68 protein-coding genes, 1 tRNA gene and 1 pseudogene (1 of these 70 running past the window's edge) are annotated in these 55,235 nt (G+C 44.8%); 54 read left to right on the forward strand and 16 right to left on the reverse strand.

What is annotated here, in order from left to right:
• Positions 1–95: 95 nt before the first annotated feature.
• The 3 genes from HJV72_RS14415 to HJV72_RS14425 all read right to left on the reverse strand — a co-directional run bounded on the left by HJV72_RS14415 (position 96) and on the right by HJV72_RS14425 (position 1,074).
• Entirely contained in the window at positions 96–398 is a 303-nt protein-coding gene (locus tag HJV72_RS14415; protein ID WP_208071963.1) for a type II toxin-antitoxin system RelE/ParE family toxin, read from the reverse strand.
• A complete protein-coding gene (locus HJV72_RS14420) occupies positions 391–654 on the reverse strand; it encodes a type II toxin-antitoxin system prevent-host-death family antitoxin (protein WP_208071965.1) in 264 nt (87 codons plus the stop codon). Before HJV72_RS14420 ends, HJV72_RS14415 begins: the two co-directional genes overlap by 8 nt.
• Positions 655–732: 78 nt before the next feature.
• The gene (locus HJV72_RS14425; RefSeq protein ID WP_208071967.1) at positions 733–1,074 is read right to left on the reverse strand and encodes a helix-turn-helix domain-containing protein; all 342 of its coding nucleotides are present in this window, start codon (positions 1,072–1,074) and stop codon (positions 733–735) included.
• Positions 1,075–1,245: 171 nt separating this feature from the next.
• Here HJV72_RS14425 and HJV72_RS14430 point away from each other — a divergent pair, with 171 nt between their 5' ends.
• The 26 genes from HJV72_RS14430 (at position 1,246) to HJV72_RS14555 (ending at position 26,582) form a co-directional block, all read left to right on the forward strand.
• Positions 1,246–1,404: a hypothetical protein gene (locus HJV72_RS14430; RefSeq protein WP_208071969.1), complete on the forward strand. Its 159-nt coding sequence runs from the start codon at positions 1,246–1,248 to the stop codon at positions 1,402–1,404.
• Positions 1,388–2,299: a hypothetical protein gene (locus tag HJV72_RS14435; RefSeq protein WP_208071971.1), complete on the forward strand. Its 912-nt coding sequence runs from the start codon at positions 1,388–1,390 to the stop codon at positions 2,297–2,299. Before HJV72_RS14430 ends, HJV72_RS14435 begins: the two co-directional genes overlap by 17 nt.
• A 208-nt stretch (positions 2,300–2,507) precedes the next feature.
• A complete protein-coding gene (locus HJV72_RS14440; RefSeq protein WP_208071973.1) occupies positions 2,508–3,269 on the forward strand; it encodes a hypothetical protein in 762 nt (253 codons plus the stop codon).
• 59 nt (positions 3,270–3,328) lie between these two features.
• Positions 3,329–3,715 (forward strand): hypothetical protein, encoded by a 387-nt coding sequence (locus tag HJV72_RS14445; protein ID WP_208071974.1) that lies wholly within the window; start codon positions 3,329–3,331, stop codon positions 3,713–3,715.
• A gap of 45 nt (positions 3,716–3,760) precedes the next feature.
• Positions 3,761–5,767, forward strand: a complete 2,007-nt coding sequence (locus HJV72_RS14450) for an RNA polymerase sigma factor (RefSeq protein WP_208071976.1) — start codon at positions 3,761–3,763, stop codon at positions 5,765–5,767.
• A 27-nt stretch (positions 5,768–5,794) separates the two neighbouring features.
• The gene (locus tag HJV72_RS14455) at positions 5,795–7,159 is read left to right on the forward strand and encodes a hypothetical protein (RefSeq protein ID WP_208071978.1); all 1,365 of its coding nucleotides are present in this window, start codon (positions 5,795–5,797) and stop codon (positions 7,157–7,159) included.
• A 119-nt stretch (positions 7,160–7,278) separates the two neighbouring features.
• On the forward strand, positions 7,279–7,389 hold the full coding sequence (locus HJV72_RS14460; RefSeq protein ID WP_208072041.1) for a helix-turn-helix domain-containing protein: 111 nt from the start codon (positions 7,279–7,281) through the stop codon (positions 7,387–7,389).
• 55 nt (positions 7,390–7,444) lie between these two features.
• Positions 7,445–7,609, forward strand: a complete 165-nt coding sequence (locus HJV72_RS20200) for a hypothetical protein (protein WP_330619001.1) — start codon at positions 7,445–7,447, stop codon at positions 7,607–7,609.
• Positions 7,610–7,951: 342 nt separating this feature from the next.
• On the forward strand, positions 7,952–8,842 hold the full coding sequence (locus HJV72_RS14470) for a DUF6017 domain-containing protein (RefSeq protein ID WP_002610284.1): 891 nt from the start codon (positions 7,952–7,954) through the stop codon (positions 8,840–8,842).
• 19 nt (positions 8,843–8,861) lie between these two features.
• Positions 8,862–9,080 (forward strand): DUF5348 domain-containing protein, encoded by a 219-nt coding sequence (locus tag HJV72_RS14475; protein WP_002610290.1) that lies wholly within the window; start codon positions 8,862–8,864, stop codon positions 9,078–9,080.
• Positions 9,081–9,162: 82 nt separating this feature from the next.
• Positions 9,163–9,639: a PcfB family protein gene (locus HJV72_RS14480; protein WP_002610294.1), complete on the forward strand. Its 477-nt coding sequence runs from the start codon at positions 9,163–9,165 to the stop codon at positions 9,637–9,639.
• Positions 9,636–11,423, forward strand: coding sequence for a VirD4-like conjugal transfer protein, CD1115 family (locus tag HJV72_RS14485; RefSeq protein ID WP_003529196.1), 1,788 nt, complete (start codon positions 9,636–9,638; stop codon positions 11,421–11,423). The genes HJV72_RS14480 and HJV72_RS14485 overlap by 4 nt, the downstream gene beginning before the upstream one ends.
• Positions 11,416–11,583: a hypothetical protein gene (locus tag HJV72_RS14490; RefSeq protein WP_002610319.1), complete on the forward strand. Its 168-nt coding sequence runs from the start codon at positions 11,416–11,418 to the stop codon at positions 11,581–11,583. The genes HJV72_RS14485 and HJV72_RS14490 overlap by 8 nt, the downstream gene beginning before the upstream one ends.
• 198 nt (positions 11,584–11,781) lie before the next feature.
• Positions 11,782–11,997 carry a Maff2 family mobile element protein gene (locus HJV72_RS14495; protein ID WP_002610321.1) on the forward strand — a complete coding sequence of 72 codons (216 nt, stop codon included), beginning with the start codon at positions 11,782–11,784 and terminating at the stop codon, positions 11,995–11,997.
• Positions 11,998–12,013: 16 nt separating this feature from the next.
• Positions 12,014–12,883, forward strand: coding sequence for a VirB6/TrbL-like conjugal transfer protein, CD1112 family (locus HJV72_RS14500; RefSeq protein WP_003533371.1), 870 nt, complete (start codon positions 12,014–12,016; stop codon positions 12,881–12,883).
• Between the two features lie 21 nt (positions 12,884–12,904).
• Positions 12,905–13,309 (forward strand): PrgI family protein, encoded by a 405-nt coding sequence (locus tag HJV72_RS14505; protein ID WP_003529188.1) that lies wholly within the window; start codon positions 12,905–12,907, stop codon positions 13,307–13,309.
• Positions 13,257–15,692: a VirB4-like conjugal transfer ATPase, CD1110 family gene (locus HJV72_RS14510; protein ID WP_002610325.1), complete on the forward strand. Its 2,436-nt coding sequence runs from the start codon at positions 13,257–13,259 to the stop codon at positions 15,690–15,692. The genes HJV72_RS14505 and HJV72_RS14510 overlap by 53 nt, the downstream gene beginning before the upstream one ends.
• Positions 15,693–15,741: 49 nt before the next feature.
• On the forward strand, positions 15,742–17,778 hold the full coding sequence (locus HJV72_RS14515; RefSeq protein ID WP_038274640.1) for a CHAP domain-containing protein: 2,037 nt from the start codon (positions 15,742–15,744) through the stop codon (positions 17,776–17,778).
• A 32-nt stretch (positions 17,779–17,810) separates the two neighbouring features.
• A complete protein-coding gene (locus HJV72_RS14520; RefSeq protein ID WP_002610330.1) occupies positions 17,811–18,068 on the forward strand; it encodes a DUF4315 family protein in 258 nt (85 codons plus the stop codon).
• Positions 18,058–18,786 (forward strand): DUF4366 domain-containing protein, encoded by a 729-nt coding sequence (locus HJV72_RS14525; protein WP_002610332.1) that lies wholly within the window; start codon positions 18,058–18,060, stop codon positions 18,784–18,786. Before HJV72_RS14520 ends, HJV72_RS14525 begins: the two co-directional genes overlap by 11 nt.
• Complete coding sequence (locus tag HJV72_RS14530; protein WP_002610333.1) at positions 18,783–18,971, forward strand: hypothetical protein; 189 nt, start codon at positions 18,783–18,785, stop codon at positions 18,969–18,971. The genes HJV72_RS14525 and HJV72_RS14530 overlap by 4 nt, the downstream gene beginning before the upstream one ends.
• A 16-nt stretch (positions 18,972–18,987) precedes the next feature.
• Positions 18,988–21,078 carry a DNA topoisomerase 3 gene (locus tag HJV72_RS14535; RefSeq protein ID WP_002610336.1) on the forward strand — a complete coding sequence of 697 codons (2,091 nt, stop codon included), beginning with the start codon at positions 18,988–18,990 and terminating at the stop codon, positions 21,076–21,078.
• Positions 21,079–21,232: 154 nt separating this feature from the next.
• Positions 21,233–25,066: an antirestriction protein ArdA gene (locus HJV72_RS14540; protein ID WP_002610337.1), complete on the forward strand. Its 3,834-nt coding sequence runs from the start codon at positions 21,233–21,235 to the stop codon at positions 25,064–25,066.
• Between the two features lie 3 nt (positions 25,067–25,069).
• Complete coding sequence (locus HJV72_RS14545) at positions 25,070–26,014, forward strand: hypothetical protein (RefSeq protein WP_002610339.1); 945 nt, start codon at positions 25,070–25,072, stop codon at positions 26,012–26,014.
• On the forward strand, positions 26,011–26,223 hold the full coding sequence (locus tag HJV72_RS14550; RefSeq protein ID WP_003533362.1) for a transposon-transfer assisting family protein: 213 nt from the start codon (positions 26,011–26,013) through the stop codon (positions 26,221–26,223). Before HJV72_RS14545 ends, HJV72_RS14550 begins: the two co-directional genes overlap by 4 nt.
• Positions 26,220–26,582 carry a cysteine-rich VLP domain-containing protein gene (locus tag HJV72_RS14555; RefSeq protein ID WP_002610343.1) on the forward strand — a complete coding sequence of 121 codons (363 nt, stop codon included), beginning with the start codon at positions 26,220–26,222 and terminating at the stop codon, positions 26,580–26,582. Before HJV72_RS14550 ends, HJV72_RS14555 begins: the two co-directional genes overlap by 4 nt.
• A 179-nt stretch (positions 26,583–26,761) precedes the next feature.
• On the opposite strand, the gene HJV72_RS14560 is transcribed toward HJV72_RS14555, so the two are convergent.
• From HJV72_RS14560 to HJV72_RS14575, 4 genes are all read right to left on the reverse strand, one after another.
• Complete coding sequence (locus HJV72_RS14560) at positions 26,762–27,019, reverse strand: hypothetical protein (protein WP_002610344.1); 258 nt, start codon at positions 27,017–27,019, stop codon at positions 26,762–26,764.
• Between the two features lie 2 nt (positions 27,020–27,021).
• Positions 27,022–28,368: a relaxase/mobilization nuclease domain-containing protein gene (locus tag HJV72_RS14565; RefSeq protein WP_002610346.1), complete on the reverse strand. Its 1,347-nt coding sequence runs from the start codon at positions 28,366–28,368 to the stop codon at positions 27,022–27,024.
• Positions 28,329–28,658: a plasmid mobilization protein gene (locus HJV72_RS14570; RefSeq protein ID WP_002610348.1), complete on the reverse strand. Its 330-nt coding sequence runs from the start codon at positions 28,656–28,658 to the stop codon at positions 28,329–28,331. Before HJV72_RS14570 ends, HJV72_RS14565 begins: the two co-directional genes overlap by 40 nt.
• Positions 28,659–28,901: 243 nt before the next feature.
• Positions 28,902–29,261, reverse strand: a complete 360-nt coding sequence (locus HJV72_RS14575; protein WP_286439335.1) for a helix-turn-helix transcriptional regulator — start codon at positions 29,259–29,261, stop codon at positions 28,902–28,904.
• 160 nt (positions 29,262–29,421) lie between these two features.
• Between HJV72_RS14575 and HJV72_RS19860 the strand changes: the two genes are divergently transcribed.
• From HJV72_RS19860 to HJV72_RS14630, 12 genes and pseudogenes are all read left to right on the forward strand, one after another.
• Positions 29,422–29,607, forward strand: a complete 186-nt coding sequence (locus tag HJV72_RS19860; protein WP_003533355.1) for a helix-turn-helix domain-containing protein — start codon at positions 29,422–29,424, stop codon at positions 29,605–29,607.
• A 105-nt stretch (positions 29,608–29,712) separates the two neighbouring features.
• Positions 29,713–30,495 (forward strand): ABC transporter ATP-binding protein, encoded by a 783-nt coding sequence (locus HJV72_RS14580; protein ID WP_002610352.1) that lies wholly within the window; start codon positions 29,713–29,715, stop codon positions 30,493–30,495.
• Complete coding sequence (locus tag HJV72_RS14585; protein ID WP_002610354.1) at positions 30,485–32,635, forward strand: ABC transporter permease; 2,151 nt, start codon at positions 30,485–30,487, stop codon at positions 32,633–32,635. Before HJV72_RS14580 ends, HJV72_RS14585 begins: the two co-directional genes overlap by 11 nt.
• Positions 32,636–32,672: 37 nt before the next feature.
• The gene (locus tag HJV72_RS14590; RefSeq protein WP_008727270.1) at positions 32,673–33,356 is read left to right on the forward strand and encodes a response regulator transcription factor; all 684 of its coding nucleotides are present in this window, start codon (positions 32,673–32,675) and stop codon (positions 33,354–33,356) included.
• Positions 33,353–34,381 (forward strand): sensor histidine kinase, encoded by a 1,029-nt coding sequence (locus HJV72_RS14595; protein WP_002610358.1) that lies wholly within the window; start codon positions 33,353–33,355, stop codon positions 34,379–34,381. The genes HJV72_RS14590 and HJV72_RS14595 overlap by 4 nt, the downstream gene beginning before the upstream one ends.
• Positions 34,382–34,403: 22 nt before the next feature.
• Positions 34,404–34,901, forward strand: coding sequence for a hypothetical protein (locus HJV72_RS14600; RefSeq protein ID WP_002610362.1), 498 nt, complete (start codon positions 34,404–34,406; stop codon positions 34,899–34,901).
• 492 nt (positions 34,902–35,393) lie between these two features.
• Positions 35,394–35,834, forward strand: a complete 441-nt coding sequence (locus HJV72_RS14605; protein ID WP_002610364.1) for an RNA polymerase sigma factor — start codon at positions 35,394–35,396, stop codon at positions 35,832–35,834.
• Entirely contained in the window at positions 35,818–36,069 is a 252-nt protein-coding gene (locus tag HJV72_RS14610) for a helix-turn-helix domain-containing protein (RefSeq protein ID WP_002610366.1), read from the forward strand. Before HJV72_RS14605 ends, HJV72_RS14610 begins: the two co-directional genes overlap by 17 nt.
• A 409-nt stretch (positions 36,070–36,478) precedes the next feature.
• Positions 36,479–36,682: an excisionase gene (locus HJV72_RS14615; protein WP_002610370.1), complete on the forward strand. Its 204-nt coding sequence runs from the start codon at positions 36,479–36,481 to the stop codon at positions 36,680–36,682.
• Positions 36,683–36,762: 80 nt separating this feature from the next.
• Positions 36,763–37,956, forward strand: coding sequence for a site-specific integrase (locus HJV72_RS14620; RefSeq protein ID WP_002610375.1), 1,194 nt, complete (start codon positions 36,763–36,765; stop codon positions 37,954–37,956).
• Between the two features lie 511 nt (positions 37,957–38,467).
• Positions 38,468–38,638: pseudogene (locus HJV72_RS14625) on the forward strand (nucleotidyltransferase domain-containing protein); the annotation flags it as partial.
• 381 nt (positions 38,639–39,019) lie between these two features.
• Positions 39,020–40,033, forward strand: a complete 1,014-nt coding sequence (locus HJV72_RS14630) for an NAD-dependent epimerase/dehydratase family protein (protein ID WP_208071982.1) — start codon at positions 39,020–39,022, stop codon at positions 40,031–40,033.
• A 246-nt stretch (positions 40,034–40,279) separates the two neighbouring features.
• On the opposite strand, the gene HJV72_RS14635 is transcribed toward HJV72_RS14630, so the two are convergent.
• The 4 genes from HJV72_RS14635 to HJV72_RS14645 form a co-directional block, all read right to left on the reverse strand.
• Positions 40,280–41,110 carry a hypothetical protein gene (locus HJV72_RS14635; RefSeq protein WP_208071984.1) on the reverse strand — a complete coding sequence of 277 codons (831 nt, stop codon included), beginning with the start codon at positions 41,108–41,110 and terminating at the stop codon, positions 40,280–40,282.
• A gap of 277 nt (positions 41,111–41,387) precedes the next feature.
• A complete protein-coding gene (locus HJV72_RS20360) occupies positions 41,388–41,852 on the reverse strand; it encodes a TspO/MBR family protein (protein ID WP_208071986.1) in 465 nt (154 codons plus the stop codon).
• Positions 41,853–41,856: 4 nt separating this feature from the next.
• On the reverse strand, positions 41,857–41,958 hold the full coding sequence (locus HJV72_RS20520) for a hypothetical protein (protein WP_442899301.1): 102 nt from the start codon (positions 41,956–41,958) through the stop codon (positions 41,857–41,859).
• Between the two features lie 36 nt (positions 41,959–41,994).
• Positions 41,995–42,324 (reverse strand): sporulation initiation factor Spo0A C-terminal domain-containing protein, encoded by a 330-nt coding sequence (locus HJV72_RS14645; RefSeq protein WP_208071988.1) that lies wholly within the window; start codon positions 42,322–42,324, stop codon positions 41,995–41,997.
• Between the two features lie 367 nt (positions 42,325–42,691).
• Here HJV72_RS14645 and HJV72_RS14650 point away from each other — a divergent pair, with 367 nt between their 5' ends.
• The 8 genes from HJV72_RS14650 to HJV72_RS14680 all read left to right on the forward strand — a co-directional run bounded on the left by HJV72_RS14650 (position 42,692) and on the right by HJV72_RS14680 (position 48,123).
• On the forward strand, positions 42,692–43,135 hold the full coding sequence (locus HJV72_RS14650) for a GNAT family N-acetyltransferase (protein WP_208071990.1): 444 nt from the start codon (positions 42,692–42,694) through the stop codon (positions 43,133–43,135).
• 344 nt (positions 43,136–43,479) lie between these two features.
• On the forward strand, positions 43,480–44,148 hold the full coding sequence (locus HJV72_RS14655) for a GntR family transcriptional regulator (RefSeq protein ID WP_208071992.1): 669 nt from the start codon (positions 43,480–43,482) through the stop codon (positions 44,146–44,148).
• Between the two features lie 22 nt (positions 44,149–44,170).
• Positions 44,171–45,079, forward strand: a complete 909-nt coding sequence (locus HJV72_RS14660) for a lactate/malate family dehydrogenase (RefSeq protein ID WP_208071994.1) — start codon at positions 44,171–44,173, stop codon at positions 45,077–45,079.
• 79 nt (positions 45,080–45,158) lie between these two features.
• Positions 45,159–45,995, forward strand: a complete 837-nt coding sequence (locus HJV72_RS14665; protein ID WP_208071996.1) for a MerR family transcriptional regulator — start codon at positions 45,159–45,161, stop codon at positions 45,993–45,995.
• On the forward strand, positions 45,970–47,028 hold the full coding sequence (locus tag HJV72_RS14670) for a BtrH N-terminal domain-containing protein (RefSeq protein ID WP_208071998.1): 1,059 nt from the start codon (positions 45,970–45,972) through the stop codon (positions 47,026–47,028). The genes HJV72_RS14665 and HJV72_RS14670 overlap by 26 nt, the downstream gene beginning before the upstream one ends.
• 24 nt (positions 47,029–47,052) lie before the next feature.
• Positions 47,053–47,181, forward strand: coding sequence for a hypothetical protein (locus HJV72_RS20000; RefSeq protein ID WP_256435970.1), 129 nt, complete (start codon positions 47,053–47,055; stop codon positions 47,179–47,181).
• 13 nt (positions 47,182–47,194) lie between these two features.
• Complete coding sequence (locus HJV72_RS14675) at positions 47,195–47,536, forward strand: hypothetical protein (protein WP_208072000.1); 342 nt, start codon at positions 47,195–47,197, stop codon at positions 47,534–47,536.
• An 8-nt stretch (positions 47,537–47,544) separates the two neighbouring features.
• On the forward strand, positions 47,545–48,123 hold the full coding sequence (locus HJV72_RS14680) for a S41 family peptidase (protein WP_208072002.1): 579 nt from the start codon (positions 47,545–47,547) through the stop codon (positions 48,121–48,123).
• 221 nt (positions 48,124–48,344) lie between these two features.
• On the opposite strand, the gene HJV72_RS14685 is transcribed toward HJV72_RS14680, so the two are convergent.
• From HJV72_RS14685 to HJV72_RS14705, 5 genes are all read right to left on the reverse strand, one after another.
• Positions 48,345–48,692, reverse strand: coding sequence for a sporulation initiation factor Spo0A C-terminal domain-containing protein (locus HJV72_RS14685; protein WP_208072004.1), 348 nt, complete (start codon positions 48,690–48,692; stop codon positions 48,345–48,347).
• A 138-nt stretch (positions 48,693–48,830) separates the two neighbouring features.
• Complete coding sequence (locus HJV72_RS14690) at positions 48,831–48,986, reverse strand: hypothetical protein (RefSeq protein ID WP_006442578.1); 156 nt, start codon at positions 48,984–48,986, stop codon at positions 48,831–48,833.
• Between the two features lie 138 nt (positions 48,987–49,124).
• Positions 49,125–49,195 (reverse strand) — tRNA-Gly (locus HJV72_RS14695).
• 67 nt (positions 49,196–49,262) lie between these two features.
• Positions 49,263–49,709, reverse strand: a complete 447-nt coding sequence (locus tag HJV72_RS14700) for a TrbC/VirB2 family protein (protein ID WP_208072006.1) — start codon at positions 49,707–49,709, stop codon at positions 49,263–49,265.
• Between the two features lie 37 nt (positions 49,710–49,746).
• Positions 49,747–50,121, reverse strand: coding sequence for a PH domain-containing protein (locus tag HJV72_RS14705; RefSeq protein WP_049727210.1), 375 nt, complete (start codon positions 50,119–50,121; stop codon positions 49,747–49,749).
• A gap of 203 nt (positions 50,122–50,324) precedes the next feature.
• Between HJV72_RS14705 and arcC the strand changes: the two genes are divergently transcribed.
• From arcC to nrdR, 8 genes are all read left to right on the forward strand, one after another.
• Positions 50,325–51,254, forward strand: coding sequence for a carbamate kinase (arcC, locus tag HJV72_RS14710; protein WP_208072007.1), 930 nt, complete (start codon positions 50,325–50,327; stop codon positions 51,252–51,254).
• 61 nt (positions 51,255–51,315) lie between these two features.
• Positions 51,316–51,501 carry a ferredoxin gene (locus HJV72_RS14715; RefSeq protein ID WP_208072009.1) on the forward strand — a complete coding sequence of 62 codons (186 nt, stop codon included), beginning with the start codon at positions 51,316–51,318 and terminating at the stop codon, positions 51,499–51,501.
• Between the two features lie 155 nt (positions 51,502–51,656).
• The gene (locus HJV72_RS14720; protein WP_208072011.1) at positions 51,657–51,863 is read left to right on the forward strand and encodes a helix-turn-helix transcriptional regulator; all 207 of its coding nucleotides are present in this window, start codon (positions 51,657–51,659) and stop codon (positions 51,861–51,863) included.
• Between the two features lie 2 nt (positions 51,864–51,865).
• The gene (locus tag HJV72_RS14725; RefSeq protein WP_208072013.1) at positions 51,866–52,315 is read left to right on the forward strand and encodes a hypothetical protein; all 450 of its coding nucleotides are present in this window, start codon (positions 51,866–51,868) and stop codon (positions 52,313–52,315) included.
• 76 nt (positions 52,316–52,391) lie between these two features.
• Positions 52,392–53,165 carry an ABC transporter ATP-binding protein gene (locus tag HJV72_RS14730; RefSeq protein ID WP_208072014.1) on the forward strand — a complete coding sequence of 258 codons (774 nt, stop codon included), beginning with the start codon at positions 52,392–52,394 and terminating at the stop codon, positions 53,163–53,165.
• Position 53,166: 1 nt separating this feature from the next.
• Complete coding sequence (locus HJV72_RS14735) at positions 53,167–54,381, forward strand: ABC transporter permease (RefSeq protein ID WP_208072016.1); 1,215 nt, start codon at positions 53,167–53,169, stop codon at positions 54,379–54,381.
• 124 nt (positions 54,382–54,505) lie between these two features.
• On the forward strand, positions 54,506–54,748 hold the full coding sequence (locus tag HJV72_RS14740; protein ID WP_208072018.1) for a YlmC/YmxH family sporulation protein: 243 nt from the start codon (positions 54,506–54,508) through the stop codon (positions 54,746–54,748).
• An 84-nt stretch (positions 54,749–54,832) separates the two neighbouring features.
• On the forward strand, positions 54,833–55,235 hold the 5' portion of the coding sequence (gene nrdR, locus HJV72_RS14745) for a transcriptional regulator NrdR (RefSeq protein ID WP_049728268.1). The gene runs 50 nt beyond the window's last position; 403 of the gene's 453 nt are visible here — the first part of the coding sequence; the start codon lies at positions 54,833–54,835; its stop codon lies off the right edge, out of view.

Consider the following 55,235-nt stretch of genomic DNA (forward strand, 5'->3'; position numbering starts at 1 on the left):
CAGATTCAGCTGCCAAAATAAAATATAAAATTTACACACTTAACTTGACAAAGTCATAGAGGAACATTCTTGATATTTAAGAATGTTCCTCTATTTTATAAGTTTCTTCCTTGATACTGTATCGTAACCACAGTAACAATTTTTTTTGTTTCATCAATTCTGAAAATTGCAATATAGTTATCGATTAGTAATTGGCGGTATCCTTTTCCGGCGAATGCTCCAACGGTACGTTCTTGATGTGACTGCGGAAATGTATCTAATTTTTTCAATGATTTCCATAGCCTGTCAGTCTGTCCTTTAGCATGTTCGGGTGATTGCAGGTCATTGGAAATATAATCAAATATTTCGTCTAAATCTCTGTATGCTCGTACATTTAATCTGATTTTGTATTTATCCATAATGTTTTTTATTCAACCTTTCAAATGCATCATCAAGGTTGATGGTTTCTCCGCCCTCTTCCATTTCTTTTTCAGATTCATAGATAGCTTGGTCAATGCGGTTTGTTTTTGCAAATTTATCATATAATTCACTACTCATTACAACTAAATCGCTGTACCCGTTCTTTGTAATAAAAATAGGTTCCTGCTCTTTGTGCGCAATGTCGGATATTTCACTTGTATTTCTGAGGTCTTTAATTGGCATTATAATTGGCATAATATATCAGCTCCTTTCGTTTTCATAATTATAGCATAATTATGCCACGATAACAATGACGATATACTTTCCGCTATTTTATTTTCGGTGTTTATCCAATGCCATTTTAAGTGTCTTAATAGTATCAAGCAAAATATACATATCTTCTACAGAACAGGAATCCAGTAAATTTAAAATCTCATTTCCCAAATCTGTCCGGTTAATTAGAGGATTGTCAAAAAGCAGGGAATCCGTCTTAATTGATAGTACATGGGCAATCTTAATCAAAACAGGAAGACTTAATTTTGTACTTCCAGTTTCTATGTGGCTCATATGAGTTGGAGATATTTCGACTTTTTCTGCCAGTTGTTCTTGAGAAAGACTGCATGCTTTCCGATATCTTCGGATACGTTGTCCTATTTCATAATAATTTAGCTCCATATTTTTACCGCCTATACACTTTAAATTAGCTTGAATTGTATAACATGTGAATGTATAATGTTAATAAACTGTACAGGCTATTTTCAGCCCATACAAATAAAGTATTTTTTTTGAAATTTATAAAACTTTTAAGTTCTTTTCTTGTCTAAGCTATATAAGTGAGGTGAGAAAATGAGAAAAATAAGCTTCATTCAATGGTTTATTCGTTTAGTAAAACGGGATATGAAAGAGTTTGAGAGGGAAGAGGTGGGAGGAAACGAAGAAGAATATAAGAAAATAATAAATGAAAAATTAGCAGAAAAGGAGAAAAATTATGAAGAGAAACATTAAAAAAATTATTGTGGGGACTAGTTTAGCGGCTGTATTTTTGGCAGGATGCCAGAAAAAAGTAGAATGTGATATCTGTGGAAAGAAAGCGGTTTGTCAAACGAAAACTGTTTTGGGAAAAGAAATGGAATTATGTGATAAATGTGTAACTGACATTGAAAAAATTGAGAATGGTGATATCTTAAATGACTTTATAAATGGTCTTGCAAACGAAGAAGACATGGATGAAGCAGAAGAATATGAAACAGAAGAATATGAAACAGTGGAATCTGAAGAGGTAACCTTTTCAGACTTAACATATGACTCCACTAATGGAACAATTAGCGGTAAGATGAAAAACAATACGGATTATTTTATTGATTCTGTTGAAGTTGTTGGTACTCTTGAGAGGCATGAAACCAATGGATACGGCGAAGATGAAACACATGAAGAAAGATTTTCCAAGTCTTACGGAATTTGTCATGTTGGAAAAGGTGAAGAAAAGGACTTTAGTTTTAATATAGACTTAGATCAGGACGAGGTGTCAAAGTACAGCACCCCTCAGATAAATACTGACACGACAGTAATTACATACCGTGGAAAGGAAAATGATGACTTTGCTCTAACAACGTATCTGGCACAAGACAATGAATATGAAGCAGAGGTTACCAAGAATGGAGATGGGTTTATTGAAGAAGTAACAATTAAAAATACATCAGATTATCAATGGGAATGCCTAAATGTTTACGTGGAACGCCATATTAAATACTACGATACGTTAGAGACTGAGGTTATGTCAAAAACGCAGATTGATAAAGGGGCAACAGTTACTTTTACTTCGGATGACATGAAAAATTCCGGTATCAGGGAAGATGGCACCCAAATATTGTACGTTACTTTTGAACCACGCAATCCATAAACTTTACATTTATAAAACTTTTTTAAAAGATGTCTTGTCTGGGCTATATTACAGAAGGGAGAGAAAACATGAAGAAAAATTTAAAGAAAACTATGTGATGAATGCAAAGCCGATGCCAAAGAGTTGTTTAATATTATTAAATGAAGAACGGCAGTGCACAATTTTGACAAGGGAAAAAATACTTTTGATAACAAGGAGAAAAATACAAATGAATGAATATAATTTACCTCAAAAATGGAACCTCTACAATTTTACCGGATTGCCACTTTTTGATAATTGGGATGAAGGAGCAGAAGCAAATGCGGTTTATAATCAGAAGAAAGAGAGATTGAATGCTTTGCAAAAAAAGTATAGGGTGGCAAGCATTATCTGTGCTGTTTTAAGTCCGTTTATATTTTTAAGTGGTGTGGGAAGGGGCTATTGGTTCGTTGGTGTTGCTTTAGCAATTATAGCAAGTTTAATAAGGAAAAACGGGTATATAACACGCAAAACTGTACATGAAAAACTAAATGAAGCCGCTTCAGACTGGCAGCAGGTGGTAAATAAGCATGCAGATATGTTTATTAAACCTGTAGCAGAGAAGTTAATGAGTGGAGGCTGGTATAGTTATCGCACTGGACTAAAGTGCCTTATTTATGGTAAAGAAGGGTGTGTGTATTTTGATACAAGTAATAGCACTCTCGTGGCATATAATAAAGCAAATATTAAGGATGTAACCAGAGAAAGGCTGCATTTGGGGTCATCCACATCTGGTGGGGCACAGACTACGGGAGGTGGATATACTTTTAAAAATGGAATTACCATTGGCGGAGGGAACACAAAAACATATTCCAATACAGTAAATGCGTATGAATGGCATTTTGATATCTTCACTGATTTCTTGGACTATCCTAAAGTTTCCTTAGTGCTGGATGACAATAAATCTGTGGAAGAATTTGTCGGAAAGGCTTATGCTCTTTTGAAGCCATAATACTGCTAATGCCTTAAATTCAATTCACAAATATAAATAATTATAGGAGAAAAAGGGAAATGAAAAAAATAAGTAAAGTAATTGCAATAATAATGGTAACGGTTATGGTAACAGCATCAATGGCAGGGTGTGGATTAATTAATAAAGAAATTACAGGGACATGGAAAGCTTCTAAGATAGAAATCTTGGGGAAAAGTGCTGATTTTGCTGAGTATGCAGAAGAGGAGCTGGGGCAGCCGGAGGACGCTCGGGAATGGACGATGGAAATAAAATGGTATAAGAAAATTTCCATGGACCAGATGGGGCGGAAAGAAAAAGGAACATGGAATAAAAAAGATGATAAATATGTGCTGACAGTAAATGACTCAGACCAGGAAGCTACGGTTGAGGATGGTAAGCTGGTAATTGAAAATAAAGGTGCGAAAGTGACGTTCGAAAAGGAATAAAGAACTTGAAATACCAACTAAAACAAAGGAAAAAGAGGCAGGGAAATGAATTTTACGGAAGCAGTTAGGCTTGCCAAAGCCGGTGAGGAAAGAGGGTTTACTTTTCTATATCAGGAGACCTTCAAAAGCAAATACTATTTGGCACTTCAATATATGAAAAACGAGGATGCAGCACAAGATGTATTGCAAGATGCATATATGAAGGCATTTTCAAAATTAGATACATTAGAAAACCCCGAAGCATTCTCCGGATGGCTGGGAGTGATTGTGGCAAACACGGCAAAGAATGCTCTAGTAAAGAAGAATCCGGTATTGTTCTCAGATATTGCGGTAGATTCTGAAAATGAAGAGTTCGAATATCAAATAGAAGATGAAAGCATGGAGTATCAGCCGGAAACAGCTTACACAAGACAAGAGACTCAGCAACTGGTACGTGAACTGATGGACACACTTTCGGAGGAACAAAGACTTTGCATTTTAATGTTCCACATAGAAGGAATATCCATTAAAGAAATTGCTTCTGCATTGGATTGCTCTGAAAATACTGTGAAATCTCGTTTAAAATATGGCAGAGATAATCTGAAAATAAAGGCAGAGGGTTTGCAGAAGAAAGGATACAAGCTATACACTGCTGCACCGTTGCCGTTACTGCTTTACTTGCTTCGCACAGAATGCGCTTCTTTGTCGGCCGATGCTTCTTTTGCAGCAGTAGGAAATCAAATAGCAAAGAAATTATTTCATTCACCTGTTGTGGCAAATGGTTCTGATTTATCTGCTGGAACAAAACATGTAGCAAAAGCGGGTAGCCAGGCAACAAAGAGCGGCTTATTACATACTGCGGCCGGGAAAATAGCTGTGGTGGCAGTGGGACTTTGTATTACAGGCGGAGCAATGTTTTATGGCGTGTCACAGATGCAATCCAAAGACCAGACACCCCAAAAAGAGGTTCCTAAAAAGCAAGGAACGGCAGTAGAAACTCCGACTGTAAAGGAATTGCAAGATGCCGATTACACAAAGTTAATTGCGGGTAATCTTACGAAAGAAGAATTGCAATTTGTTTTGGCATATGGCCCTGATGAAATCCCCAAACAGGGATTTCAGGACAGTGATTACGGGGAGATACTAAATTCTCTCTGTAATGCTAGGGCAGAAGATGGGGCTGAACCATTTATTAAAGAGTATGGGCATACTACGGATTGGAAAATGCAATATTCTGCGGAAGATTTAAACCGTATGTTTCTTTCCTTTACGGACTATCAGCTTAAGGAAGGAGATAACACTTTGGGTTCCCGGGATGTATCGGTAAGCGGAGATATAGTGACTTATGGTCCTACTTCCACCGGGGCTGTAGCAGGGGCAGAGATTACATCGGCAGCATATACCGAGGAAGAAATGGAGATTTATTATACATATAGTTTTATAAATACGGGGATGGCCGAGTCAGGTATACCCGAAAAGGTAGTTGAAAAAAGGGCTGTCCTGAAGCCGGACGAGACTGGAATGTACCAGATTGTAAAAATTGAAGAGGTGCAGGAAGAACAGAGCGAAGAGGAAGAATCAACGGAACAAGGACAGACCATAGAAGAGATTTATGCCGAGGTACGACAGGCGGTTGCAAATGGGGAACCCGGATATGATTTCCCGAATGTAGCACCTCTCACGGGACAATATGGATACTTTTTATATGATTTGGACGGAGACGGAATCGAAGAGTTGATTGTAGGGGCTGAATTTACAGATGGTAACGGAACCATAAATGTACGGGCATGCCATGCCTATAGCTGCGAAAAGTCGGGAAATGGATATAAATTAAAAACAATTGACGGTGAGGTATATGCACCGACACTCTGGCTTATGGCAGATGGGTCAGGGATTTACCGTCAGGACTTTTCCAGAGGAACAGGGCAAATCAGTATGTACAAGATAATGATACAGAACGGGGAGCTTATTACAGCGGAAACACCGGAATATCAGTTTACGATGGGTGATGATGCAAATACAACTTTTACAAATACAAATGCGCTAGTACAGTGGATTGATATTACCAATTAGCTTTGAAGATGACAGGAGAGAAAAATCATGAGAAGAAAGTCAATGACAGCAATTACAATGAGCTTTTTATTGGTAGCCACTATATTGGCTGGGTGCGGAAATAACGAACAGGCGGAAGTGAAAGAGACAACCGACAGGACAGCAACAAAAACCGCCACCTTCGATAAGACAGAAATCGGGAACGTTATTGCGAAAGACCCAGTAAAATTGTCTGACCTGCTTTATAAGGTCGTGCTTAAGAAGGGCCAGACTGTGAAAGAGGCAAGCCTTTTTTATGGCGGGGAGACAATTAAGCTGGAGACAGGCAAAGACCCGACGACTGGGACAAAGCTTTACACCGCTGCAAAAGATAAAGCTATCAAAGAATTGGTGGATAAGAATAACGTACCAAATGCGATACTTACCTTCACCACACCGACCAAGACCGCATCGGATTTAAAGGTATCCTTTACTCTTGTGGATAAAGACAAGAAGACAAGTACCGAATCCGTGAACATCAAGGTGCATGTTCTGCCGGAAACCATAAAACCAGTGAAAGCCATCACACAGAACTTAAAGCTGTCTGAGAATTTAAAAGACTATGACTTCGATGTCCGTGCCAAGAACATTGCAGACAAGGTGAAAGAGGTCGAATCCATCACCGTCAAGAAGTCAGATGTCAAGTTCGGGAGAGCCGGGCATTATACGGTAACTTATGAAGTGAAGCTCGCACCAGAGAACGTGGATGTAACGACCGATACGGAAGTGGTGGACAAAGAGACAGAGAAAGACCTGCCGAAAGACGAAGTGGTAAAAGAGAATGTCAAGCCAGACAGCACCGTGGAAGTGGAAACGGATGTGGAGGTGACGGACAAGAAAGATGACGGCGTCATCGCTGACGAGAAAGACACCACAGCGAATACGGACAATAACGCATCTTCTGGCGGAGGCAGCAATACGCCTTCTGGCAGTGGCAGCAGCGCTCCTTCTGATTCTGGTGGAAACGCATCTTCTGATGTAGGTGGAGGCTCATCTTCAAATGCGGGTGGCGGTTCCTCATCTTCTAACGCAGGCGGAGGTTCCAGCGAACCAAAACCAGCTCCGCATACCCATAGCTGGAAAGCACATACGACAACAAAGACAGTTTGGGTACCGAATGTTGTGACAGTTGATGACTATGAAAATAGGGCACAACACACATGTGACAGTATTTGTGGTGGGTGTGGTGGCCGTTTCAACAGTCCGGCAGAGTGTTCCAATCACCAGCTTAACGGCTGTACAGGTAGTAGGCAGAATGTTGCATGTATTCATACGGAAAGGGTTGCAGTCGGTTCCCATACGGAAGACCATGGGCATAACGAGACACAGACCTATACGGACTATGAGTATTGCGATTGTGGCGCTACACGATAATGATATGAGGGGATACACATCCGTATCCCCTTTTTTAAGGAGAATGCTTGGATTGCTAAATTTTTTTCTTCTCATGTGCATGTACCTCTCTTTCCTAAACCCTATAATAGAATAACTATATAGCTAGACATCGCAGAAATGAATTTCAAAGACTGGACGCAAATCTAATCTGTAAACTTTGTGAATATTTCGAATGCGAAGTTGGCGAATTGATTGTTCATGTAAAATAGCAGGCTGTTGCTTTAGTGGAATGGAATTTATAAAAGTTGTAAGGAGCATATGGCAATGATTGAATATAGAAAATTGACAACTAAAGAATTAGAGACATTTATAGATATGCGTATTAACCAGCTTCGAGAAGAAGGCGCAACCAAGGATATTGAATGTAAAAATTTTGATTATCCCGAAAAACCCTTGAAATACAAGCACATTCGCAGGATTTCAGATTGATTTTACTACCAATTTACTACTTTTAACGGATTGCGCCTTGATATGCCGGAACATCTTGCGAGCATGAAACAACCCAATACAAACGCGACGCACTGGCGGCGCGGCACGTCGGCAATCACACAATTTCATATAGCACCGCACTGGCGGCGTTACCTTATCCCAACCGGGAAACAAGGAACGCCGCTATTTTTTTACCCTCATGTTACGCAGTAGGGGCAAAAAGAGTCTTGCTACACAAGGCTTTGCGGGTACGGTTTTCACAGGGTAAGGGATTGATACCTAAACCCTTAAAATCGCTGTTCTACCGCGTAACAAATATGCAGCAAAGGAGTTGATGAAGCTATGGCAGTTTTCCGCGTGGAGAGAAACACAGGATATACGGTTATGAGCAACCACCATTTACGCAACAAAGAACTTTCCCTAAAGGCAAAAGGGCTGTTATCGCAAATGCTGTCCTTGCCGGAGGATTGGGACTATACCCTTGCGGGACTGTCCTATATCAACCGGGAAAAAATCGACGCTATCCGCGAAGCTGTCCGGGAGCTTGAAAGAGCCGGATATATTCAGCGTTCAAGGGAGCGCGACGAGAAAGGACGCTTGCGGGGAACTGATTACATCATCTATGAGCAGCCGCCTAACTTGGATTTACCTACATTGGAAAATCCAACATTGGAAAATCCTACGCAGGAAAAACCTACGTTGGAAAATCCAATGCAATTAAATAAAGATATACAAAAGACTGACTTACCAAAAAAAGAAAAATCAAATACGGATTTATCAAGTAACCATTCCATTCCTATCCTTTCCCCTAACCCCTCTCCTTTGAGGGAAGAAACGGCAGAGCCGGAACGGAAAGGAACGGAAGCGGCAGACGCATACAGCGTGTATGAGGAAATCATCAAGGACAATATCGAGTATGAGCATTTTATCAAGCATACCAACATTGACAGGGAACGCTTGGACGAGATTGTGTCCCTTATCCTTGAAACTGTCTGCACCAAACGAAAGACAATTCGTATCGCCGGGGACGATTATCCGGCAGAGCTTGTCAAAGCAAAGTTTATGAAGCTGAACAGCAGCCACATTGAATTTGTCTTTGACTGCATGAAAGAGAACACCACGAAAATCCGTAACATCAAGCAATATCTGAAAGCGGTACTTTTCAACGCGCCCAACACCATTGACAGCTATTACACCGCCCTTGTCAACCACGATATGTACGGCGGCTATTAAAAAACAGGAGGATTTTAATATGACACAGAAAACAGGAGCTTTGATTTTTGATGAAACGGCAGACCGTTACGACATTCGCTTTGACCTTAACGACTACTACGGAGGATTGCATTGTGGGGATTGCCTTGAAGTGTTTGTACGCGGCAAATGGAAGCCGACCCGCATGGAGTACGGGGACAACTGGTATCTTGTCGGTGTGAGGGCTTCGGATTTGAACGGGCTGCGGGTGCGTATCTAAAGGCGGCATGAAAAATGTACGCCTTATTTTTATGCCCCGAAGCGGCACACCACCCTAACCAAACTATGAAAGGAGGGATTTCATGCAAGATGAAGTCAATGAAAAAGTCGTGTCTTTAGCAATCAAAACATCTAAGCTGACCGCCGAAGTGCTGCAAAAGGCTATGAAAGCCCTGCTTGCCAAAGGCAAAGGGCAGCTAACCAAAGCCCCGCATGGGAAAATCACTATGCGGCAGCTTATGAAGCAGGGAGAAAAGGTTTCCAACATTGAGATTACCGACCAAAATATCAAAGCCTTTGACCCTATCGCAAGGAAAAGCGGGCTTGATTACAACGTCAAGAAGATTGAGAACGGCAAGCCGCCGACCTATCTTGTGTCTTTTAAGGGCAAGGATATTGACGTTATGACCGAAGCGTTCCGGGAATTTACCGCAAAGAAATTAGGCAGGGATAAAAAGCCCTCTATCCGCAAGCTGCTTTCCACTCTGAAAGACAAGGCGGCAGCTCTGAACGCACAGAAGGACAAAGTGAAGAAAAAGGACAGGGAGGTATCGCTATGAAGCCGGAACTTAAAAAGCTGCTTATCCTAAATGCCCCCTATCTGCTCTTTGTCTATCTCTTTGACAAAATCGGACAAGCGGTACGCCTTGCGCCGGGGGCTGACCTTTCCGGCAAGGTGCTTTCCCTTGCAGACGGCTTTTCCGCTGCCTTTGCAACCCCGCTTCCGAGCCTTGCCCCTATGGATTTGCTTATCGGTATTGTGGGGGCTGTCCTTATCCGGCTTATGGTGTACTTCAAAGGCAAGAACGCGAAGAAATACCGAAAAGGTATCGAATACGGTTCAGCCCGTTGGGGCAACGCCGAAGATATAAAGCCCTATACCGACCCGGTATTTCAAAATAACGTGCTTCTGACACAGACGGAACGGCTTACCATGAACAGCCGCCCGAAGCAGCCGAAGTATGCAAGGAATAAAAATATCCTTGTTATCGGGGGAAGCGGCAGCGGCAAGACGAGATTTTTTGTGAAGCCCAACTTAATGCAAATGCACTCAAGCTACGTTGTAACTGACCCGAAAGGTACGGTTTTAGTCGAGTGTGGGAAGCTCTTACAGCGCGGCGGGTATCGGATAAAGGTGCTGAACACGATAAATTTTAAGAAATCCATGCGTTATAATCCCTTTGCCTATATCCGCAGCGAAAAAGACATTTTGAAACTGGTAAATACCTTGATTGCCAACACCAAAGGGGACGGGGAAAAAGCCGGGGAGGATTTTTGGGTAAAATCGGAACGGCTCTTTTACTGCGCCCTTATCGGCTACATTTGGTACGAAGCCCCGGAGGAAGAAAAGAACTTCACGACGCTGCTTGAAATGATAAATGCCAGTGAAGCCCGCGAGGACGACCCGGAATTTCAGTCCCCCGTTGACCTCATGTTTGAACGGTTGGAGGAAAAAGACCCGGAACACTTTGCCGTCCGGCAGTACAAGAAATTCCTGTTATCTGCGGGAAAGACACGAAGCTCTATTCTCATTTCCTGCGGTGCGCGGCTTGCCCCTTTTGACATTAAGGAGCTGCGCGACCTTATGGAAACCGACGAAATGGAGCTTGACACCATAGGCGACCGCAAGACCGCCCTGTTTGTTATCATCAGCGACACCGACGATACTTTTAACTTTGTCGTGAGTATTCTTTACACGCAGCTTTTCAATCTGCTTTGCGACAAGGCAGATGATGAATACGGCGGCAGGCTGCCCGTCCATGTGCGCTGTCTGTTAGACGAGTTTGCAAATATCGGGCAGATACCGAAGTTTGAAAAGCTCATAGCCACCATACGAAGCCGGGAAATCTCCGCGTCGATTATCTTACAGTCGCAAAGCCAGTTAAAGGCAATCTATAAGGACAACGCCGATACCATAGTCGGCAACTGCGACACCACCCTTTTCTTGGGCGGCAAGGAGAAAACCACCCTCAAAGAAATGTCGGAAATCTTGGGGAAAGAAACCATTGACAGCTTCAACACTTCCGAGAACCGGGGGCGCGAGGTATCGCATGGGCTGAACTATCAGAAGTTAGGCAAGCAGCTTATGACGGAAGATGAAATAGCGGTTATGGACGGCGGGAAATGTATTTTACAGCTACGAGGGGTGCGCCCGTTCTTCTCTGATAAGTACGACATTACAAAGCACCCCAACTATAAATATCTTTCCGACTATGACAAGAAAAATACTTTTGATATGGAAAAGCATTTAAGGCGCAGACCCGCCCTTGTGAAGCCGGACGAAGTATTTGACTACTACGAAATCAGCGAAAGCGATTTGCAGGAGGACACCGACCATGAATAGACGTATCAGAAAGAAAAAGGACAAGAAAATCACAGAAGCCATAAACGGGCTTGTTTCGATTGCTGAACGACGGGAACAGCAGCGGCAGGCTGCTATCCGGCAGTTTGTGAAACGGTGTGAAGCCCTGTATGAGCAGCAGCGAAAAGAAAGGAGGAATTGACGCAGTAACAAAGAAAAAGACAACTTGCATGATACGCGCCCCTACAAAAATTCCTATCGCCCACACTGACAACTGAATACCGCCGCGCAGCAGACATTTAGGCAGCGCGGGGACTTATGACCGCGGCAGTTTGAAAACTGACCGCCGTTTTTTATGCCCTTTTACGGGCAAGCCGCATTTGCGGCAGAAAGGAGTTTTATGGAATTTTTCAACAGCGCAATCGGCGTATTACAGACTTTGGTTATCGCTCTTGGAGCAGGACTTGGCATTTGGGGCGTTATCAATCTCTTGGAGGGCTACGGAAATGATAATCCGGGCGCAAAATCACAGGGCATTAAGCAGCTCATGGCGGGCGGCGGCGTTGCCCTTATCGGCACTATCCTTGTACCTCTGCTTTCCGGCTTGTTCGGTTAAGCGCGGGTAGCTGCCTATGCAGAGCATACTTGACGCGATTAACGAATGGATAAAGGAAATCCTTATCGGAGCGATAAACGGTAATCTGTCAACTATGTTCGGGGACGTAAACGAAAAAGTCGGGACTATCGCAAACGAGGTAGGACAGACCCCGCAGGGTTGGAACGCAAATATTTTCAGCATGATACAGACCCTTTCTGAAAATGTAATCGTTCCGATTGCGGGGCTTGTCATTACCTATGTCCTATGCTACGAGCTAATCAGCATGGTAACGGAAAAGAACAATATGCACGACATAGACACATTCATGTTCTTTAAGTGGATATTCAAAGCCTTTGTCGCGGTGTTTATCGTAACCAACACGTTCAACATCACAATGGCGGTCTTTGATATGGCGCAGCATATCGTTTCCGGCGCAGCGGGGGTTATCGGCGGCGATACGAATATCGACGTTGCCGAAGCCCTTGCCGCCATGCAGGAGGGGCTTGAAGATATGGAAATCCCCGAACTGCTCTTACTTGTGCTTGAAACAAGCCTTGTAAGCCTTTGCATGAAAATCATGTCCGTACTGATAACCGTTATCCTCTACGGCAGAATGATAGAGATTTACCTTTACTGTTCGGTATCGCCTATTCCATTTGCGACCATGACCAACAGAGAATGGGGACAGATTGGAAACAACTACCTAAAAGGGCTGTTCGCTCTTGGTTTTCAAGGCTTCCTCATTATGATATGTGTCGGTATTTACGCCGTACTGGTAAACGATATGATAATCGCAGACAATCTGCACAGCGCGGTATTTTCCCTTGCCGCCTATACGGTTATCCTCTGTTTTTCCCTGTTCAAATCCGGCACACTGGCAAAATCCATATTCAACGCCCACTAAGGGCAGAAAGGAGGTATTTTCTTGGCGTATGTACCTGTACCCAAAGACCTTTCCAAAGTCAAAACAAAAGTCGCTTTCAATCTGACAAAGCGGCAAATCGTTTGTTTTGCGGCGGCTCTCTTAATCGGACTGCCGCTGTTTTTTTTGCTCAAAGGCAGCGCAGGGACAAACCTTGCGGCTATGGCGATGATTGTCGTCATGCTCCCCTGTTTCCTGCTTGCCATGTATGAAAAACATGGGCAGCCCCTTGAAGTGGTGGTAAGAAATGTCGTTCAGACAAAGTTTACCCGCCCAAAGGAGCGACCTTACAGAACCGAAAACCTATACGCTGTCTTGGAAAAGCAGCGAAAACTTGAAAAGGAGGTATCAGCGATTGTCAAAAGGACAAACAAAAAAGACGCGGGAAGCCGCAGGAAACAGGCGTAAGCTGACCCGCGCCGAAAAGAAACAGATTGCCGAAGCTATCCGAAAGGCAAAGGGGGACGGCAAAGCCCGCACCGCACAGCAGACCATTCCTTACCTTGCCATGTACCCGGACGGTATCTGCAAGGTTACGGAAAAGAGATATTCAAAGTGCGTCGTGTTCGAGGACATCAATTATCAGCTTGCACAGGCAGACGATAAGACCGCCATTTTTGAAAACTGGTGCGATTTCCTCAACTACTTTGACGCGAGCGTGAGCGTGCAGCTTTCTTTCATCAATCAAGGGACGCAGCGGGAACAGGCAGAAAAAGCTATCACTATCCCGGCACAGGAGGACGCTTTTAACTCTATCCGCACCGAGTATTCGGATATGCTGAAAAATCAGCTTAGTAAAGGCAACAACGGGCTTGTGAAGCACAAATACATTACCTTTACCGTTGAAGCCGATAACAAGGCGGCTGCAAAATCAAGACTTTCCCGTATCGAAACCGACGTGTTTAACAATTTCAAGGTGCTTGGCGTAACCGCCCGCCCCTTATCCGGCTATGAACGCTTAAAGGTGCTGCATGGGGTATTCCACCCGGAGGGCGAGCCGTTCTCCTTTTCCTTTGACTGGCTTACCCCGTCGGGGCTGTCTACAAAGGATTTTATCGCCCCGTCCTCTTTCCGTTTTGGCGAGGGCAGATATTTCCGCATGGGGAAGAAAATCGGCGCGGCGAGCTTCCTTGAAATCCTTGCGCCGGAGCTTAACGACCGTATGCTTGCCGACATACTGGACTTGGAAACAGGGGTAATCGTCAATTTACATATCCGCAGTATCGACCAGTCGGAAGCAATCAAGACCATTAAGCGCAAAATCACAGACCTTGACAAGATGAAGATTGAGGAACAGAAAAAAGCGGTTAGAAGCGGCTATGACATGGATATAATCCCGTCCGACCTTGCCACCTTTGGCAGCGAAGCAAAGAACTTGTTGCAGGACTTACAGAGCCGCAACGAGCGAATGTTTCTCCTTACGTTCCTTGTGGTAAACATGGCAGACACGAAGCGGAAACTGGAAAATGATATTTTCGCTGCGGCGGGTATCGCACAGAAATACAACTGCCGCCTGACACGCCTTGACTATCAGCAGGAAGCAGGGCTTTTATCCAGTGTGCCGATTGGGGAAAACCTTATCCCGATACAACGGGGGCTTACCACATCAAGCACCGCTATTTTCATTCCCTTTATCACGCAGGAGCTTTTTCAGACGGGGCAAGCCCTGTACTATGGCTTGAACGCCCTTTCTAACAACATGATACTCTGCGACAGAAAGCAGCTCAAAAATCCCAACGGGCTTATATTGGGAACGCCGGGAAGCGGAAAATCTTTTGCGGCAAAAAGGGAAATGACAAATGCTTTCCTCATTACCGACGACGACATTATCATCTGCGACCCGGAAGCCGAGTATTTTTCCCTTGTGCAGCGTCTTAATGGGCAAGTGATACGTCTTTCCCCTACGGGCAGGGGCATTGACGGCAAGCCCCAGTATGTAAACCCTATGGACATAAACCTTAATTACAGCGAGGACGACAACCCCCTTGCGCTGAAAAGTGATTTTATCCTTTCCCTTTGCGAGCTTGTTATCGGAGGCAAGGAGGGTTTGCAGCCTGTCGATAAGACCGTCATTGACAGGGCTGTAAGAAATGTGTACCGCCCGTTCCTTGCAGACCCCGACCCGGCAAAAATGCCTATCTTGGGCGACCTTTACGACGAGCTGTTAAGACAGCCGGAGCCGGAAGCTGCCCGTATCGCGGCGGCATTGGAGCTGTATGTTTCCGGCAGCCTTAACGTATTCAACCACAGAACCAACGTGGAACTTTCTAACCGCCTTGTCTGCTTTGATATAAAGCAGCTTGGAAAGCAGCTTAAAAAGTTAGGTATGCTCATTGTGCAAGACCAGACATGGAACAGGGTAACGATAAACCGGGCAGAGAAAAAGGCGACCCGCTACTATATGGACGAATTTCACTTGCTCTTAAAAGAGGAACAGACCGCCGCTTACAGCGTGGAGATTTGGAAGCGTTTCCGTAAATGGGGCGGTATCCCAACAGCCATTACGCAGAACGTCAAAGACCTTTTGGCAAGCCGCGAGGTGGAAAATATCTTTGAGAACAGCGATTTTGTCCTCATGCTCAATCAAGCGCAGGGCGACCGTACTATCCTTGCAAAGCAGCTTAATATTTCCCCGCAGCAGATGAAGTATGTTACCCACACCGAAGCGGGCGAGGGGCTTATCTTCTATGGAAATGTGGTGCTGCCTTTTGTAGACCGCTTCCCGAAAGATACCGAGCTTTACAGGGTAATGACAACGAAGCCGGAGGAAGTTTCCGAAAGCGGAAAGTGAGGTGCAGACCATGAAGCAATATAAATCCCGCGATAAAATCACACAGAAAATGACCCGCGACGGGCTTATTGAGGTAAACGAAACACAGCAGACCGCCGAGCGTATCAGTAAACGGGAACAGGACGCGGATTTTCAAAAGTCCCCGGAGCAGCAAGCGGCGCAGGACGGGACGCAGCTTCAAGGTGTAGCGTCCCAAACTTCCCCGTTACCCCACGCACCGGGAGCTTCCCCCGCAAGGGACACCGCCACAGCAGAGCGCGTTATGGAGCATATCGAAGCAGCACAGACCCGCAGAGCCAGTAAAAAAGCGGTACATAAAGCACAGGAGGAAGTTACCGTACAAACAACATCTTCCCGCTTGCAGTTTACCGAGGAAGAACTTGCCGTCCCGGAACTGGAATGCTATATTGAGAAATCAAACAAAGCCGCTGACCGACTGGACGCAGCAAAGGCAGCTATCCCGAAGCAAAAGAAACTGGTTAAGGAGCGCACCTTTGACGAAGCCGCAGGAAAGGCAAAGACCCGACTTCACTTTGAAGAACAGGAAAAACCGATACCCGGCGGCAAAAAAGGAAACCCGCTGTCCCGCCCCGCACAGGAAGCAGGGATTTTCGTCCACAACAAGATACATTCCGTTGAAAAGGACAATTCCGGCGTTGAGGGGGCGCATAAATCGGAGGAACTTGCCGAGCGCGGCGCGAAATACGGGGCGCGGAAGTTAAAACAGGGCTACCGCAGCCATAAGCTGAAACCTTACCGGGAAGCGGCAAAGGCAGAAAAGGCAGCATTTAAGGCAAACGTCAACTTCCAGTATCACAAAACCCTGCACGACAACCCGCAGCTTACTTCTAACCCGCTTTCCCGTTTCATGCAGAAACAGCAGATAAAACGCCAGTATGCAAAGGCGGCAAAGAAAGGAGGGGCAAAAGCCGCAGCGGAAGCCACAAGAAAGACGGCGAAGAAAACCGCCGAGGAAACGAGGAAAGCCGCCGCATTTGCGGCAAGACACCCGGCGGGCATTTTGATTGCAGTTGCCGCGCTGCTTCTCTTTATTATGATTTCCGCAGGGCTGTCCTCTTGCGGGGCTATGTTTTCGGGCTTGACAAACGGGGTGCTTGGCACTTCCTACACATCCGAGGACAGCGACCTTGTGGCAGTTGAAAACAACTATGCCGCATTGGAAAACGGGCTGCAAAGTGAGATTGACAATATCGAAAGCACCCACCCCGGCTATGATGAATACCGCTACGACCTTGACAGTATCGGGCATAACCCCCACGAACTTGCGTCTTATTTGACCGCCCTCTTGCAGAGCTACACCCCGCAGAGCGCACAGGCAGAGCTTGAACGTATCTTTTCCATGCAGTACACCTTGACGCTGACCGAGGAAGTGGAAATACGCTACCGCACCGAAACAAGTACCGACCCGGAAACCGGGGAAACCACCACCGAGGAAGTCCCTTATGAGTATTACATCTTGAATGTGAAACTGACAAATAAGCTGATTTCCGAGCTTGCGGAGGAACTTCTTACGCCACAGCAGCTTGAAATGTTTCATGTGTACTTGGAAACAAGCGGCAACAAACCGCTGATTTTTGGCGGCGGTTCTCCCGACGGAAGCCCGTCTGAGGATTTAAGCGGCGTGGAGTTTGTAAACGGTACGCGCCCCGGAAATCAAGAGCTTATGGAACTTGCAAAACAGCAAGTCGGAAACGTGGGCGGCTACCCTTACTGGTCTTGGTACGGCTTTAACAGCCGCGTGGAATGGTGCGCCTGTTTTGTATCATGGTGCTACAATCAAGCCGGAAAAAGCGAACCCCGATTTGCGGGCTGCGAATGGCAGGGTGTCCCTTGGTTTCAGTCAAGGGGACAATGGGGCGCACGCGGCTATGAGAATATCGCACCGGGCGACGCAATCTTTTTCGATTGGGATTTAGACGGTGTTGCCGACCATGTGGGGCTTGTGCTTGGCAGGGACGGCAGCCGCGTCTATACCGTTGAGGGCAATTCCGGCGACGCTTGCAAGATAAAGAGCTATGACCTTAACTATCAATGTATCAAAGGCTACGGGCTGATGAACTGGTAAAGCAGCCCAAAAAAAGAAAGGAGAAATGACCTATGGCAAACAATAAAATCGACCGTATCAATAAGGAAATCGCAAAGACCCGCGAGAAAATCACAGAGTATCAGAACAAGTTAAAAGGACTGGAAGCGCAGAAAACCGAAGCGGAAAACCTTGAAATCGTGCAGCTTGTACGAGCTATGCGTCTGACCCCGCAGGAACTGAACGCTATGCTGTCCGGCGGCGGTATTCCCGGCATGACTGCCGCACCCGCAGAAGAAAACGAACAGGAGGAAAATGCAGATGAAGAATAAACTGAAAAAGACCATGACTGCCCTTTGTGCCGCCCTTATCCTTATGGGCGGTTTTTCTGTCCCTGCCTATGCACAGGGCGCAGCCACAGAGCCGCCCGCCGGGGACGCGACCAACGACAGTAATGTAGTTGTGGAGGAAAAAGAGGAAACGCCGCCCCTTACCCCAAAGGGAAACGCTACACTGGTTGACGATTACGGCGGCAATAAGCAACTTATCACTGTTACCACCAAAGGCGGCAACTATTTCTATATCCTCATTGACCGCGCCGCCGAGGGCGAACAGACCGTACATTTCCTAAATCAAGTGGACGAAGCCGACCTTATGGCACTGACCGAAAACGGCGAAGCTGCCAAAAAGCCGGAAATCTGTAACTGTACGGAAAAATGCGAAGTCGGAAAGGTAAACACGTCCTGCCCGGTATGTGTTACCAGTATGACAGGCTGCACAGGCAAAGAACCTACCCCAACACCAACGGAGCAGCCGGAAGAACTGAAAGAAAAAGGCGGCAATCCCGGTGTGGTGCTTGCCTTAGTCCTCTTTGCCCTGCTTGGTGGCGGCGCAGCGTTCTACTACTTTAAGTTTCTAAAGCCGAAGCAGAATGTAAAGGGCGATACCGACCTTGAAGATTTTGAATTTGAGGACTACGACGAGGACGAGCCGGAAGCAGATACCGGGGAAACTCCCGAAGATGAAGAAACGGAGGAAGAAACCCTATGACCCTGTTTACCAACAATCCCTTTGAAAAGATGATGATACAGAAACCGAACGGGCGGCGTGATAATGCGCCGCCTGTTCCTTATCCCCCTGCTTGTGCTTCCTGCCCTTACAAGGGACAGTCCCCTTGTGTGGGGTACTGTCTGAAACAGGTACAGGAGAAAAAGAAAACCGAGCCGGAACGCTGAAAGGAGGAACTTATATTTGATTTTAGTTATCGCAGAAAAGCCCAGTGTGGCACAGACAATCGCTGCCGTACTGGGGGCAAAGGAAAAGAAAGACGGATTTCTCACAGGAAGCGGCTATATCGTTTCTTGGTGCGTGGGACATTTGGTAGGGCTTGCGGAAGCTGCCACCTACGGGGAACAATATAAAAAGTGGAGCTATGACAGCTTACCGATTTTGCCGCAGGAATGGAAGTACACCGTTGCTTCTGACAAGGAAAAGCAATTCAAAACCCTAAAAGAGCTTATGCACCGGGCAGACGTTTCCGAAGTCGTCAATGCCTGCGACGCGGGGCGCGAGGGCGAACTCATTTTCCGCTTTGTCTATGAAATGGCGGGCTGCAAGAAACCTATGCGCCGCCTTTGGATTTCTTCTATGGAGGACAGCGCAATCAAAGAGGGCTTTTCCCGTCTGAAGAACGGCGAGGAATACGACGCGCTCTTTGCTTCCGCATTGTGCAGGGCAAAGGCTGACTGGTTAATCGGTATCAATGCCACCCGCCTTTTCTCTGTCCTTTACAATCATACCTTGAACGTGGGACGCGTACAGACCCCGACCTTAAAAATGCTTGTTGACCGGGACGCAGCGATTACCACATTTAAGAAAGAAAAATACTACCATGTGCGCCTTGTCTTATCCGGCGCGGAAGCTGCAAGCGAAAAACTATCTGACCGTTCCGAAGCTGACAAGCTGAAAGCTGCTTGCGAAGTGTCAAAAGCAGTCTGTGCTTCCCTTGTGAAAGAGAAAAAGACCGCAGCCCCGCCGAAGCTCTTTGACCTTACTTCTTTACAGAGGGAAGCAAACCGCCTGTTCGGTTATACCGCAAAGCAGACCCTTGACCTTGCACAATCTCTGTATGAAAAAAGACTTCTTACTTATCCGAGAACAGACAGCGCATTTCTGACCGACGACATGAGCGACACAGCGGCGGGCATTATCAAGCTGCTTTGTGGGAAATTTTCTTTTATGGCGGGAAAAGACTTCACGCCGGAGCTTGGAAAGGTGCTGAACAGTAAAAAGGTATCAGACCACCATGCCATTATCCCGACTATGGAGCTTGCAAAGACCGACCTTGCCACGCTGCCGGAAAGCGAAAGGAATATCCTTACCCTTGCCGGGGCGCGTCTGCTCATGGCGACCGCTGCACCGCATACCTTTGAAGCGGTTACAGCAGTTTTTGAATGTGCCGGACAGTCTTTTATCGCAAGGGGAAAAACGGTGCTGTCCGACGGGTGGAAAGAGATTGACCGAAGATACAGGGCAGCCTTAAAGAACAAGCCCGAAACGGACGACGCAGACAGTGACACAGAAAAGACCCTGCCGCCATTTACCGAGGGACAGACCTTTGAAAATCCGACGGCAAAGGTAACGGAGCATGACACAACACCGCCAAAACCTCACAACGAAGCGTCGCTGCTCTCTGCTATGGAGCGCGCCGGAAGTGAGGACACCGACCCGGACGCAGAACGCAAAGGGCTTGGAACTCCCGCCACCCGCGCCGCCGTCATTGAAAAACTGGTAAAGGGCGGCTTTGTGGAGCGAAAAGGCAAGCAGCTACTTCCCACAAAGGACGGTATCAATCTTGTGTGTGTCCTGCCGGACACCTTGACAAGCCCGCAGCTTACCGCAGAATGGGAAAACAATCTGACGCAGATTGCCAAAGGCAAGGCAGACCCCGCCGCATTTATGGAGGGTATCGAGGATATGGCGCGGGAACTGGTAAAGACCTATCCGTTTCTTTCTGATGATAAAGCGCAGATGTTCAAGCCGGAACGGGAAGCGTTGGGAAGCTGCCCCCGCTGCGGTTCTCCTGTCTATGAGGGAAAGAAAAACTACTATTGCAGCAATAAGGAATGTAGCTTTACCATGTGGAAAAATGACCGTTTCTTTGAAGAACGAAAAGTAACCTTTACCCCCAAAATTGCCGCTGCACTCTTACAATCCGGCAAAGTAAATGTGAAAAAGCTCTATTCCCCAAAGACGGGCAAAACCTACGACGGAACTATCGTATTGGCTGATACAGGCGGGAAATATGTCAACTACCGCATTGAACTGTCGAAGAAGAAATAACTGAATAGCAAGCATAGGAAAAGAGTACCCTTTTCCGTAAAATCCCTGCTTTCTCTACCGAGAACGGCGGGGATTTTTGCTTGTTGGGAAGTTTCCCAAACCCTCTGTTTTATGGAGGGTTTTACCCTCTGAAACCGAAGAAAGGAGGTTACACATGGCAAGTTTACGGGACACCGTAAAGGACTATCAAGAAGAATTAAGGGACGGTATCGCTTGGGTGGCGTTTTGGAAAACGGGACGTTCTTGGAACGCCGAATATTTCCACCTTGAAATGAGCGACTACATTTACCCGGAGGACAGAAGCCGCATGGAAGAAATCAAACAGGCTGACCCTGCCGCCGTTGTGGTAAACGGCTATTATTCCGGCTATCTTGGCGAGGATATGAACCTTGACGAGCTGACCGCCGGGGTGCGCCGCCACTACGAAAACGGATATAGCAATATCGGGGAATTTATCGAAGCCCACGACGACAGGCTGCCGCCGGAGCTTATCGAGGAAGCAAGAGCCGCCGCCCACGCTGCGGGGCTTCCTTTCTCTGAAAAAGCCTACCGGGACGGCGAAGAACCCGACCCCTATATTTTTGACGGGAGCATGAGCATGGAGGACTACGAACTTATGCACCGTATGATTGAAAACGAAAGGAGCGAACGCATGGTAGAAACGATTTTAAGCGGGTATCTTTCTAATCTTGGAAAGTACACCGAGGGCAGACCTGCGGGCGAATGGGTATCATTCCCCACGACTGCCGAGCATTTGAAAGAAGTCTTTGACCGTATCGGGATAGACGGCAAAAACTACGGGGAGCTGCATATCACAGAATACCAGTCCTCTATTGCAGGACTGGCAGGAAAATTGACCGAGCTTGAAAGCCTTGACGAACTGAACTATTTGAGCGAACTTTTGAAAATGCAGTTTGACGACGACCGGGAAAAATTTGTTGCAGCTATGGAATACGGCGACCATACAAGGGACTTGCAGGATATTATCAACCTTGCACAAAACCTTGATTGTTACTGGCTTTACCCGTCCGTACAGAGTGAGGAAGATTACGGGCATTATCTGATTGAAGAACTGGACGAGTTGGAGCTGCCCGAAGAAGCAAAAAAATATTTCATGTATGAGGAATACGGGCGGGACGCTGCTATCAATGACGGGGGCAGCTTTACCGAGCAGGGCTATATCTACAATAACCGCAACACCTTTACACAGTGGTACGACGGGCGCGACGTGCCGGAGGAATACCGGGTAACGCCGCAGCCGCCAGTACAGGAAAAGGAACAGGCAGACCTTGACGCTTCCGCAGCCATACAAACCGCCGCCACAGAGCAGCCCCCGGTTCTCCCGATTATCCTATCTTCTGAAAAGCCCGCCGATAAAATGAAAGAGATTACCGACCGACTGGAACAGGGAATTTTAGGACTGTATGAAAGCGACCGTTACGCCGATTATCTGCGTACCATGTCAAAATTCCATGATTACAGCCTTAACAATACAATCCTTATCGCCATGCAGGGCGGCAATCTTGTGAAAGGCTATAAACAATGGGAAAAGGAATTTGACCGCCATGTAAAGCCCGGAGAAAAAGCTATCAAGATACTTGCACCGTCCCCGTTTACCGTCAAGAAGCAGGTGGAAAAAATCGACCCGGACACCCAAAAGCCTGTTTTCGATAAGGACGGAAAACCTGTTACCGAAGAAAAAGAAATCAAGATACCCGCTTTTCGTGTAGTATCTGTCTTTGATATTTCACAGACCGAGGGAAAAGAACTTCCTGCCCTTACCTATGAGCTTACGGGCAACGTGGAACAATACAAGGATTTTTTCGCTGCCCTTGAAAAGACTTCCCCGTTTGCTATGGGATTTGAAGCACTAAGCGGCGGCGTAAAAGGACGCTGCAATTATGAGGAAAAGCGTATCTTCATCAACGAGGGCATGGACGAATTGCAGAATATCAAGACCGCAATCCATGAAATCGCCCACGCCACGCTGCATGATACCGCCCTTGCCATGCCGGAACGCCCCGACCGCCGCACCCGCGAGGTACAGGCGGAAAGCGTCGCCTATGCGGTCTGCCAACATTACGGGCTTGATACGTCGGACTATTCTTTTGGGTATATCGCCGGGTGGAGCAGCGGAAAAGAACTTGCAGAACTGAAAGGCTCTCTTGAAACAATCCGCAGCACCGCCGCAAATCTGATTGATACCATAGACGGACATTTTGCAGAAATCCAAAAGGCACAGGATAAGGAACAGACCACCGAACAGGCACAGCCCGCACAGGAAGCCGCCAAACAGCCCGAAACAAAAGCAGCCGCGCCGGAGCTTCCCGAAGAAACAGCCCCGGTACAGGAAAAAGAAGCACAGCCGGAACAGGCTGCACCCGCCGCCCCTTATTATACTATCAATGAAGCTGCCGCCAAACGTGCAAAGGATATGAACAGTTTTTCCGATTATAAGCAAGGCAGCGCGACGGCTGAATACAGGCACTATGTAGATGAAGCCGTACAACTTGCAGAAAGGCAGAAACAGCGGGTAGACCCGATGTACCATGAGAAAATCGACAGCCTGCTTGACACCTATGCCCGGAAACTGGCGGCGAACATGAATAAAGGCTATGAGATTGACGCGCGTGTTCCCTCTATCCTGATTGCGGGCGGCTCTAACTTCCCCACAAGGAAGAAAGAAAAGCAGAACGCAGCCCGCGACAGCAATTACCGGGAATGGCAGGACATACAAGGGCTTCTTGATAAAATCCGCAGTACCGGCATGGGCGGTATCAGCGCAGACGACCCGCAGGCAGTACAGAAGTTAGAAAAGAAACTGGAAAGCCTTGAAAAATCACAGGAAACCATGAAAGCCGTAAACGCCTACTACCGCAAGCATAAGACCCTTGACGGCTGCCCGCATTTACCGCCGGAGGAACTGGAAAAATTGAAAGCAGACATGGCGAGCAGTTGGCATTTGGAGGACAAGCCCTTTGCGACTTGGGCGTTATCCAACAACAGCGCAGAAATCCGGCGCGTGAAAGACCGTATCAAATCCCTTTCACAGCAAAAAGAAATCGGTTTTGTAGGTTGGGAATTTGACGGCGGCAAGGTGGAAGCAAACACCGAAGCGAACCGACTGCAAATCTTCTTTGAGGATAAGCCGGACGAAGCCACGCGGGAAGCCTTAAAAAGTAATGGCTTCCGTTGGTCGCCAAAAGCCGGGGCATGGCAGCGGCAGCTTACCAGTAACGCCTACTATGCGGCTGATTATGTGAAAGCGATTGCTCCCCTTACCGGGGAAAAGCCTACCGAGTTACAGCGGGCGCATATCCGGCAGCAAAAGGTAGCTGCACAGGAACAACCCGCACAGGAGCAGCCGGAGCAGGAAGCCCCACAGGACAAAGACACCTTTTCCATTTATCAGATAAAAGGCGGGGACGAAACAAGGGACTTGCGTTTTGAGCCTTACGACCGTCTGATTGCCGCCGGACACCGGGTAGACCCGAAAAACTATGCCCTTGTCTATTCCGCACCTCTTACGCCGGGGACTTCCCTTGAAGATATTTACACCCGCTTTAATATCGACCACCCGAAAGATTTTAAGGGACACAGCCTTTCTGTTTCCGACGTAGTGGTGCTTCATCAGAACGGGCAGGACACCGCCCACTATGTAGACAGCTTCGGTTATAAGAAAGTGCCGGAATTTTTGCAGCCGGAAAACTATCTGAAAACTGCCGAGCAGACCACCGAGCAAAACTACAACATGATTGACGGGCAGATAAACAACACCCCGACCGTCGCAGAATTGGAAGCAAAGGTAAAGACAGGAGAAACCATTTCCCTTGTTGACCTTGCGGAAACTGTCAAGGCTGACAAGGAACGTGGCAAGGCAGCAAAAACGGAAAAGAAGCCCTCTATCCGGGCGCAGCTTAAAGCAGCGAAAGAACAGACACCGAAGAAACAGGCAAAACAGAAAACACAGGATTTGGAAAGGAGCTGACGCATGAATAAGTTTGAAAACGTGGATATTTTCGCTTCTCTTGACGCTATCATGCGGCAGAATACAGGATTTTTCCAAAGTGATTTTGACATTGACAAGGAGATTATCGCAAAAGCAGCGGCAAGCCCTAACAGAGAGGATAAGACGCTGCTATGGTTTTGCCGCCCGTCCGGGACGCATTGTTTTAAGGAGCGCGACGTGTTCCTAAAGGATACCGCCGCCCACAATACATGGTGTTTTTACAAAGAGCAGACCTGCGACTGCGTTCTTGCCTATGCCGTCGAGCTGACGGGCAGGGAGCGCGGGAAAATCAAAGGCAATCTTTATGAGCTTGACTATGCAAGGCAGTATGAGCGCGTTAAGGACAATGCGCTTGCCGCCGACACAGTCAAGTTGATTTATGAGCATGGGACAAGGGAGATACCCGCCGGACAGCATTTTAACGGAAATCCCGATACTTCTTTAGGGAAGTTTGAACACTTTGAAGCAGTACCCAACGACCCGGACGCGCTACAATTCCTTTTACGGGAAGAAAAGCAAAAACGGGATAAACTGACACCGGGCGACTTCAAGGAACATACCGCCGCCCTGCGTGCTGGGCTGATTGAAGCCGAAGCGCGGCGCATTGTGCAGGAAATGAAGCGCAGGGACACGCCCAATAGCCCTAATAGGACACATTTCATGGTGGAGCTGTCCCCGACATTTATGCAGCTTGCGTCCTCTAAGGACACCGACCGTCTGTTTTCCATGTTGCCCTATAAGACACTTTCCTTTTCCAAAATCGAGGGCAGACATGGAACATACGCCTTGATTGATAAAAATGAAAACCGGGGCACAGATATTCGCAGGGTGCGCCCCTCAATCCGGGCGCAGCTTGCCGCTGACAAAAGAAAAGCCGCCCCGAAAAAGGCGGCTGTAAAATCAAAAAATCACGAATTGGAGGTATGAGCATGATTAGACTGACAGTTGAAGAAACAAACCTGTTGAGCATTTACAATGAGGACGGCAAACGTGGGCTTACAGAAAACATCAACGCTGCGCTGCCGTTCATGGACGAGGATATGCGGGAACTGGCGAAACGCACCCTTGCGAAAATCGCACCTCTGACAGAAAATGAGTATGCGGAGCTTGCTATTTTCGCCGCTGATGAGGTATGACCGGGATAAAGCGGCTTACACCACCCCAAAGCCGGAAAGTCAACAGCCTTATAAAAAAGGAGTGCTGCAACTGCGATAACGGACACTGTATTTTACTGGACGACGGGGAGGAATGTGTCTGCCCGCAGCTTATTTCCTATTCGCTTCTTTGCAAATGGTTTCAGACCGCCGTATTGCCCCTTGATAAGCTGCTGTATGCAGAGCTTTTCAAGACCGAGGATAAAAAGCGTTGTACCGAGTGCGGAACTTCTTTTGCGTCCACCTCTAACAGCGTCAAATACTGCCCGGACTGCCGGAAGCGTATTACCCGCAGACAGGCAGCGGAGCGCATGAGAAAACGGCGCGCCCTTGTTACGTAGTAGGGGCAAAAAAAGCCTTGATTTACGGGGCTTTCAGTGCTTGAAAATGACGCGGCAAGGGTTTTATACCTTATCCCCTAAAAATGACGTTCTATTGCGTAACAGATACCAAAAACGCACCTACATAAAACAGGGCGCGGACAGTCTTTTGTTGGCTGTCTGCGCCCTGTTCTTTTACTTTATTCGTGCAGTTCTTCTATATCCTTTATTCGGTTTTCCAATAGGATATACAGCTCTCCATTCTCTCCCCTTATAACCAGAGTATCATTTTCATCGGAATAAGTTCCATATTCCACACATTCTATATATCCGATAAGTGTATTTCCGTCCTCAAAAGTAATTTGGATTTTACTGTCTGCGTTAATATAAGTTTCTACGCCATAACTGCCATTTTCTAATGTTATTCTGTAACATGGTGTAATACCAACCATTTTCATAATTATTCCCGTTCCTTTCCTTTCTTCCGTTCCGGCTCTTTGCCTTGCCGCAAAATATTGTCTATGTTCTGTTTGATAACGTCGTATTCCTTGACCTGTTTTTTCAGCTTGCCATAATCAGCGTAAAGGGCTTCTTTTTGCGCTTGTAGTTTCCCGTATTCTTCCTGCATGGCGGCAAGATTGGGGAGTTTAGTAACGCCCGCCGCTTTCAGTGTCTTTACTGCCGCTTCATGGAGTATCAGACTGCTTTCCTGCTTTGCCCGGTATGCGTCCTTATCCTTTGCCCTGCGGTATGCTTCATAGACAGGTTTTGTCTTTTGGTAGGTAGTAACGTGCTTCATCAGCACCGCCATATCTGCAAGACGCTTTTCCACGCTCTTTAATGCGTCTGCTGTCTTTTCATTTTCCGCATTTACTTCCTCAATCCGGCTGACTAAATCTGCGTACTGCTCAATCTTATGTTCTGTCAAGAAATTCATAGTCTTTGCAGCCAGTTTCAGATTATGGATTTTCGCCCACTGTTCATAGCCCCGGCTCTCTTGTGCCTTGATACTGTTTTCAATGTCAATAAGCAGCGATACGCCGCGCTGCTCTTTGGGAGCTTTCGCTGCCTTTGTGCGTTTGCCCTCTATCCGTTCTCTTATGGCTTCCTCTGTATAATCTGTACCGAGAGTTTTCAGACGGGTAAAGCGTTCCTGTCCGGGAGCGCGGCAGGAGATATATTTTCCCGGCTTTATCTCATAACCCGCTGCCTGTAACCGCTGCAACAATTCTTCAAAACTTGCTACTTGGGGGATAAGCGTATCAACGGCAATTTTCAGCTTGCCTTTCCAACTTGTACCGACCTTTTCCGCTTGATATTCTGCATAGCTTTTTCCCTTGCTGCCTTTGCCCGGAACGACAACAGACAGCCCGTTTTCCCGGCACAGCTTATCGCTCATGTTCCGTATGCCGTAGTAACTGCGCTTATTGGAATTGTACTTATGGTAGTCAACAAAATTGACCGCACAAAAAATGATATGGTTATGGATATGCCCTTTGTCTATGTGGGTAGTTAAGACGTATTCATGCTGTCCCTTTGTTACCGCGTCGGCAAGCTGCTTTCCGATTTCGTGGGCTTTCTCATAATCTACTTCTCCCGGCTCAAAGGACTGTATCAAATGGTGGGCGAGATTGTTTCCCTTATCTATGGCTTGTGCAAGCGTAAATCCAAACTCAATATCTGCCGTTTCATAGCTGCACCCAAAGGAGGACACAAGCATTTTCCCGTCTGTTTTATCCGGGTTTTGGATATAGTCAAGGGCTTTGCTCAACGTGCTTTTAATAGGCTTAATCTTTGTAACCGCCATATCTCCGCAAGCACCCCCTTTATTTCCTCTATGTCCTCTTGGTAAACGCTGCCTGTCGCATTGACACGCTTTGCAATCTGATTGATGTTGACCCCGATTTTCTGTATCTCTGCTGTCATGCCTTTTATATCGCTATGGTCTGTCTGAATGATATACCCGTCAATGGCAATCTTGCGAAGATACGCCGCCATGTTCCGGGTAGGGACAAGCTTCATTTTCTGTTCAATCAATGCCCTTTCTTCCTCTGTTACATAGAATTTGATTTGTATTTTTCTTTTGCGTCCGTTCATGCAATCGCTCCTTTCCATTCCGAGGGTTTGGGACACTTCCCAACAAGCAATTTTCAACCGACGCACCGCAGGACGGGAGGGCGAAAATACGGAAAAGGGTACTCTTTTCCTATGCTTGCTACGAAACTTTATCCCTTACTACCTACAACACCGGGAACGGCAAATTTGACGAACTTTCCCAAAAGAAAAACGCCGCAATCTGCGACGTTTCAATCACTCTATATAAACAAAAACGAGAGAACTTTATTCCCCCGTTTCGTCGTTGTTGGCTTCCTCTATTCCTTTTGCAGTAGCAGACAGGATTTTCAAATCTTTTTCGCTCATACCGTCAAGCATAGTATCGAGCTGACGGCGGCGCGTGGATTTCTCCTGTTCCCGTTCCGGGAAAAAGAACTGGTCTACTGATACATCAAGCAGGGTTACAAGCTCATATAAAATCTGTAAACTTGGGTGCTGCCCGCTGTTCTCAATGGACGCGATATATCGGGGCGCAATATTCAGCGTATCGGCTAACTGATTGCGTGATATTCCCTTTGCTTTTCTTGCTGCTTTAATGGCTTGCCCGAAAGCCTTAAAATCAAATTTTTCTTTGTTCTGCTTCATAGTCATTTCACCCAACTACATTGTATATTTCATCTTCCTTTCGAGATATGATTACACACAGCACATTATTGACTGAAATAGAGCATATCATATACTTGATATTATTCGGCTATCCGAGTATAATTATACTGGTAAAATTTGAGGAAAGGGCGTTTTGATTATGGAATATATGTCTTGTCCCGAAGCGGCAAAGAAATGGGGAATTTCTGAAAGACGAGTACAGATACTTTGTAGCGAAAATCGCATACCGGGCGTTTCAAAACTGGGGTATATGTGGCTGATACCAAAAAACGCGGAAAAACCTTTTGATATGAGAAAGAAACAACATAAAATGCAGATACAATAAACAAACAAATAAACCTTACAACAACTGTAAGTGGTGTGGTTGCTTCTTATGCAGTAAAATTATATTCGTAAGATAAGCGTAAGCAAAAAATGTGAGGTGTGAGATATGAATGATACAAAAAAACTATTAGAAGTACGCGACTTGCACAAAGCATATTCCAAAGAGGGGGTTCCAACAAAAGCACTAAACGGAATTACCTTTGATGTTCTGAATGGCGAATATTTGGGAATTATGGGAGCCAGCGGTTCTGGAAAAACAACATTGTTGAATTGTATTGCTACGGTCATTAAACCAACCTCTGGACAAATTTTACTTTCAGGTGCCAATATAAGCTCTTTTGATGGCACGAAGTTGGCTGAATATCGTGGCAACAAGATTGGTTATCTATTTCAAGATTTTGCTTTACTTGATAATCTAACTGGTAAAGAAAATATTATATTGCCTTTATCAATTCATAATATTGACATTGTTACAGCGGAAAAAAAGCTAAAAGATATAGCAGATTTTCTTGGAATTACAGACGTTCTTTCTAAATTTCCGTCACAAATGTCGGGCGGTCAAAAACAACGCGTAGCTGCTGCACGTAGTTTGATTTCTGACCCCGATATTATTTTGGCTGATGAACCTACAGGTGCATTAGATACAAAATCAGCACGTTTACTCATGGAGAAGTTACAGGAAATCAATCTTAGGCGTGGACGCACAATCCTAATGGTCACGCATGACCCTAACGCCGCGAGTTTCTGTTCTCGTATTTTGTTCATTCAAGACGGTGTTATTTTCCATGAGTTACGTCGTAAAATTCCAAATGAAACACAGGAAGATTTTTATGCACGTATTTTACAAGTGATGGCTCAAATGGGGGGAGGAAGTGCAAATGTTCTTTAATCTCACATGGCGAAACGCCAAACGGAGCCGTAGCGAAAACCTAATTTATTTTCTGACAATGATAACAGCCGTAGCAATGTTTTATATAGTGCTTTCTCTTGGACAACAGGACGTAATACGTTTTTTAAGTGAAATTGAGAGCGACGCAGTAGAACGGTTGCTTACTAATCTTTTACCGACGGTTTATCTTTGTGCTTTATTATTTGTGTTCTTTCTCGTAGTATTTGCAAACAAATATCAACTTGAATGTCGTAGTCGAGAACTGGGGCTTTATTTGATGTTTGGAATGACAAAGATTAAATTATTTATTCAAATAATGACAGAGGGGCTAATCACGTCGTTTTTAGCTCTTTTAGGAGGGCTTGTATGCGGTGGCTTTTTATCCGAAGCTATAAGTCTTACAACCGCGCGTTTAGTAGGGCATGGTATCATTACACACCAATTAAGTTTTTCTGTAAGTGCCGCTATTTTCACATCGTTAGGCTTCTTGATTATTCAGTTTGTAGCATTGTTTGTTCTATGCGGAAAGCTGTTCCGTAAAGAGCTACATCAACTTGTTTATGGAGAGATGGCGAAAAAGCAACGCACAGGGAATCCATATGTAAGTTTCGTATCGTTTGCTATAGGCACCGTAATTTTGCTTGTCGCGTACTGGATTGTTGTAGAGCATTTTATGGCTGCGAGTGGGGCAATGCTGCTTATTGCCGTTTTACTTGGAATTATCGGAACAATTCTATTTATTCGAGGACTTGCAAGAATTTTGAGTATATGGGCAGCTTCTATAAAACACAAAGCCACAAGAGGACTTTATGTATTTACTTTACGGCAGTTGCATGAAAATGTCGTTAATAAATATATTTCAATCAGCGTAGCGTCCATTCTGATGATGCTTACTATTATGTTAATTACCGACGGCTCAGTGCGCATAATGTCATATGGAAGTGAATTGACACGAGGTACTTCTGTTTATGACTTTACTGTAATGGGCAACGACCAAATTGTTGAGAAGTATCTTTCCAACGAACAAATTCGTCCTTATGTATCAAATCTGAACCGTATGGAAATAGGAAATATAAAATCCACTGCTTCGGATGGGATAAGTTCTCCTGTTGATTGGTCGAAATTTAGGAAACAAATCGTGCAGCATTTACCTCAAGATGTAGTAGACCCTGCCACACAAGAAGATGGTATGTATAGTTTTGGCTCCGACCAACCTGCTGCCTTAAACCTTTTAGGTCTTATTGATACTGGTAGTTCTTCTCCTTATTTGCTTCCTGTATCTTCCTATAATCGGTTATTGGATGCCGCGGGAGAAAAACAGATTAGCCTTGGGAACAATGAAGTTGTCTATTATCTCAACCCAGATTTTTTAGGTAATGCTCAAGATGAAACGGTTACACTGTTAAATCAAATTGCAGCAGACGCACAGGCGAATAATGAAGCGTTGCTTTCTATCAACGAAAGACCATTTTATCTTGTTCCCTCTGTACCGATGAAAGGGTTGACCGCAGATGAAAATATCAAGATTATAACTGCATTGATTGTTTCAGATGAGATATATTCAGAATTTGTAAATTCAGACACTTGTATGGTTTATTGGAACTTTTGTATTCCTAATGAACTTGTTGAAACAAAAGGTTTAATGTTACCGATTATGGAAGCTCGTGATTTGTTAAAACCATCTGGTCTATATTACGAAAGCTATCTTAATAATTTTGGGCGACAATTATTTTATGTTATTTCCGGAAGTTATACAACACTATACATGGGATTTATGTTTTTGATTATTGCGTGTGCATTACTTGCCCTGCAATTCTTGACGCAAATGCAAACTACAAAATCAAGGTATCTAACACTCTCTATTTTAGGAGCACGACGTGAACAAATTAAGCGTTCTATCAACCAACAAGTATTATGGTATTTCCTGCTTCCTCTTATATTAGCGTGTATCAGCGGAGCAGTAGGGATATATGCCATGCAGCTATATTTATATTCAGGAGCGGCACACCTTGAACAGTCCTATCCTCTTTTAATTGCTATGGCTGTTATTGTTGTTCTTGTTATGGTAATTTACGGTGTGGCTGTTGCTCGAACAGCTAATCGTGAAATAGGAAAGCTCAATTACAAGCCCAATTCTTAACAGGCTTATAAATATTATGGGAAAGGAGGCGGACATATTGGCAAAGATAGTTGTGGTTGAAGATGATGTTTATATGCGAGAAGAACTGTTGAACTTATTAGAAAAATCGGGATATGATACGATTGGATTATCGGATTTTGAAAACGCAGTATCAGAAATAGCAGCATATTTTCCCGACTTAATTTTGCTTGACATCAATCTTCCCTTTCGTTCGGGTTTTGAAATATGTAAAGAGTTGAAAGCTAAACAGATTGGTACGGTACTCGTATTGACTGCAAGAGATAAATTGCAGGACGAACTGCACGCATTAGACTTGGGGGCTGATGACTATTTAACAAAACCTTGTAATATGTCACGTTTACTTGCCCGAATTAAAAATCTTCTTCGACGTAAAGAAGAACAGGTACAGCAAGGGTTACTTGATGGAGGTGGTTTTTTACTTGACCCGAATACCTTTACAATTTATGTAGGGAATAGCTCTTACCTTATGCCACCGAACGAAGGAAAAATATTACTTGCTCTCTTGAAAAATAGCCCTAAGATTGTTTCTAAAAAAGAATTATGCATTAGACTATGGGGAACAGAAGAATTTATAGACGAAAATGCATTACAAGTAAATTTTACTCGGCTGCGAAAAACGCTTCGTGAATTTGGTCTTGAAGAACGTATAGAAACAGTGCGCGGTCAAGGCTACCGCTTGAAAGAGCAGGTGCGCTTATGAATAAGTTGAAAATACTTTTAATCTATATTTCCTCTAACCGGGTATGGATTATTACACTTGCCTGTTTGGACTTGTTCTTTATATTTCTTGCTTGGTTGGCTAACCCTGATTATTTTATAAATTATGCTGCATTGATAATTTTTGTGTCATTTGCCGCACTTGCTATTCCTCTTGCTATATCAATCAGAAAACGTAACAAGGCAGACGCTATTTTTCGGCGTTTTCTATTAGAGCCGGACGATACCAACGAATACTTACTGTGTGAAGCTGTTCCCGCTGTAATACGCCCTCTTATCTGTGAATTGGGAAAACATTTGAGGACGCAGCAAGAATATATCAACGAACAGAAAATTACAGTTACAGACTATGAACACTATGTTGAAAATTGGGTGCATGAAATCAAAAAACCACTATCCCTTATGACCTTGCTACTGGATAATCGAAAAGATGAAATGTCCCCTTTGGTTCATACTCGTATGCTTTATGTACGCGACCATACCCGACAGGATATAGAACAAATTCTATACTTTTCAAGGCTTGGGGCTACACATAAGGATTACTCTTTTGAGTCGCTTTCAATTCTTGGAACTTGCCGTGAAGCAGTTGAAGATAATTTAACGCTTCTTGAAGAAGCCGGATTTTCTATTGAATATACCGAAAACGATTATCAAGTGATTTCTGACAAAAAAGGTCTGATGTTCATTTTAGGACAGATAATCAGTAATAGTGTGAAATATGTGGGAAACAACCTTGCCCCACGGCTCATATTTTCCATAGCTGATAGTATGAATAGTGAACAGATTTCTTTATCTATCAAAGACAACGGCACAAGCATACCATTGTCTGACTTACCCTTTGTTTTCGACAAGGGGTTTACCGGAGATACGGGCAGTTACCTTAGTCGTTCTACAGGTATGGGCTTATACCTTGTTCAGAAAATGGCAACTGACTTATTTATCACGGTGGAGCTTAAAAACAATTCATACGGTGGAACAACCGTAACCTTGACGTTTCCAAAAGTGTAACGTCTATTTGGGAGGTAGTGAAATGCAGTTACAGAATGAAATAGTAAAAAAGCACACGCCAATAAAAAGCTTGCTCATTGATTGGTTAATTATATTTGGAACGTATCTTTTTATCCGCATATTCTTTGCCCTCTTTGGGCTTCATCAGAATATTGTCCTCTTGGGCTGTTGCCTTGCGATATTGCCCTATCTTTTTGGGGCGTTATATTTACAGAAATCCCACAAGCAATGTCAATTATGGCTTGCTGCATTGGCTATTTTAATACCGTCGGTCGTTGAAAAAGCAGCAATATATTTATTTGGTGCGTACTTATACAATTTAAGACCGATAAATGTTGTAGGAGTTATGGAAGCGATTAAGAGTAACGCACCATATACAAACTTCATTAAAAATCAATCAGCACAGAATTTAATAAATCTATCATATTTTAATTGGACATATATTCTATGCAGTATAGCTATTTCTGTTTTGGTTATCCTGCTTTTACATAAGACAAAACAAAAAAGTAATAAAGGATAATGAGAAATTTTTGAAATTGACATAGTATAGAACATCTGCCGGACGACGGCAAAGAAAAAAAGCCGTCGCAACGCAGACAGGTTTTCACGCGCCTATTCTATTTCGGCGGCTTTGATTTTCAGAGCCGCCGTTTCTTTTTATCTATCTAAATTCTAACGATAACTCTCCTACTAGATAAAGACATGGCGGTATCAAGGAGGTATCGTCATGTCCTTTTTCCTATGCCCTAATAGACTGTTATCAAAAAAAGCCATTACCCGCCAACGGGTTATTCTGGCTACATAGATGAACTCACAAATCATACATATACTTTTGATAATTCCTTTGCGCCTGTCTGCAATTTGCAGACGGGCGCATTTTGTATTTTATCAAAAAACTTTTTCAAAAAATTTCTAAAACCAACGTCCATTTTGAAGTGCGTTGGTTTGAGGGTTTACGAAAGGGGACATTTCAAACTCCACCGCTTTCGCGGCAGCGAAAGGAGGTGAGAACATGAACGAGCCTATTCGTACCCAATGGCAAATCCGTTGTGCTTTTAACGGCTTTTGCAAACTGGCGTTGAAGCGAGAAGCTATGAATGCCCACAGGGACACAAAGCAGCGACAATTACGCGAGGTTACTTTTTCTGACCTGTCGCCACTGGAAGAAAAACAGCTCTACGTCTGCGACGAGTATTTTGCAGATGATGAAGCAGAACAGTCTTTCGTTGTCGGCGGCAAAGAAATTACTGCGAAGCTGCTTGCCGAAGCCCTGCACAGTTTGCCGGAAGAAAAGCGGGAAACCGTACTGCTGTATTATTTCTTTGACATGAGCGAACGCGAGATTGCAAAGTTTTGTAATCTGTCAAGGACAACGGTACAGTCCCGCCGGACAAGCTCAATGAAGCTGTTAAAACGCTATTTGGAGGAAAAAGCCTATGACTGCACAGATTAGTAAATCAGAACAGGACGAACGCGGCTTGTTGCCTTACCCGGTAATCATAGCCGCTACTAAGGGCGACCCGGAAGCTATGAACATTGTCGTACAGCATTACGAAAGCTACATAGCGTCCCTGTCTATGCGAAAGCTGCGTGATGAGCGCGGAAATATCTATTGGGGCATAGATGAGGATATACGCGACCGCTTGCGTTCGCGTCTTATGCGGGCTGTCCTTTCATTCAAGGTTTGAGATAACCACAAGCAGCGTCCCCCTTTCCGCTGCCTGTTGACTTGACCTTACTTGCTCTTTGACAAAGAAAGCGACGCAAGATAACGGCGACGCAGTATAGGGCAAATCGGATACGTCCTTTTTGCGTTGAGCCATACGGCAGGTGCGCCATGACGCTTTTCTTCTATTGGAGAAAGTCGAGCGACCACCACCACGCCGGGGAACAAGTGTAGCGGCTTGTGGGCGACGACACGCACTAAGGGTAGACAAGCCTTTATAGCCATAGTCCGAGCGTTAAAAGCGTCGCAGGCATTGGGTAGAGCTGCCTTAACGGGCAGGGGTGGAACTCCCGCGAGGTTGTGCTAACAGCCGTCCGATTAAAGCCCCTTTTACTATTCACTTTTCCTAATATTGAAAGGGGGACGATACTATGAGTAACGCCGACGTGCCTATTTGGGAAAAATACACGCTTACGATAGATGAAGCAGCTAAATACTTCCGTATCGGAGAAAACAAGCTGCGTAAATTAGCCGAGGAAAATCCTGCCGCCGGGTGGGTTATTATGAACGGCAACCGTATTCAAATCAAGCGCAAACAGTTTGAAAAAATGATTGATACCATAGACACAATCTGATAGTGAAATTGAGCCTTGAATGTGCTATAATGGGATAAGCATATCAAGGCTCTTTCCGTCTTGGAAAGGAGCATTGAAAAATGTCAAAGAAAAGACGTGACAGCAAAAATCGAGTTTTGCGGTCGGGAGAGAGCCAGAGAAAAGACGGAAGATATGCTTACAAATATATAGATACCTTTGGTAATCCGCAGTTTGTGTATGCGTGGAAGTTAGTACCTACGGACAAGACCCCTGCCGGAAAGCGTGAGGATATATCCCTACGAGAAAAGGTAAAAGAGATACAGAAAGACCTTGACGACGGGATAGACACCATAGGCAAGAAAATGACGGTCTGCCAACTTTATGCAAAGCAGATACGCCACCGGGGAAATGTAAGGTACAATACGAAAAACGGACGCAAGCGGCTGATGAAGCTACTGGAAGAAGATAAACTTGGGGGCTGCCCGATTGACAGCGTGAAGCTGTCCGACGCGAAAGAATGGGCAATCCGCATGAAAGAAAAAGGAATTTCCTATAAGACTATCAGTAATGACAAGCGTTCCTTGAAAGCTGCCTTTTACACAGCGATACAGGACGATTGCATAAGGAAAAATCCTTTTGACTTCCAGTTAAACACTGTCATTGAAGATGATACAGAACCAAAGGTTCCGCTAACACCAGCGCAGGAAGAAAGTTTTTTGTCCTTTGCTCAAAATGACAAAGTTTATCAGAAGTATTATGACGAGCTTATTATTTTGCTTGGGACAGGGCTTCGTATCTCTGAACTTTGCGGGCTGACCGATACTGACATTAACTTTGAGAATAGGATAATCAATGTAGACCACCAACTTTTAAGAAGTGCGGAAACAGGATATTACATTGAAACACCAAAAACGAAAAGCGGTATTCGTCAAATTCCAATGAGCGAAAAAGTATATGAAGCATTTAACCGAGTGCTGAAACGGCGCAGGGGTGCAAAAGCTGTTACTATTGACGGTTACAGCAACTTCCTTTTCCTCAACCGGGACGGCTACCCGAAAACAGCTACCAATTATGACGGTATGTTTAGGGGGCTTGCAAAGAAGTACAACAAGTACCATGAGGAAGCTCTACCGAAAGTAATGACACCGCACACCTTACGTCATACGTTCTGTACCAACATGGCAAATGCCGGAATGAACCCGAAAGCATTACAGTACATTATGGGACATTCCAACATTACTATGACGCTGAACTATTACGCACACGCTACTTTCGACAGCGCAAAAGCTGAAATGCTGCGGATAGCAGCTTAGTAGTAAATCAAGGTTTTACTACTTCTTTACTACTTTTGAAAGCAAAAACCTAAGCGGATATAAAAATATATGTGAGTTTCTTCCGATACGAAAAATGCCGGAAAAGCCTGTAAATACGGGCTATACCGGCATATAAGAACTTCTAAAAAGATAATCAAAATTCATATCTAATTTTGACTTAAAACCAGCGCTTTATGCTTATTATGTAAAACATATGTCAGAAGGTACATTTGTTTCGTGGCTTGCAATAGATAAACAAAAAATTATCGGAACAAGTGGCATTTCGTTTGTTGAAAAGGTTGCGGTACAATACAAGTTACCGCTTCAGATATGGGGGTAACGTTATATAGAGATTTTGGATTTTTAGAAAACGGAAATTTTATGCAGATTAAATTGTAGTACAGATTAGAATTTATAGGGGAGAAATCGTATGGGTAGAAAAGAAGCGACAACAAAAGGAGATTTGCTTACTGTCATTGACCTATTGGAAGATGCAGGAATTACTTATTGGATTGACGGTGGTTGGTATGAGTTTGAAAAAGACTTTTTTGGTAACGCGGTTTTTGAAGGGAAGACAATTCCATGTATTTCTGTAAAGGGTCAAAAATTTTTCCATTCAGGTTATGATTTAAGAGATAAGGATAAGCACGATATTTTAATCCTTGAAAATGTATCAGAATAATTTACTAGCCACAGGCAAACACCTATGGATAGTAGTTTTTACTAATCCTTTTCGAACCTTTGGGTCGCTTGCTTTTATTTGTCATTAGCTGGCTTGTGGTTGGGGTTCTAAATGCCGCTGCAGGAAGCCATGCTCATGGCAGGACGTGCAAAACCTGAGACAACGATATGCTATTGTACGGTAGATTAAGCAGGCGCGAAGTATTATCACCAAAAGTATTTAAGCGAATAGTAGGAAAAGCTGAATTGTTGGTTGATAATAGAGGGTTGTTTAACTACAAGTGTACATTTTTTGCTAATAAACTAACAATATAGTTACATTTCTTGTCAAGTACATTTCTGAGATGTTATTCTTGAATCATTAATGAAAGAAGGCATGCTTATGAAGATATTTATGATTGGTGGAACTGGATTGTTGGGGAGTGAGGCAGCAAAAGAATTGATTGCAAGAGGTCATGAAGTAACAACGATTGCACGCGCCATCCCCCCATCCGATGGAGGGCTGCCTCAAGAAATGAAGGTTGAACAAGGGAATTATTTGGAAATGACAGAAGAAGAACTAAGAAAGAAATTTCAGGGGTACGACGGATTTATCTTTGCCGCAGGAATAGACGAACGTGTAATAAGCACTCCTCCAGTCTACGAATTGTATAAAAAGCACAATGTGTACCCGATACGTAAGCTGCTTAAAATTGCAAAGGATTGCGGTGTAAAGCACTCTGTCATTTGTGGCTCCTATCTTGCTTACTTAGCTAAGAAATGGCCGGAAAAAGAACTGACACGTTGGCATCCTTATATCCGAAGCCGGATCGATCAGGAGAATGCAGCTATGGAATATGCAGATGAGAATTTTGATGTGTCGGTGTTGGAGCTGCCGTATATTTTCGGAACACAGCCTGGCAGAAAACCAGTGTGGGTATTCCTGATAGAAACGATATCAAAGATGAAAAATGTAACGCTTTATATAGATGGCGGTACGGCTGTAGTGACGGTGCGTCAGGTTGGGCAGGCCATGGCCGGAGCTATGGAACGCAACAGAGGCGGACACTGCTACCCGGTAGGATACTACAATATGCCATGGAAGGAAATGGTTAAGATAATGCAGAGATGCATGGGTCATACCAGTCAGAAATTGATTTACGTTCCTAGGCAGCGGTGTGTTGTGGAAAGCGAAAAGATGATGGCAAAACAGAAAAGTAAAGATTTAGAAAGCGGAATGGATGCAGTAAAATTAGCTGACGTGCAATATGATAAAGCATATATTGACAAAGCCGAGGGGAGTGATTTCCTTGGAGTGACAGAAGATGATATCAACAAGGCAATTGCTGAATCTGTGGAATCATGTATGGACTTTTTAAACAATAAGGTTGAAATGAAAGAAATGAAGGCGGACTAATCATAGGAGAGTGCTTCTATGATATAAGAAGCACTCTAGGCAGAAACGTACTACAGAAAAAGAGGAATCCTGCCGCTGCTGCATCCCGCCGTAGAAGGCAGACTCTATGTGCTTGGAAAGCAAGGCGATGACTCCTCTTAAACGGAATATCCGATTATTCCCAGTTATAAAAATGGTGAATAATTTCAAGACACTCTCCATCTGCATGGTATAGCGTGGAACCGTCCCGGTAATGGGGCGGTTTGTTTATTGAACTTTAATATCTAAAGAAAAGTCTGTGAACTTCAAGTTATAATCATCGCTGTATACGTTTGGAACAACCACTTGAAAATCTTTTGACTGGTCGATAACCGGGAATACAAGAATACCGGAAGTAGACGCACCAGGTGTAACATCATATCCTAACTCCTCATAGCCGCCGTCATACGGAGACGTGCTGTTGGTGTCTTGCTGGATTTGCTTTCCATCTTGGATGATTCGGATATCATATCGTCCAAAGCTGGCATTTTCAGTTCCACCATTAGTTACTGTCATATAAACTCTTGTTTCTATGTCAGAGAATTCTACTTTATCAACAGATACTGCAAGCCCGTTTTGCTCCGCAGATACAGATGAAACGAGTTCCTTGGTCGTTGGGGCGACCGCCTCTATATAAGTTATTTTTGTTACAGAATCTGCTTTTATAACCGGGCAGGTTATCGTGCCGCCCATGAGGTTTTCCCCTTCGAATGTATCGGTGATTTCCCCATCAATGGCAACATAATCATTAACGGCAAATGAGCTGTCTTCCAATCCAAAAATAAAGTCTTTGCTATAGTTTACGATATCATAATAAGCTTGATACGCAGCAATGCCATCTTCAGTATCAGGACCATTAAATATCTGAGCATTTAATTTAACGTACTTTCCTTTGTACTTTTCAGGATCAGTGAATACATCAGAGATCTGCTCTTCGTCAATATACTCTTTCTCCTTTGGTTTGGATTTTTCCTTTGTTTCTGAGCCTTCGCCACCACAGGCGGCTAGTGAAAGCGCCATAGTTGCTGCCAATAAAGCAGCTAAAATTTTCTTTTTCATAACGTTTCCTCTCTTCCTTTGTTTTAGCCAGGAGGAATGCACTCAGGCTTTGCAGCCATCGAATTCCTTCTTGTTTAGATTTTACAATGCTCCGTAATAAAAGTAAATAAACATTGTATTATTAAGCAAATGATTCGTTGGGAATAGTGTATAATGCAATATGATAATAGTATAGATTGCAATATTACAAAATAGAAAGTCTGCCACATGCGATGAAGATTTGTAATTACATAAAAAGAACCAGCTAAGGGATGCTCAGCCGGTTCACAGTATTCTGTCAATTCATTTTATATATAAAGAAATTTAGCAAGGCGGCAAACACACACCATAATAGATAGGGTATCTGCAGATATGCTGCCAGAGGGCTTATCTTGTAGAATTCCTTAATCATTAAGCATATGAGGGCAATTAATATTGTAAGCCATATCAAAGCGAATAAGTAAAGATTAAACCGGAAGAAAATGATGCTCCAGCAAAAGTTAAAGAATAATTGAAGTATATATATCTTCAATGCTTTGCCTTTAAAAGGGTTATCTGAGTCATAAATGATGTACGATGATATTCCCATCAAGACGTACAGAATCGTCCAAACAATCGGGAAGACATATGACGGGGGGCTGAAATCAGGTCTGTTAATAGAAGAATACGTTGTCATGCCTCCGCTCAACAAAGAAGATAAAGACCCCACTGCAAGAGGGATAAGAACCGATATTATTAATGGGCTTCTACTTTTTTCATTCATATCATCACATTTTCCTTGCTTTACTTAAATCATATGCAGCTTTCCTGGCAAGTATGCTTGCCAGCATATCAGCAAGTGTCGTCAAGTCGTCAGAAAGTACAGCAATCTCATCTTCAAAAGGAAAAAGGCCCGCATAAGCGGGCTATCCTTCCTGATACAGATAATTGTAGAGAATGTCAATGAATTCCCCGTTTGCCGGCTTCTGCTTAAGCTCATAGCCGGTAATGCTGATTAGAAGCTCCCGGTTTCCTTTATACCAGCAGTTTGAAATAGCAGTGCGGATACAGTGCTCTACGTTATCCCTTGAGGTGCTGAAATGTGTCGCTACATCGATATACAGCGTCTTGTAGATAGACAGCAGGTACTCGGTATTTGACATGCACAGATGTAGTGCATACAACAGAAAGTGAAACCCTTTCAGTGTAGAACGTATCCCGAGCTTTAATAATAAAGCTCTTTGTTGTTTGTCCATGGCAGTGCCCCCTCCTCACGACCTTACGGCTATATTGTAAGCATTTGGCAGCGAAAAAGAGAATTGTGGAAATAAACAGATTTTAAAGGATTAAAATAATGTAAAAAAGTCTAAAAAAGATGATAACAGAAATGTTACTACATATAAGGGCAGATTGATACGCCAAAGCAAAATGATGAACTGACATCGCAGGCAAGACCTGGCGGGATGGCTGTAGGGCGTTGCAGAGAAACAGAGTATAGATAGCTTTAATTACCGTATGAGAGTACCGGAATCACTTGACGGATTCCGTATTAGAACTTAGAGTAAAATAAAATGAACATAAAAAAATAAAGCGGTTCAAATGCAAGAAATGGAAGGAGTAAGTATGTATATTTACAAAGTTAAGGACAGAAATCCAATGTTGATAGAACAGCTTGAGAGGGTCTGGAAAGAATCTGTAAAAGAGACCCATTTGTTTTTATCAGATGCAGAGATAAACAATATTCAGAAGTACATTCCTCAGGCTTTGATGGGTGTCGCCCAACTGATTGTAGCAGAGAATGAGAGCGGCATTCCGATTGCATTTATGGGGATAGAAGAACATAAACTTGAAATGCTGTTTCTTGCGCCCCAAGAACGTGGACATGGCTTAGGAAAGAAATTGATTGAATATGGAATCAAAGAATACGCTATAGATGAAGTGGGTGTAAATGAGCAAAATACAAAAGCAAGAGGATTTTATGAACACATGGGATTTCGGGTTTACAAAAGAACAGAGACAGATGAACAAGGCAAGCCATATCCTGTCTTATACATGAAACTGACATAAGCAATCTATAAATGATTGTAAGCAGTTGGAGCAGTGCGCTTATTGCCAGTGGATAATATCCTTAGCCCCCCCTGGACATCATACCCTGTTCTTGGATTTTCGCAGTAAAGTTTTAAAAGTGTCCCACTATGTCCCTATCCTTATTGGTAGGATAACACTATCAAATATTAAGGAGGATAAAAAAATGAAGAGAGTCTGGAAACAGACTCTCTTTTGTGCTGTTTTAACAAATATTTGGATAGTTATTGACAAATAATAGTGCATGGATTATATTGTATACAAACACAAATACAAATACTATGTTGTAAGATACGATTAAACTGACAAAGGCAAGAGGTGAAAGGATGAAGCTGAAACAGATAGGGAATAAGAAGTCGCTGACAGAACAGGCATATGAGGTCCTGAAGGAGGCAATCATATCAGGAGAATTCCAGCAGGGCCAGATACTTACAGAAGAACAGCTTGCCAATGAGCTTGCCATCAGCCGGACACCGGTTCGGGCAGCGGTAAAGCAGCTGGAATTTGAGAATCTTGTAGAAGTAAACCCATCCAGAAACATCATAGTTGCAACAATTACAGAGAAGGATATCGAGGATGCCATCCAGGCAAGGAGCCTGGTCGAAGTAGAGGTGGCTGGTATGCTGGCAGAGACCGCCACAAGGGAACAGTGTGAACAGTTAAGAAAAATCGTAAGCCGGCAGATGGAAGCAGTAAAGGCAAATGACTATCTCAGCTTTCTTGAGCACGAGTGTGAATTTCATTCCAAAATTGGAGAATATTGTGGAAATGTATGGTATGAAAAGCTGCTGAGAAGTATCAGCATTCTGCAGAGGCGTGTCCTGACACTGGCAGGGCATCTGGAAGATGACTGGGAATTTGCGGCCGGTGAGCATTCGGAAATTGTAAATTATCTGGAGCAGCACCAGAAGGAAGAGGTCCGTACGTTGATGAATAAGCATATAAGAAACGGACAGCCGGCATATCTCTTCAATAAAAAAGAGGGACATTTTTAGAAACAGAAAGGAAGGATCGGATATGAAAGGTAAGGTCGTAGTAGTAGGACTGGGTCATTTAGGTGCCCATGTGATGCAGATGCTCGCACTCAGAGGGATTGCAGATGAAGTGGTAGGGATTGATTATAATAAAGAGAAGGAATACGGAGAAATCAGAGATCTGGCCGATATGGCGGCCTATCTGCCCAAGCAGTGCAAGATACGAAGTGGAAGCTATCGTGATTTGAAAGATGCAGAAGTACTGGTTATCACAGCCAGCGGAAGGATATGTGATGAAGACCGTCTGAAAGAACTGGATGGCTCTATAGCAGTCATAGACAGGATAATACCTGAAATACAGAAGAATCAGTTCTCCGGTATCGCAGTAGTGCTCACGAATCCATGTGATCTGGTTGCATACTACCTCGACAGCAAGATTGATGCTACAGTGATAGGAACGGGGACGGCACTCGACTCTTCACGTCTTCGGAGCCGGGTAGGAGAAGCGCTCGATATCGCACCTTCCAGTATCGAAGGCTATTGCATCGGGGAACACGGGGACAGCCAGACGGTAGTGTGGTCCCAGGTGAAAGCAGGCGGCGCAAATATGGACGGACAGCTGACGAGGGAGCAGATGCAAGAGATTGAGCAGGATACGATAGAGGCGGGCTGCAAGATTGCACTTAGCAAGGGAAGTACGGAATTCGGCATTGGAATGGCGGCCACGGAACTGATTAAGGCTATCTGCGGGGATGAAAACAGGGTTCTCCCCTGTTCCGTCAATCCAGAAGGGTATTATGGACAGGACGGCTGCTTCGCCAGCATACCGTGTATCGTGTCGAAGAATGGCGCCAGACCGCTGCCGGAGATGGAGATGACAGAACAAGAGGCAGAACGATTCCAGGCTAGCTGTGATATGCTGAGGAAGATTATCCGGGAGAAGTTCGTCTAGAAGACCCGTCTGATACAGACGAATACATGCTTGACCTTCCTGTGCGGAGGATAGTTTAAGATAAGATAGGAGGGCAGAGATGTATAGAATCGGCCAGTTTTCTAAAATATCAGGATTAACTGTAAAGGCATTGCGCTATTATGATGAGGAGGGAATCTTAAAGCCCTCCTACAGAAATGAAGAGAACCAGTACCGGTACTATAGTGACGAAGACGTAAAAAAGGCCAGGCTTATCAATTTTTTGCGTTCGCTGGAATTCTCTATAATGGAGATTCGAGAGATAGCCGGTATGGTTGAAAGTGAGGAGGAGCTGGCATGTATCCTTCAGGAGAAGGTTAAGCTTATTGAAAGCAATATCGACAGGGAGAAGGAGCTAATACGAAACATCAGCAAGAATATCATTCCCCAGAAGGACAGACAGGAGTATAATGAATATAAGATCGATACGGTAGTGATTGGTGAGGAGCTTGTAGCTTCAATCCGGTTTACGGGGAGATACAAGGACACTGGGAAATATGTCCGGCAGCTTTATAAAGCAGTGGGCCATAACAAGCATGGAAATCACTTCAACTGCTATTATGACGAGGCCTGCATGGAGACCGCGGACATTGAAGTATGTGTGCCCGTGAAGAAAAGAGTTGCCGGCACCGCAGTCTCGTTTAGAACGCTGCCTGGAATTACGGCATTAAAAACAGTACACCATGGCAGTTACGATACATTATATCTGGCATACAGAGCAGTATTCGATTATGCGAACAGACAAGGCCTCCAGCTGCTTAGCCCGTCAAGAGAAATATATGTCAAGAGTCCGGGTATCATATTTCAGGGCGATCCTGCCGATTATATTACAGAGATTATCCTGCCCTTACAATTTGATAAGGAGCAAGAGAATGGAACAGATTGTAGAGAACTTTAAGACACAGGGAGGAAAACACTGCATCACGAATTCACTAAAGCAGATCTTCACCTATTATGGATACGCGATGTCAGAGGAGATGACGTTCGGGCTTGCTTCCGGCCTTTCTTTTTTGTACATAAACCAGTCCACATCCCCTATGATAAATGGAAGGACGAAAGTATTCGAGTTTGAGAAAAAGCTGGCGGAACGTCTGAACATTAAGATTGGATGCCGGTCCGGCAAAGATTATGACCGTGTCAGTGCCGCATCAAAGCACATGATAGATACTGGCAATCCGGTCTTGATTTATGTGGATATGCCTTATATGAACTACTTGGGCATGGACAAGGACAGCCATTTTGGGGGACATGCGGTAGTCTTGTTCGGCTACGATGACATGAGGAGAACGTTCTGGATAAGCGACAGGGATAACCATGATTATCCGATACGGGTTCCCGGGGGACAGATAGCCGAAGATTATCATCTCGTTGATTACGCTGAACTTGAAAAGGCACGCAGCAGTTCCTGCAGGCCGTTTCCTGCTAATAACAAATACTTGACATTTGATTTTGGGGGCTATAGAAGACCGGGGAAAAAAGTATTGCAGGAGGCGGTAGAAGAGACATGCCGGACGATGTTGGATCCTCCCGCACAGCTTCTTGGAATAAACGGAATCATGAAGTTCTCAAAAGAAATAGTAAAGTGGGAAAAATTCGATTCCGCTAAACTGCGGCAGGCGGGATTGGTAAACTATTTTCAGATTAACGAAGCAGGCGGGACAGGCGGTGGAATCTTCCGCAGCATGTACGGCCACTTTCTGACGGAGGCTGCGCATATATTAGAAGATGATGCAATTGCCTCATTAGGCCAGGAGTTCATCCGTGTCTCTGAATTGTGGGATGGTATAGCAGACGGCCTCTGGCAGCTTTCTCTCGAGGGCGACACGGCACTCCTGAAGAAACTGTCACGCTCCATCCGGTACATCTATGATACAGAAAAAACACTGTATCTATCACTTGAAAAAGCCATCAGCAGTACGTGCCTTTCCTAAAACTAAAGGGCAGGGGGTGGGAATATGAAAAACAAAAGAAAGATTATGGGGATACTGTTTTTTGCTGTCTTCACAGTAATCCTCCTCCTTTGTACAGCCTATCAGCTATGGGCAGATCCGCACCGGGGAGAAGTAGAAGAAACAGGGGGATAAGGAGAAGGAGGCCATGGGCAGCCGCGTCAGCGTACTGAGCCTGTGGCAGTCCATAGCCAAGATTATGGCCCTTATGAATGACGGACATACCTCGGTAATGCCTTATTATCCTGGTGCGGTGCCACGGCTTCCGTTCCGGTGCAAAAGAGACGGAGATAGCCTTACATGTGACGGCGGCAAGTATGACGGATACCGAATACTATCGATAGGAGGTGTCAGCGAAGAAGAATTGTTCAGAACCTTTCTCCGGCAGTCTTCCTATGAACTTGAGGGATTTGCCTCTGTCTTGTATGCGAACCATATAGACAGGAAGGACTACCTGAATTTTCTGGGCTCGAAGCGGATACGGATGTAGATATCGTAATGGACACACCAGATGGAGAAGTGAAAGAAACGCTCCGTTTCGAGGAAACAGACCTCTTGGCCCGTAACAATGATTCGTTCGTCAGCTTTGAAATCGATGAGGAGAAGAATGTGGCGGTACTGACCTTGAAGGAATGTAACTATAACGATGAGTACATAGATACCTTGAAAGAGTTTTTCAAGGCTGTAAAGGAACAGCAGATTGGCAGCATTGCAGTTGACCTGAGATACAACGGAGGGGGCAGCTCCTATGTAATCAACGAATTTCTGCGATACATCGATATAAATGAATATTATATTTTCGGTGATATAGATGTCAGATACGGACCGTTTCTTCTGACAGACGAAAAAGAGCTGATTTATAACCAGCAGGAAGAGGGACTTGTTTTTGACGGAACCGTATATGCACTTACTTCTTCCGGTACCTTCAGTGCGGCTACTGATTTTGCCGTTGCAGTCACGGACAATAATCTGGGATACGTAGTAGGGAGCGTGTCGGGAGGAATGCCGTCTACATATGGCGACCTGGTGCAGTTCCAGACGCCAAATGCCAGGCTGCTGTTCACGGTATCATACTAATATTTTCACAGGCCTGATCCTGGTAAAGACGCAGAGCCTTTAAAACCGGACTATCCGGTGGAGGCAGGCAGAGCTTTAGAGGAGGTGTACAGGCTGGCAGGACAGTAGGGGATGTACTAAAAAAGCGGCGGAAAGCGCCGCTTTTTTTGTGCCTGACAATTCAATGGTTTCCTGGAGTTTCATGTATTGGGCAGATATCGCTGAACTTACTTCAGATACGGTCAATTCTCCTGTGCCTTCAAATAATGAAACAGGATGTCGATAAATTCTCCATTGGTAGGTTTTTGAGTAATCGGATATCCGGCTATCTTTATAAGGAAAGTCTGATTACCCTTATACCAGCAGTTGGACACTACGGTACGGATACAATGCTCGACGTTATCTCTGCTCGTGTTATACTTTCTTGCTACATCTACGTACAGGGATTTATATACGAATAGCAGATAACGTTCGTCAAGCATACACAGATGAAGAGCATATTGCAGATAATAGAACCCCTGGTACGTTGAGCGAATCCCAAGCTTAAATATGAGGTTGTTGATTTTTTCCACACTTCTTCCTCCTTCCATTAAAATTGAGGGCAATAAGTAATTGTATCTAATTTAACAATAAAATAGTGATAAAGGGAATGGAAAAGATAAAAATAGAAATAAACAGATAAGAATAGTCCTAAATCGACGAGAACATATATAAAAAGAGGAAACAGATTACTCTGCTTCCCCGTCTTTTACTATATCCTCAAGTACATGAATCAAGTCATGGATGTTCTCCAGCCGGACGTCACGTTCGAGAATACAGTTTTTCAAGTTGATAGACAATGATTCAAACTTATCCCTGATTGCAGGGGCAACATAAGATGCCATGGAATCACCTCCGCTGTTAGTGTGCGGAGAATTGGGATAAATATACGGATGGGGCAGACTAAGGTCAAATGATAAAAAGCAACCAGACGCTCATAAACATTCTGATTGCTTTTTCATTGAAAATTCGTTCCTGCTAAAAGCAGATGACGGGAATCGAACCCGCCTCTCCAGCTTGGGAAGCTGGCATTCTACCGATGAACTACATCTGCGCATATATCTGCACAAGAAATATTATAGTCCATAGGCCGGAAAAAATCAAGGAATGAATTTAATTTTTCACCTGACTGGTACGAGCTGTATAGATGTGCTTGATACGGTCAGTGTCGTACCTTCCGGAAGGCTTACATTTCGGCTTCCGCTTACCGCTGTCGTCTGGACAGGAGAAGCCGGGGAAGCATCCTCTCTGGGCGTATCCGGTGAAAACCATCCCCAGATTGCCATAAGGGCAATGATGACGGTGATTACGATTTTGGTAACTTTCCCCCACTCTTTGTATCTCCACATAAGGAAAAGCCCTACAGGGAAGAAAAAGATAAGGAACAAGATGATTACCCAGGTCTTCATATACCATTTCTCGACAGTATACTGATAGTCTGAATCCTCATATTTAAATGGCTTGTATTCTCTGGAATCTTCTTTCTTCTTTTCAGACGGCTCTAATTGCGTATCACAATAGGGGCATGTGTTTCCCTCCATATTGCCGCCGCAGTTTGGACATTTCATAAAAAACCTCTCATTCCTGATAATCTTGTATTTTTATTTACAGTGCATAATGGCCGATGATTCTGCCTATCTCTACTATATTGCTTCTGCCTGTAAACTCGAACTTCACTTTTCCCAATCCGCTGAAATACATTTCCAGTTCACTGTCCATATCAAGTACACCGGCCGTTTCTACTGAAAATACGCTTATCTTTGAATAGGGCATAGATGTGAAATCCTTTTTCTTCCCGGTCATTCCTTGTACATTGACAGAGATAACCCGCTTATCCGTAAATAGGCAGTAGTCGCGGATGCCCTTATACACTCCGATTACCTGTTCCCCATCGATCAGCAGTGGCGCAATATCTTTCATCACGACAGAAGGATCGGTCTCCTTAAGTTTGACATACTCGCTGTTCTTAAAATCGATCATATTTTTTCCTCTCTTTCATTTACTTTTTATAATTGATATGTAGTAATAGCGTTATTATAACACGCTAAGAGAGAAAGTGAAAGCGATTTTTCCTGTGATATTATGGAAATAAAGACGTTGCATTTTATATAGAAAGATAATATAATTTTCTTATGTTTATGCAGGAGAAAGCGGGATTTTAAAATTATGAAGAGGGATAGATTATGAAGAAAAGAGTAGTAGTAGCATTGGGGCACAGAGCCCTTGGAACAACACTGCCGGAACAGAAAGAAGCTGTAAAGCATTCGGCAAGGACTATCGCCGGGCTCATAGAGGCAGGTTACCAGGTGGCAATTACACACAGCAATGCGCCTCAGGTCGGGATGATCCATACCGCTATGAATGAATTCGGCAGGGCACATCAGGACTATACGGCGGCGCCCATGTCGGTATGCTCGGCCATGAGCCAGGGATACATCGGTTATGACCTGCAGAACGGCATACGGGAAGAGCTATTGAACCGTGGCATCTACAGGACGGTAAGCACGGTACTGACTCAGGTTGTCGTGGATCCGTATGACGAGGCGTTCTATACGCCGACCAAGGTGCTTGGACGTTATATGACGGCGGAGGAAGCCAATGAGGAGAGGAAAAAGGGAAACTATGTGGTGGAAGAGCCGGGAAAAGGCTACCGGCGTGTCGTGTCTGCCCCGAATCCGGTGAGCATCGTAGAGATAGACGCGATAAAAGCCTTGATGGATGCTGACCAGATTGTCATCGCCTGCGGAGGAGGCGGCATCCCTGTATTGCAGCAGGATAACCACCTCAAAGGCGCCAGCGCGGTTATCGAAAAGGATCTGGCAGCAGGCAGGATGGCGGAAGAAATCGATGCCGATGAGCTCATTATCCTGACAAGCGTGGAGAAGGTCAAGATTAATATTGGCAGGCCGGAGGAAGAGGAACTTGGCCAGATTACGGTAGAACAGGCGAAGGAATATATGGATGCGGGACATTTCGGTAAGTATAACATGCTGCCGAAGTTCAGCGCTTCCGTGGCTTTTATCGAAAAGAGAGAAGGACGCGGTGCGCTTATAACTTCATTTGACAAGCTGGATGCGGCACTGAAAGGAAAGACAGGAACTATCATAAAATAATTGCTGCATAACCTGGAGCTTCACGGGACATACTAAGGAAAAATGCGAGGAGGATTGACCGATGAAAGCCAGAGTAAACGAAGGATGCATTTCCTGCGGTGCCTGCGTAGCCATCTGCCCGGAGGTGTTCCGCTTTGATGATGATGGCATCGCGGAGGCATATGCCGACGTGGAGCCGGAATACGAAAGCACGGCAAAAGATGCAAGGGACGGATGTCCGGTGTCTGTTATAGATATTGAAGAATAGTGGGGATGTACATGACACATTGAACGGGAAGGCGCAGCGCCTTCCCGTTTTGCGGTGCCGAATAAGTAAGATGTAAAATCAGCTTGACATATAATGTAAAGCAGACTATACTATAAATGTAAAGCGTGCTATACAAGAAGGAAGGGGCAGACGTTATGAAAACCCGGATACAGGAACTGAGAAAAATACATAAGCTGTCCCAGGAAGAGCTGGCGATGGCGGTCGGGGTCACACGGCAGACAATCATCTCGCTGGAGCGGGAGAAGTATACAGCTTCACTCGTGCTGGCATATAAAATAGCACGGTACTTTGGAGTGAAGATAGAAGAGGTGTTTGACTTTTCTGATGTGGAGGAGATATAGGTATGGAAGACTACAGGAACAAATTAAAGCGCGGTATTATATTTGAAAGCATATTTGCAGCAGTGTCAGTAGCGGTAATTGTCTTAAGCTATATGAGGGCAAGCGCCATGGATGCGTCAGAACATGCGGGGAGCTTTTTCCAGGGATTCCAGGCAGGGATGTTTACCGTGTGGGCGGGAGTGATGCTCTATGGAATATTCGTGTCGGCCAAGGCGCTTCGGAGCAGGGAATATCTGCGGAAGCTGTACATCAAAGAGCATGATGAACGGACGCTTGAGATATACACGAAAGGCCAGGCCAAGGCATACAGGCTGTGCCTTATAGCATTCATGACTGCATCGATTATAGCCGGATATTATAATACGGCGGTATTTTATACGCTCATGGTTGTCACGGCTTTTTCGGCAGTGTGCGGCGGCCTGATGAAATTTATTATGTCCCGTTCATTATAATGTTGTTGACAAACAGAGAAAAAAGAAATATTATTGTATTAGCATAATAATACAAAAATTTATGAGGAGCGCAGTTATGATTGAGATTAAGAATTTGACAAAAATCTATAAACTGAATAAGAAGCAGATGTTGGAATCCAAGACGAAGAATCCGATGAAAACTGCTGTAGACAATCTGAGCCTGGATGCGCATGAAGGTGAGATATATGGGCTTCTGGGACCTAACGGTGCCGGAAAGACGACGACGCTCAGATGCATTGCAACGCTGATCAAGCCTACGGAAGGGGAAATCTACGTCAGCGGACATGAGGTCCAGAAGGAACCAGAGGCGGTAAGGGAAAGCATCGGATTTCTCACAAGTGACATTAAGCTGGATGAACAGTTTGATGTGGATTATATGTTCGGTTTTTTCGGACGCCTGCATAATGTTCCGCAGGATGTGCTGGGAAGACGCAAAGAGGAGCTCTTTACATACTTTGGAATCAAAGATTTTGCCCACAAGCAGATTAAGGAACTATCTACAGGTATGAAGCAGAAGGCGGCCATTGCGGTGAGCCTTGTCCATAACCCGGATATCGTAATCTTCGATGAGCCGACCAACGGGCTTGATATCATTACAGCGAGAAGCGTAACCGACTATCTCAGGAAGCTGAGAGATGACGGGAAGCTTGTCATCGTATCCACGCATATCATGTCTGAGGCAGAGAAGCTGTGTGACCGTATCGGCGTGATTATTGAAGGAAACAAAGTGGCCGAGGGCACGCTGGCGGATCTGCTTAAGATGACCGGCACCGATGATTTGGAAGAGGCGTTCTTCGAGCTGTATAAGGAAAGAAAGGGGGAACTGTAAGATGAACGGAATCAAGCATATATTTGGGAAAGAGATGGCCAGAATATTCAAAGACAAGAAGATGGTGTTTTCCGTATTCTTTCTCCCCGTACTTATCATGATATTGATTATGACGATTATCAGCGGTCTTGTATCCAATATGGAAGACGATATAGAGTCCCACGAATCGGTAGTATATGTTGCAAACGAGCCTGCCAGCTTTAAAGCCTTCCTCGGTGACAGCAAGCAGGAATTCAAGTCCAGGCTCATTGACGCTGGCGGGATGGAGAAAGCCAAGAAGGATATCCTTGACGGCAAAGCCGATCTGATTATAGAATTTCCGGATGGATTTGAAGATGCCGTCGGCGGCTATGAAGCCGGAAATACGATTCCACAGGTTAAGACGTATTATAATCCTTCCGAAGATTATTCCAAGGCGGCATATGAGAATATTTCGGGTGGTGTTCTGGAAGCCTACCGGCAGTCGCTGCTTGCGGGACGTGTAGAGGATCTGGCACAGCTCACCGTGTTTACAGTGAATTCAGACAATGAAGATATGATTATCCAGGACGATGAGAAAGCCAGCGGCAAGGCGATAGGGATGATGCTTCCGTACTTTATCACGATTCTCCTGTTTGCGGGAGCTATGGGTATCGGAACCGACATGATAGCGGGAGAGAAGGAGAGAGGAACGATGGCGAGCCTGCTCGTGTCCCCGGTCAAGAGAAGCTCTATCGTTCTCGGAAAAGTGTTCTCTCTTATGACAATCTCCGGCATATCATCTCTTATATATGTGATTGCGATGGTCGTATGTGCGCCTCTGATGATGAAGTCGATGGTAGGCTCCGGGGCGGACAGTCTGAACATCAACCTGAGCGTACAGCAGGTAGTGATGCTCGGCGCACTGCTCGTGGCGATTGCGTTCCTCTACTCCAGCATCATCGCGCTTGTCTCAGTATTTGCCAAGTCTACGAAAGAGGCGAATACCTATGTGATGCCGGCTTATATGCTCGTGCTTATCATAGGGCTTCTGACGATGTTCACGACAGGGGATCCGACACAGACAGACTACTATATTCCGCTTTATAACAGCGCGCTTGTAATGAAGGGAATACTGGGCCAGAACGTGACTATGCTGCAGTATGGCATCACCCTGATAGAGACGCTTGTAATCGGCGGCGTACTCCTGGGCGTCATCGTCAAAGCCTTCCAGAGTGAAAAAGTCATGAACGTCTGACACTTCTTATCCGTCTGCATATACTGTCAATAAGAAGCAGATGCAGACGGAGGGGGTCAGGCCCCTTTCGAAAGGGGCCTGACCCCCTTGTGCATTCTGCACGATTCGGGAGGAAGAACGCTGTATGAGACTGAGTGAGCTTCAGAATAAAGAAGTGATCAATACTTGTGACTGTAAAAGGCTTGGATACGTGGCAGACCTGATAATGGATGACTGCGGGTGCCGCGTGGAAGCTATCATTATTCCAAAGTCGGGCAAGTTCTGTGGATTTTTTGGCGACGGGAGCGAGTATATCATTCCGTGCAAATGTATCAAAAGAATTGGACCAGATGTCATACTGGTAGAAATTCACGAAGAGACAAAATAAAGGGAAAAACTGGCAATGTTGTTTGACTTCTGCCGATGCAGCAGATATACTATATGTATTACAGAAGAAAGGATTTGGGTCAAGATGAAGTGTCCATACTGCAACCACCTAGATACAAGAGTCATAGATTCCAGGCCGGCGGAGGACGGAAGCTCCATCCGCAGAAGACGCTCCTGCGACGTGTGCGGCAAGCGGTTTACCACATATGAGAAGGTAGAGACGATTCCGCTCATCATCATCAAAAAAGACAACAACAGAGAACAGTATAACCGTAAGAAAATCGAGAACGGTGTCCTCAGGGCATGCTATAAGCGTCCGGTATCCGCAGATGCAATACAGCAGACGGTGGACTCTATCGAGACGAAGATTTTCAGTCTGGAGGCGAAGGAGATTCCGAGCAGTACGATTGGAGAGATCGTCATGGAAGAGCTAAAAGGGCTGGACGAGGTGGCTTATGTCAGGTTTGCTTCCGTGTACAGGGAGTTCA

Source organism: Extibacter sp. GGCC_0201 (assembly GCF_017566055.1).
Taxonomy (GTDB): Bacteria; Bacillota; Clostridia; order Lachnospirales; family Lachnospiraceae; genus Extibacter.

Excerpts from the sequence above, each read along its gene's own strand:
- HJV72_RS14555 (WP_002610343.1), top strand. The coding sequence starts at position 26,220 with ATGACCGGGATAAAGCGGCTTACACCACCCCAAAGCCGGAAAGTCAAC.
- HJV72_RS14720 (WP_208072011.1), top strand. The coding sequence starts at position 51,657 with ATGAAAACCCGGATACAGGAACTGAGAAAAATACATAAGCTGTCCCAG.
- HJV72_RS14530 (WP_002610333.1), top strand. The coding sequence starts at position 18,783 with ATGACCCTGTTTACCAACAATCCCTTTGAAAAGATGATGATACAGAAA.
- HJV72_RS14685 (WP_208072004.1), bottom strand. The coding sequence starts at position 48,692 with ATGGAAGGAGGAAGAAGTGTGGAAAAAATCAACAACCTCATATTTAAG.
- HJV72_RS14655 (WP_208071992.1), top strand. The coding sequence starts at position 43,480 with ATGAAGCTGAAACAGATAGGGAATAAGAAGTCGCTGACAGAACAGGCA.
- HJV72_RS14665 (WP_208071996.1), top strand. The coding sequence starts at position 45,159 with ATGTATAGAATCGGCCAGTTTTCTAAAATATCAGGATTAACTGTAAAG.
- HJV72_RS14560 (WP_002610344.1), bottom strand. The coding sequence starts at position 27,019 with ATGAAAATGGTTGGTATTACACCATGTTACAGAATAACATTAGAAAAT.
- HJV72_RS14490 (WP_002610319.1), top strand. The coding sequence starts at position 11,416 with ATGAATAGACGTATCAGAAAGAAAAAGGACAAGAAAATCACAGAAGCC.
- arcC (WP_208072007.1), top strand. The coding sequence starts at position 50,325 with ATGAAGAAAAGAGTAGTAGTAGCATTGGGGCACAGAGCCCTTGGAACA.
- HJV72_RS20000 (WP_256435970.1), top strand. The coding sequence starts at position 47,053 with ATGAAAAACAAAAGAAAGATTATGGGGATACTGTTTTTTGCTGTCTTC.
- HJV72_RS14415 (WP_208071963.1), bottom strand. The coding sequence starts at position 398 with ATGGATAAATACAAAATCAGATTAAATGTACGAGCATACAGAGATTTA.
- HJV72_RS14425 (WP_208071967.1), bottom strand. The coding sequence starts at position 1,074 with ATGGAGCTAAATTATTATGAAATAGGACAACGTATCCGAAGATATCGG.
- HJV72_RS14680 (WP_208072002.1), top strand. The coding sequence starts at position 47,545 with ATGGACACACCAGATGGAGAAGTGAAAGAAACGCTCCGTTTCGAGGAA.
- HJV72_RS14580 (WP_002610352.1), top strand. The coding sequence starts at position 29,713 with ATGAATGATACAAAAAAACTATTAGAAGTACGCGACTTGCACAAAGCA.
- HJV72_RS14660 (WP_208071994.1), top strand. The coding sequence starts at position 44,171 with ATGAAAGGTAAGGTCGTAGTAGTAGGACTGGGTCATTTAGGTGCCCAT.
- HJV72_RS14595 (WP_002610358.1), top strand. The coding sequence starts at position 33,353 with ATGAATAAGTTGAAAATACTTTTAATCTATATTTCCTCTAACCGGGTA.
- HJV72_RS14450 (WP_208071976.1), top strand. The coding sequence starts at position 3,761 with ATGAATTTTACGGAAGCAGTTAGGCTTGCCAAAGCCGGTGAGGAAAGA.
- HJV72_RS14605 (WP_002610364.1), top strand. The coding sequence starts at position 35,394 with ATGAACGAGCCTATTCGTACCCAATGGCAAATCCGTTGTGCTTTTAAC.
- HJV72_RS14740 (WP_208072018.1), top strand. The coding sequence starts at position 54,506 with ATGAGACTGAGTGAGCTTCAGAATAAAGAAGTGATCAATACTTGTGAC.
- HJV72_RS14440 (WP_208071973.1), top strand. The coding sequence starts at position 2,508 with ATGAATGAATATAATTTACCTCAAAAATGGAACCTCTACAATTTTACC.
- HJV72_RS14470 (WP_002610284.1), top strand. The coding sequence starts at position 7,952 with ATGGCAGTTTTCCGCGTGGAGAGAAACACAGGATATACGGTTATGAGC.
- HJV72_RS14565 (WP_002610346.1), bottom strand. The coding sequence starts at position 28,368 with ATGGCGGTTACAAAGATTAAGCCTATTAAAAGCACGTTGAGCAAAGCC.
- HJV72_RS14435 (WP_208071971.1), top strand. The coding sequence starts at position 1,388 with ATGAAGAGAAACATTAAAAAAATTATTGTGGGGACTAGTTTAGCGGCT.
- HJV72_RS14620 (WP_002610375.1), top strand. The coding sequence starts at position 36,763 with ATGTCAAAGAAAAGACGTGACAGCAAAAATCGAGTTTTGCGGTCGGGA.
- HJV72_RS14725 (WP_208072013.1), top strand. The coding sequence starts at position 51,866 with ATGGAAGACTACAGGAACAAATTAAAGCGCGGTATTATATTTGAAAGC.
- HJV72_RS14520 (WP_002610330.1), top strand. The coding sequence starts at position 17,811 with ATGGCAAACAATAAAATCGACCGTATCAATAAGGAAATCGCAAAGACC.
- HJV72_RS14600 (WP_002610362.1), top strand. The coding sequence starts at position 34,404 with ATGCAGTTACAGAATGAAATAGTAAAAAAGCACACGCCAATAAAAAGC.
- HJV72_RS14545 (WP_002610339.1), top strand. The coding sequence starts at position 25,070 with ATGAATAAGTTTGAAAACGTGGATATTTTCGCTTCTCTTGACGCTATC.
- HJV72_RS14550 (WP_003533362.1), top strand. The coding sequence starts at position 26,011 with ATGAGCATGATTAGACTGACAGTTGAAGAAACAAACCTGTTGAGCATT.
- HJV72_RS14475 (WP_002610290.1), top strand. The coding sequence starts at position 8,862 with ATGACACAGAAAACAGGAGCTTTGATTTTTGATGAAACGGCAGACCGT.
- HJV72_RS14445 (WP_208071974.1), top strand. The coding sequence starts at position 3,329 with ATGAAAAAAATAAGTAAAGTAATTGCAATAATAATGGTAACGGTTATG.
- HJV72_RS14525 (WP_002610332.1), top strand. The coding sequence starts at position 18,058 with ATGAAGAATAAACTGAAAAAGACCATGACTGCCCTTTGTGCCGCCCTT.
- HJV72_RS14515 (WP_038274640.1), top strand. The coding sequence starts at position 15,742 with ATGACCCGCGACGGGCTTATTGAGGTAAACGAAACACAGCAGACCGCC.
- HJV72_RS14635 (WP_208071984.1), bottom strand. The coding sequence starts at position 41,110 with ATGAAAAAGAAAATTTTAGCTGCTTTATTGGCAGCAACTATGGCGCTT.
- HJV72_RS14570 (WP_002610348.1), bottom strand. The coding sequence starts at position 28,658 with ATGAACGGACGCAAAAGAAAAATACAAATCAAATTCTATGTAACAGAG.
- HJV72_RS14485 (WP_003529196.1), top strand. The coding sequence starts at position 9,636 with ATGAAGCCGGAACTTAAAAAGCTGCTTATCCTAAATGCCCCCTATCTG.
- HJV72_RS14630 (WP_208071982.1), top strand. The coding sequence starts at position 39,020 with ATGAAGATATTTATGATTGGTGGAACTGGATTGTTGGGGAGTGAGGCA.
- HJV72_RS14420 (WP_208071965.1), bottom strand. The coding sequence starts at position 654 with ATGCCAATTATAATGCCAATTAAAGACCTCAGAAATACAAGTGAAATA.
- HJV72_RS14650 (WP_208071990.1), top strand. The coding sequence starts at position 42,692 with ATGTATATTTACAAAGTTAAGGACAGAAATCCAATGTTGATAGAACAG.
- HJV72_RS14690 (WP_006442578.1), bottom strand. The coding sequence starts at position 48,986 with ATGGCATCTTATGTTGCCCCTGCAATCAGGGATAAGTTTGAATCATTG.
- HJV72_RS14730 (WP_208072014.1), top strand. The coding sequence starts at position 52,392 with ATGATTGAGATTAAGAATTTGACAAAAATCTATAAACTGAATAAGAAG.
- HJV72_RS14610 (WP_002610366.1), top strand. The coding sequence starts at position 35,818 with ATGACTGCACAGATTAGTAAATCAGAACAGGACGAACGCGGCTTGTTG.
- HJV72_RS19860 (WP_003533355.1), top strand. The coding sequence starts at position 29,422 with ATGGAATATATGTCTTGTCCCGAAGCGGCAAAGAAATGGGGAATTTCT.
- HJV72_RS14715 (WP_208072009.1), top strand. The coding sequence starts at position 51,316 with ATGAAAGCCAGAGTAAACGAAGGATGCATTTCCTGCGGTGCCTGCGTA.
- HJV72_RS14480 (WP_002610294.1), top strand. The coding sequence starts at position 9,163 with ATGCAAGATGAAGTCAATGAAAAAGTCGTGTCTTTAGCAATCAAAACA.
- HJV72_RS14645 (WP_208071988.1), bottom strand. The coding sequence starts at position 42,324 with ATGGACAAACAACAAAGAGCTTTATTATTAAAGCTCGGGATACGTTCT.
- HJV72_RS14585 (WP_002610354.1), top strand. The coding sequence starts at position 30,485 with ATGTTCTTTAATCTCACATGGCGAAACGCCAAACGGAGCCGTAGCGAA.
- HJV72_RS14575 (WP_286439335.1), bottom strand. The coding sequence starts at position 29,261 with ATGAAGCAGAACAAAGAAAAATTTGATTTTAAGGCTTTCGGGCAAGCC.
- HJV72_RS20360 (WP_208071986.1), bottom strand. The coding sequence starts at position 41,852 with ATGAATGAAAAAAGTAGAAGCCCATTAATAATATCGGTTCTTATCCCT.
- HJV72_RS14675 (WP_208072000.1), top strand. The coding sequence starts at position 47,195 with ATGGGCAGCCGCGTCAGCGTACTGAGCCTGTGGCAGTCCATAGCCAAG.
- HJV72_RS14540 (WP_002610337.1), top strand. The coding sequence starts at position 21,233 with ATGGCAAGTTTACGGGACACCGTAAAGGACTATCAAGAAGAATTAAGG.
- HJV72_RS14670 (WP_208071998.1), top strand. The coding sequence starts at position 45,970 with ATGGAACAGATTGTAGAGAACTTTAAGACACAGGGAGGAAAACACTGC.
- HJV72_RS14495 (WP_002610321.1), top strand. The coding sequence starts at position 11,782 with ATGGAATTTTTCAACAGCGCAATCGGCGTATTACAGACTTTGGTTATC.
- HJV72_RS14455 (WP_208071978.1), top strand. The coding sequence starts at position 5,795 with ATGAGAAGAAAGTCAATGACAGCAATTACAATGAGCTTTTTATTGGTA.
- HJV72_RS14615 (WP_002610370.1), top strand. The coding sequence starts at position 36,479 with ATGAGTAACGCCGACGTGCCTATTTGGGAAAAATACACGCTTACGATA.
- HJV72_RS14705 (WP_049727210.1), bottom strand. The coding sequence starts at position 50,121 with ATGATCGATTTTAAGAACAGCGAGTATGTCAAACTTAAGGAGACCGAT.
- HJV72_RS20200 (WP_330619001.1), top strand. The coding sequence starts at position 7,445 with ATGATTGAATATAGAAAATTGACAACTAAAGAATTAGAGACATTTATA.
- HJV72_RS14500 (WP_003533371.1), top strand. The coding sequence starts at position 12,014 with ATGCAGAGCATACTTGACGCGATTAACGAATGGATAAAGGAAATCCTT.
- HJV72_RS14700 (WP_208072006.1), bottom strand. The coding sequence starts at position 49,709 with ATGAAATGTCCAAACTGCGGCGGCAATATGGAGGGAAACACATGCCCC.
- HJV72_RS14430 (WP_208071969.1), top strand. The coding sequence starts at position 1,246 with ATGAGAAAAATAAGCTTCATTCAATGGTTTATTCGTTTAGTAAAACGG.
- HJV72_RS14735 (WP_208072016.1), top strand. The coding sequence starts at position 53,167 with ATGAACGGAATCAAGCATATATTTGGGAAAGAGATGGCCAGAATATTC.